This is a genomic window from Blautia sp. AM47-4, from assembly GCF_003479865.1.
Lineage (GTDB): Bacteria > Bacillota > Clostridia > Lachnospirales > Lachnospiraceae > Fusicatenibacter > Fusicatenibacter saccharivorans.
Genome location: NZ_QUHY01000002.1, coordinates 170,093 through 227,763, shown reverse-complemented (window position 1 = coordinate 227,763; position 57,671 = coordinate 170,093). Strand labels below are relative to the sequence as shown.

General features: G+C 47.8%; 55 protein-coding genes, 2 tRNA genes, 2 pseudogenes and 1 other annotated feature (2 of these 60 running past the window's edge). Of the genes and pseudogenes, 49 read left to right on the top strand and 10 right to left on the bottom strand.

Features of this window, described 5'->3' with window-relative positions; translation table 11 throughout:
• The 3 genes in view from DW965_RS02470 to DW965_RS02460 are tightly spaced (at most 24 nt apart) and all read left to right on the top strand, a layout consistent with a single transcriptional unit that may run on beyond the window.
• Positions 1-320, top strand: the 3' end of a protein-coding gene (locus tag DW965_RS02470; protein WP_055221324.1) for an HAD family hydrolase. Its footprint begins 349 nt before the window's first position; only the last 320 of its 669 coding nucleotides appear in the window; its start codon lies beyond the left edge, outside the window; it ends in the stop codon at positions 318-320.
• 23 nt (positions 321-343) lie between these two features.
• A complete protein-coding gene (locus DW965_RS02465) occupies positions 344-607 on the top strand; it encodes a hypothetical protein (protein WP_055221292.1) in 264 nt (87 codons plus the stop codon).
• A gap of 24 nt (positions 608-631) precedes the next feature.
• Complete coding sequence (locus tag DW965_RS02460) at positions 632-2,026, top strand: NAD(P)/FAD-dependent oxidoreductase (protein WP_055267487.1); 1,395 nt, start codon at positions 632-634, stop codon at positions 2,024-2,026.
• Positions 2,027-2,105: 79 nt separating this feature from the next.
• On the opposite strand, the gene DW965_RS02455 is transcribed toward DW965_RS02460, so the two are convergent.
• On the bottom strand, positions 2,106-2,927 hold the full coding sequence (locus tag DW965_RS02455) for a helix-turn-helix transcriptional regulator (protein WP_118697776.1): 822 nt from the start codon (positions 2,925-2,927) through the stop codon (positions 2,106-2,108).
• A gap of 161 nt (positions 2,928-3,088) precedes the next feature.
• Between DW965_RS02455 and DW965_RS02450 the strand changes: the two genes are divergently transcribed.
• Positions 3,089-5,104 carry a beta-galactosidase gene (locus tag DW965_RS02450; protein ID WP_118697775.1) on the top strand — a complete coding sequence of 672 codons (2,016 nt, stop codon included), beginning with the start codon at positions 3,089-3,091 and terminating at the stop codon, positions 5,102-5,104.
• Positions 5,105-5,208: 104 nt separating this feature from the next.
• Here the strand turns inward: DW965_RS02450 and DW965_RS02445 are convergent, their stop codons facing one another.
• Positions 5,209-6,330, bottom strand: a complete 1,122-nt coding sequence (locus tag DW965_RS02445) for a phosphotransferase enzyme family protein (protein ID WP_118595595.1) — start codon at positions 6,328-6,330, stop codon at positions 5,209-5,211.
• Positions 6,331-6,474: 144 nt separating this feature from the next.
• Positions 6,475-6,750: a binding site (T-box leader), on the top strand.
• Positions 6,751-6,821: 71 nt separating this feature from the next.
• Between DW965_RS02445 and ilvB the strand changes: the two genes are divergently transcribed.
• Genes ilvB through DW965_RS19275 form a run of 3 tightly spaced genes read left to right on the top strand, consistent with a single transcriptional unit; the run spans position 6,822 to position 9,284 of the window.
• Positions 6,822-8,540 (top strand): biosynthetic-type acetolactate synthase large subunit, encoded by a 1,719-nt coding sequence (gene ilvB, locus DW965_RS02440; protein ID WP_022463091.1) that lies wholly within the window; start codon positions 6,822-6,824, stop codon positions 8,538-8,540.
• Between the two features lie 12 nt (positions 8,541-8,552).
• A complete protein-coding gene (gene ilvN, locus DW965_RS02435) occupies positions 8,553-9,062 on the top strand; it encodes an acetolactate synthase small subunit (RefSeq protein WP_022463092.1) in 510 nt (169 codons plus the stop codon).
• Between the two features lie 18 nt (positions 9,063-9,080).
• On the top strand, positions 9,081-9,284 hold the full coding sequence (locus DW965_RS19275; RefSeq protein ID WP_055227113.1) for a hypothetical protein: 204 nt from the start codon (positions 9,081-9,083) through the stop codon (positions 9,282-9,284).
• A 125-nt stretch (positions 9,285-9,409) separates the two neighbouring features.
• On the opposite strand, the gene DW965_RS02425 is transcribed toward DW965_RS19275, so the two are convergent.
• The 4 genes from DW965_RS02425 to htpG all read right to left on the bottom strand — a co-directional run bounded on the left by DW965_RS02425 (position 9,410) and on the right by htpG (position 14,279).
• Positions 9,410-10,102, bottom strand: coding sequence for an LrgB family protein (locus DW965_RS02425; RefSeq protein WP_055267500.1), 693 nt, complete (start codon positions 10,100-10,102; stop codon positions 9,410-9,412).
• The gene (locus DW965_RS02420) at positions 10,099-10,470 is read right to left on the bottom strand and encodes a CidA/LrgA family protein (protein ID WP_117509759.1); all 372 of its coding nucleotides are present in this window, start codon (positions 10,468-10,470) and stop codon (positions 10,099-10,101) included. Before DW965_RS02420 ends, DW965_RS02425 begins: the two co-directional genes overlap by 4 nt.
• 223 nt (positions 10,471-10,693) lie before the next feature.
• Positions 10,694-12,121 carry a Na+/H+ antiporter NhaC family protein gene (locus DW965_RS02415; protein WP_330420818.1) on the bottom strand — a complete coding sequence of 476 codons (1,428 nt, stop codon included), beginning with the start codon at positions 12,119-12,121 and terminating at the stop codon, positions 10,694-10,696.
• An 82-nt stretch (positions 12,122-12,203) separates the two neighbouring features.
• Positions 12,204-14,279 (bottom strand): molecular chaperone HtpG, encoded by a 2,076-nt coding sequence (htpG, locus tag DW965_RS02410; RefSeq protein WP_118640277.1) that lies wholly within the window; start codon positions 14,277-14,279, stop codon positions 12,204-12,206.
• A gap of 343 nt (positions 14,280-14,622) precedes the next feature.
• Here htpG and DW965_RS02405 point away from each other — a divergent pair, with 343 nt between their 5' ends.
• Positions 14,623-15,189 (top strand): TetR-like C-terminal domain-containing protein, encoded by a 567-nt coding sequence (locus tag DW965_RS02405; protein ID WP_022461989.1) that lies wholly within the window; start codon positions 14,623-14,625, stop codon positions 15,187-15,189.
• Positions 15,190-15,408: 219 nt separating this feature from the next.
• Positions 15,409-17,388: an oleate hydratase gene (locus tag DW965_RS02400; RefSeq protein ID WP_022461990.1), complete on the top strand. Its 1,980-nt coding sequence runs from the start codon at positions 15,409-15,411 to the stop codon at positions 17,386-17,388.
• Positions 17,389-17,476: 88 nt separating this feature from the next.
• Here DW965_RS02400 and DW965_RS02395 read toward each other — a convergent pair whose 3' ends face one another.
• The 3 genes from DW965_RS02395 to DW965_RS02385 are packed head-to-tail and all read right to left on the bottom strand — an operon-like array spanning position 17,477 to position 19,973.
• A complete protein-coding gene (locus tag DW965_RS02395; protein WP_118640278.1) occupies positions 17,477-18,544 on the bottom strand; it encodes an ethanolamine utilization protein EutH in 1,068 nt (355 codons plus the stop codon).
• Between the two features lie 34 nt (positions 18,545-18,578).
• The gene (locus tag DW965_RS02390) at positions 18,579-19,085 is read right to left on the bottom strand and encodes a DUF5721 family protein (protein ID WP_055221274.1); all 507 of its coding nucleotides are present in this window, start codon (positions 19,083-19,085) and stop codon (positions 18,579-18,581) included.
• A gap of 6 nt (positions 19,086-19,091) precedes the next feature.
• The gene (locus DW965_RS02385) at positions 19,092-19,973 is read right to left on the bottom strand and encodes a magnesium transporter CorA family protein (protein WP_022461993.1); all 882 of its coding nucleotides are present in this window, start codon (positions 19,971-19,973) and stop codon (positions 19,092-19,094) included.
• A gap of 326 nt (positions 19,974-20,299) precedes the next feature.
• On the opposite strand from DW965_RS02385, the gene DW965_RS02380 reads away from it, so the two are divergent.
• The gene (locus DW965_RS02380) at positions 20,300-21,139 is read left to right on the top strand and encodes a DegV family protein (RefSeq protein WP_117804339.1); all 840 of its coding nucleotides are present in this window, start codon (positions 20,300-20,302) and stop codon (positions 21,137-21,139) included.
• A 97-nt stretch (positions 21,140-21,236) separates the two neighbouring features.
• Positions 21,237-21,608 (top strand): hypothetical protein, encoded by a 372-nt coding sequence (locus DW965_RS02375; RefSeq protein WP_117509733.1) that lies wholly within the window; start codon positions 21,237-21,239, stop codon positions 21,606-21,608.
• Positions 21,609-21,996: 388 nt separating this feature from the next.
• Here the strand turns inward: DW965_RS02375 and DW965_RS02365 are convergent, their stop codons facing one another.
• A complete protein-coding gene (locus DW965_RS02365) occupies positions 21,997-22,197 on the bottom strand; it encodes a cold-shock protein (RefSeq protein ID WP_022461996.1) in 201 nt (66 codons plus the stop codon).
• Positions 22,198-22,511: 314 nt separating this feature from the next.
• On the opposite strand from DW965_RS02365, the gene DW965_RS02360 reads away from it, so the two are divergent.
• From DW965_RS02360 to DW965_RS02195, 38 genes and pseudogenes are all read left to right on the top strand, one after another.
• The gene (locus DW965_RS02360; protein WP_022461997.1) at positions 22,512-23,792 is read left to right on the top strand and encodes a dihydroorotase; all 1,281 of its coding nucleotides are present in this window, start codon (positions 22,512-22,514) and stop codon (positions 23,790-23,792) included.
• Between the two features lie 37 nt (positions 23,793-23,829).
• The gene (pyrF, locus tag DW965_RS02355) at positions 23,830-24,759 is read left to right on the top strand and encodes an orotidine-5'-phosphate decarboxylase (protein WP_022461998.1); all 930 of its coding nucleotides are present in this window, start codon (positions 23,830-23,832) and stop codon (positions 24,757-24,759) included.
• Between the two features lie 107 nt (positions 24,760-24,866).
• Positions 24,867-25,637, top strand: coding sequence for a dihydroorotate dehydrogenase electron transfer subunit (locus tag DW965_RS02350; RefSeq protein ID WP_022461999.1), 771 nt, complete (start codon positions 24,867-24,869; stop codon positions 25,635-25,637).
• A 24-nt stretch (positions 25,638-25,661) separates the two neighbouring features.
• Positions 25,662-26,564: a dihydroorotate dehydrogenase gene (locus DW965_RS02345; protein ID WP_117804316.1), complete on the top strand. Its 903-nt coding sequence runs from the start codon at positions 25,662-25,664 to the stop codon at positions 26,562-26,564.
• A gap of 389 nt (positions 26,565-26,953) precedes the next feature.
• On the top strand, positions 26,954-27,937 hold the full coding sequence (locus tag DW965_RS02340; RefSeq protein WP_158582785.1) for a C40 family peptidase: 984 nt from the start codon (positions 26,954-26,956) through the stop codon (positions 27,935-27,937).
• 228 nt (positions 27,938-28,165) lie between these two features.
• Positions 28,166-29,383 (top strand): iron-containing alcohol dehydrogenase, encoded by a 1,218-nt coding sequence (locus DW965_RS02335; RefSeq protein ID WP_119197971.1) that lies wholly within the window; start codon positions 28,166-28,168, stop codon positions 29,381-29,383.
• A gap of 217 nt (positions 29,384-29,600) precedes the next feature.
• Entirely contained in the window at positions 29,601-30,278 is a 678-nt protein-coding gene (pyrE, locus tag DW965_RS02330; protein ID WP_022462007.1) for an orotate phosphoribosyltransferase, read from the top strand.
• A gap of 34 nt (positions 30,279-30,312) precedes the next feature.
• Positions 30,313-30,465 (top strand): hypothetical protein, encoded by a 153-nt coding sequence (locus DW965_RS19270; RefSeq protein WP_055221261.1) that lies wholly within the window; start codon positions 30,313-30,315, stop codon positions 30,463-30,465.
• An 84-nt stretch (positions 30,466-30,549) separates the two neighbouring features.
• The gene (locus DW965_RS02325) at positions 30,550-31,026 is read left to right on the top strand and encodes a VanZ family protein (protein ID WP_055221318.1); all 477 of its coding nucleotides are present in this window, start codon (positions 30,550-30,552) and stop codon (positions 31,024-31,026) included.
• Positions 31,007-31,324 carry a hypothetical protein gene (locus DW965_RS02320; RefSeq protein WP_022462010.1) on the top strand — a complete coding sequence of 106 codons (318 nt, stop codon included), beginning with the start codon at positions 31,007-31,009 and terminating at the stop codon, positions 31,322-31,324. The genes DW965_RS02325 and DW965_RS02320 overlap by 20 nt, the downstream gene beginning before the upstream one ends.
• Before the next feature lie 65 nt (positions 31,325-31,389).
• Entirely contained in the window at positions 31,390-32,001 is a 612-nt protein-coding gene (locus tag DW965_RS02315) for an HD domain-containing protein (protein WP_119197970.1), read from the top strand.
• 66 nt (positions 32,002-32,067) lie between these two features.
• Positions 32,068-34,089 (top strand): aminopeptidase, encoded by a 2,022-nt coding sequence (locus tag DW965_RS02310; protein WP_118640280.1) that lies wholly within the window; start codon positions 32,068-32,070, stop codon positions 34,087-34,089.
• Positions 34,090-34,211: 122 nt separating this feature from the next.
• Positions 34,212-34,718, top strand: a complete 507-nt coding sequence (purE, locus tag DW965_RS02305) for a 5-(carboxyamino)imidazole ribonucleotide mutase (RefSeq protein WP_022462013.1) — start codon at positions 34,212-34,214, stop codon at positions 34,716-34,718.
• Positions 34,719-34,743: 25 nt separating this feature from the next.
• The gene (gene purM / locus DW965_RS02300) at positions 34,744-35,769 is read left to right on the top strand and encodes a phosphoribosylformylglycinamidine cyclo-ligase (RefSeq protein ID WP_055221253.1); all 1,026 of its coding nucleotides are present in this window, start codon (positions 34,744-34,746) and stop codon (positions 35,767-35,769) included.
• Positions 35,763-36,389 (top strand): phosphoribosylglycinamide formyltransferase, encoded by a 627-nt coding sequence (purN, locus tag DW965_RS02295; RefSeq protein WP_022462015.1) that lies wholly within the window; start codon positions 35,763-35,765, stop codon positions 36,387-36,389. The genes purM and purN overlap by 7 nt, the downstream gene beginning before the upstream one ends.
• Positions 36,390-36,394: 5 nt before the next feature.
• Positions 36,395-37,666: a phosphoribosylamine--glycine ligase gene (purD, locus tag DW965_RS02290; protein ID WP_117509727.1), complete on the top strand. Its 1,272-nt coding sequence runs from the start codon at positions 36,395-36,397 to the stop codon at positions 37,664-37,666.
• A 179-nt stretch (positions 37,667-37,845) separates the two neighbouring features.
• On the top strand, positions 37,846-38,013 hold the full coding sequence (locus DW965_RS19030; RefSeq protein ID WP_158554991.1) for a hypothetical protein: 168 nt from the start codon (positions 37,846-37,848) through the stop codon (positions 38,011-38,013).
• Between the two features lie 84 nt (positions 38,014-38,097).
• A tRNA-Val gene (locus tag DW965_RS02280) sits at positions 38,098-38,170 on the top strand.
• Positions 38,171-38,203: 33 nt separating this feature from the next.
• Positions 38,204-38,277 (top strand) — tRNA-Met (locus DW965_RS02275).
• A gap of 189 nt (positions 38,278-38,466) precedes the next feature.
• Positions 38,467-39,599, top strand: a pseudogene (gene rffA, locus DW965_RS21955) (dTDP-4-amino-4,6-dideoxygalactose transaminase).
• Between the two features lie 6 nt (positions 39,600-39,605).
• A complete protein-coding gene (locus DW965_RS02265) occupies positions 39,606-40,214 on the top strand; it encodes a YdcF family protein (RefSeq protein WP_055221246.1) in 609 nt (202 codons plus the stop codon).
• A 280-nt stretch (positions 40,215-40,494) separates the two neighbouring features.
• Positions 40,495-40,725: a hypothetical protein gene (locus DW965_RS02260; protein WP_055227097.1), complete on the top strand. Its 231-nt coding sequence runs from the start codon at positions 40,495-40,497 to the stop codon at positions 40,723-40,725.
• 84 nt (positions 40,726-40,809) lie between these two features.
• The gene (gene rlmD, locus DW965_RS02255) at positions 40,810-41,937 is read left to right on the top strand and encodes a 23S rRNA (uracil(1939)-C(5))-methyltransferase RlmD (protein ID WP_330420812.1); all 1,128 of its coding nucleotides are present in this window, start codon (positions 40,810-40,812) and stop codon (positions 41,935-41,937) included.
• Between the two features lie 2 nt (positions 41,938-41,939).
• On the top strand, positions 41,940-42,206 hold the full coding sequence (locus DW965_RS22410; RefSeq protein ID WP_330420810.1) for a tRNA (uracil-5-)-methyltransferase: 267 nt from the start codon (positions 41,940-41,942) through the stop codon (positions 42,204-42,206).
• A 285-nt stretch (positions 42,207-42,491) separates the two neighbouring features.
• Positions 42,492-42,959 carry a DUF6075 family protein gene (locus DW965_RS02250; protein WP_117548357.1) on the top strand — a complete coding sequence of 156 codons (468 nt, stop codon included), beginning with the start codon at positions 42,492-42,494 and terminating at the stop codon, positions 42,957-42,959.
• Positions 42,946-43,110 (top strand): hypothetical protein, encoded by a 165-nt coding sequence (locus DW965_RS19265; RefSeq protein ID WP_166462287.1) that lies wholly within the window; start codon positions 42,946-42,948, stop codon positions 43,108-43,110. The genes DW965_RS02250 and DW965_RS19265 overlap by 14 nt, the downstream gene beginning before the upstream one ends.
• A 15-nt stretch (positions 43,111-43,125) precedes the next feature.
• The gene (locus DW965_RS02245) at positions 43,126-43,902 is read left to right on the top strand and encodes a ParA family protein (protein WP_096241086.1); all 777 of its coding nucleotides are present in this window, start codon (positions 43,126-43,128) and stop codon (positions 43,900-43,902) included.
• Entirely contained in the window at positions 43,895-44,800 is a 906-nt protein-coding gene (locus DW965_RS02240) for a ParB/RepB/Spo0J family partition protein (RefSeq protein WP_117548358.1), read from the top strand. Before DW965_RS02245 ends, DW965_RS02240 begins: the two co-directional genes overlap by 8 nt.
• Positions 44,781-45,956, top strand: a complete 1,176-nt coding sequence (locus DW965_RS02235; RefSeq protein ID WP_117548359.1) for a DUF6017 domain-containing protein — start codon at positions 44,781-44,783, stop codon at positions 45,954-45,956. Before DW965_RS02240 ends, DW965_RS02235 begins: the two co-directional genes overlap by 20 nt.
• A 6-nt stretch (positions 45,957-45,962) precedes the next feature.
• Positions 45,963-46,301: a DUF6050 family protein gene (locus DW965_RS02230; protein WP_117494604.1), complete on the top strand. Its 339-nt coding sequence runs from the start codon at positions 45,963-45,965 to the stop codon at positions 46,299-46,301.
• Between the two features lie 109 nt (positions 46,302-46,410).
• A complete protein-coding gene (locus DW965_RS02225) occupies positions 46,411-46,767 on the top strand; it encodes a helix-turn-helix domain-containing protein (RefSeq protein ID WP_083864366.1) in 357 nt (118 codons plus the stop codon).
• 445 nt (positions 46,768-47,212) lie between these two features.
• A complete protein-coding gene (locus DW965_RS02220; RefSeq protein ID WP_004612797.1) occupies positions 47,213-47,848 on the top strand; it encodes a sigma-70 family RNA polymerase sigma factor in 636 nt (211 codons plus the stop codon).
• Between the two features lie 3 nt (positions 47,849-47,851).
• Positions 47,852-48,274, top strand: coding sequence for an RNA polymerase sigma factor (locus DW965_RS02215; protein ID WP_015540938.1), 423 nt, complete (start codon positions 47,852-47,854; stop codon positions 48,272-48,274).
• 406 nt (positions 48,275-48,680) lie between these two features.
• Positions 48,681-54,662 carry a SpaA isopeptide-forming pilin-related protein gene (locus tag DW965_RS02210; RefSeq protein WP_119197969.1) on the top strand — a complete coding sequence of 1,994 codons (5,982 nt, stop codon included), beginning with the start codon at positions 48,681-48,683 and terminating at the stop codon, positions 54,660-54,662.
• A 102-nt stretch (positions 54,663-54,764) separates the two neighbouring features.
• On the top strand, positions 54,765-54,917 hold the full coding sequence (locus tag DW965_RS19260; protein WP_004612794.1) for a hypothetical protein: 153 nt from the start codon (positions 54,765-54,767) through the stop codon (positions 54,915-54,917).
• A 39-nt stretch (positions 54,918-54,956) separates the two neighbouring features.
• Complete coding sequence (locus tag DW965_RS02205) at positions 54,957-55,484, top strand: PcfB family protein (RefSeq protein ID WP_118404149.1); 528 nt, start codon at positions 54,957-54,959, stop codon at positions 55,482-55,484.
• A pseudogene (locus tag DW965_RS02200) lies at positions 55,481-57,375 on the top strand (VirD4-like conjugal transfer protein, CD1115 family). The gene DW965_RS02205 and the pseudogene DW965_RS02200 overlap by 4 nt, the downstream one beginning before the upstream one ends.
• A 135-nt stretch (positions 57,376-57,510) precedes the next feature.
• On the top strand, positions 57,511-57,671 hold the 5' portion of the coding sequence (locus tag DW965_RS02195; protein ID WP_005338487.1) for a Maff2 family mobile element protein. 55 nt of this gene lie beyond the right edge of the window; 161 of the gene's 216 nt are visible here — the first part of the coding sequence; its start codon is at positions 57,511-57,513; its stop codon lies off the right edge, out of view.

Below are 57,671 nucleotides of genomic sequence, written 5' to 3'. Positions count from 1 at the left end.
CCATCCACGTCGTGGAGAGCGTGTACGGACCGGGCTTTTTCAACCGGATTCAGGGGCAGACCGCAGAAATCCCGAGAAAGCCGTCTCCGATCGGTGCGCTCGCGATTGCAGACGCACTCGGCGCCAGACCGGAAGAGTGCCTGTACTTTGGCGATACCAATACGGATATGCAGACCGGAAACGCCGCAGGCATGTTTACCGTTGGTGTGACGTGGGGATTCCGCCCGCGCCAGGAGCTGATCGACAACCATGCGATGGAGCTGCTCGACCGGCCGGAGGAAATCTTAACGCTTTTTCACAGAAAGAATCAGGAAAAATAAAACGAACAGAGGAGAAAACCAGAATGGGAGAATATACTGAAGAATGCATCAACACATTTTTAATGAATCAGGGCCAGTTATTCGACGAGCCGGTGGCTGAAAATTACGATGAGGCAGAGGCCTTTCTGGAGGACTGCCTTGCAGTCGTTGCCGACAATCTGGACGACGTGCGCGCCTACATGGAAGAAGAGGGCATGGACGTGGAAGAAATGTCGGATGCAGAATTAGAAGAGCAGAGCGAAGTCTTTGCCCTGCCGGACGGACAGTATCTGATCGTGATGGGATAAAAAACGAGAGGAAATTAAAAAAGAATGAAATATGATGTCATTATTATCGGCGCAGGCCCGTCAGGTATTTTCTGTGCCTATGAACTGCTGAAAGAAAAACCGGATCTGAAGGTGCTGATGATCGAAAAAGGACGTTCGATCGAGAGCCGTCAGTGTCCAAAGAGAAAAACGAAAAAATGCGTGAACTGCAAACCGTGCTCGATCACAACGGGATTTGCCGGAGCAGGCGCATTTTCCGACGGAAAGCTTTCTCTTTCCCCGGATGTCGGTGGAAATCTGCCGGAGATTTTAGGATATGAAAAGACGGTTGAGCTGATCCATGAGTCCGACCAGATCTATCTGGATTTCGGCGCAGACAAGAATGTTTACGGTGTCGATAAAGAAAAAGAGATCCGTGAGATCCGCCGCAGAGCGATCAACGCCAACCTGAAGCTGATCGAATGTCCAATCCGCCATCTCGGAACTGAGGAGGGCTACAAGATTTACAGCCGCCTCGAGGATCACTTAAAAGAGATCGGCGTGGAAATGAAATTCAACACGATGGTCAATGATATTACGATCAAGGACGGCCGTGCGACAGCTGTAACACTTGAGGACGGAACGGTTTACGAGGCAGATGAGATTGTCTCCGCAGTAGGTCGCGAGGGAGCCGACTGGTTCTCACATATCTGCAACGGCCACGGCATCGAGACCGAGGTCGGAACCGTCGATATCGGTGTCCGCGTGGAAGTCCGCGACGAGGTCATGGAGTTCCTGAACAAGAACCTGTACGAGGCAAAACTCGTTTACTATACCCCGACTTTTGACGACAAAGTGCGTACCTTCTGTACGAACCCGTCCGGTGAGGTGGCAACTGAGTATTATGAAAACGGTCTGGCAGTTGTAAACGGTCACGCCTACAAATCCCAGGAGTTCAAGACAAACAACACGAACTTTGCCCTCCTGGTATCCAAGAACTTTACGAAACCATTTAAAACCCCGATCGAGTACGGCAAACAGATCGCACAGCTTTCCAACATGCTCTGCGACGGCAAGATCCTCGTTCAGACGTACGGCGATTTCAAACGCGGAAGAAGAACGACAGAAGAGCGTCTCTGCCGCAATAACCTGATCCCGACCTTAAAAGATGCCGTTCCGGGCGACCTTTCCCTGGTATTCCCGCACCGTATCATGGTCGACATTGCCGAGATGATCGAAGCCCTCGACAAAGTAACACCGGGTATCGCCAGCGATGAGACACTGCTGTACGGCGTAGAAGTCAAATTCTATTCCAACAAAGTTGTCGTAGACAAAGACTTCTGCACCAGCGTTAAAGGCCTCCGCGCCATCGGCGACGGCGCATCCGTAACCCGCGGCCTCCAGCAGGCAAGCGCAAACGGACTGTCGGTTGCGAGAAGCATTCTGAAAAGCATGAAATAAGAGAGAACGAAAAAAGATCCTTCGTCTGTGAAATGAGACGGAGGATCTTTTTTTGTGCCGGAAAGAGGGGGGTTTCAGATTATATGCCGTACAGCTTCCGGAACTGCTTCGGCGTTGTCCCGGCCTGCTGGCGGAAAACCGAGATAAAGTAGCTGACATCGCGGTAGCCGCAGAGGGAGGCGATGCCGTCGAGCGTAGTGTAGGGACGGCTGATGAGAAGCTCCTTGGCGCGGCTGATGCGCAGAACGCTGATGTACGAGCGGACAGAGCTGCCGACAAAACGCTGGAACAGGCGTGTCAGATACTGCGGCGTGATATGGAGCTGTTCCGCGAGATCATCCACATTGAGCGGGTCGGAAAGACGACTTTCGATTTCCTGCATTGCCGGGCGGACATACTGGAGATACAGAGGGTGCTCCGTCCGGGAAAGGCCGGTGCGAAGCTGGGAAAGGCGTGTCAGGAACTCAAAGCATCCGACGGAGAGCGCAGCATCGTCGATGTCATTTTTCAGAAAATGTGAGTCGATTATGCGGTCAATCCATTCCTGAAACCACGCGCCCTCTGAGGCCGGAACGAAAAGATATGGCGAGACGGCACAGATTTTATAGAGATCATCGGAGAGCTTTCCGTCAAATGTCAGAAAGGATGTAAACCACATCCCGCTGCCGTCGTTTTCGCGGTATTCATGCGGCACATGCGGAGCAATCAGAACACCGTCATCTGGTTTCAGCAAAAGTTCCTGGCCTTCGAGGGTCAGCAGCCCTTCGCCGCGTTCCGTCTGAATCCAGTGATATAAGGGGAATCCGTTCGGGCGCACAACGGGCTCCTGCAGCCAGCGGTTGCCGATGCTGTCAGCGGAGAGGGAAAAATCAGAGGCGGATGGTTTAAAGAAAATAGGCATAACAGTCAGTTCCTTTCTGAAAGAAAAGTCTAAAATAAGATTCCGGAATGAGTTTCGAAAATTCATACTTTTTAGACAAGCATATCATACTTTTCTGACAAAGACCAGTATATAATAGAGCCATCAAAACGAGATATCCAAACACAGGAGGAATCAAAAAAATGCAGCCAAAATTCAAAAAAATGTTATACGGAGGAGACTACAACCCAAACCAGTGGCCAAAAGAGATCTGGGATGAGGATATGAAACTTTTCCATCAGGCCGGCATCAACAGCACCACGATCAACGTATTTTCCTGGGCAAAAATCCAGCCGTCCGAGAATGAGTACGACTTTACAGAGCTCGATGAGATCGTAGACACCCTGACAAAAGAGGACGTTCAGATCGTCATGGCAACATCCACCGGCGCACTCCCGGCATGGATGGTACACCGTTATCCGGAAGTGGCAAGAACCGATTTCGAAGGACGCCATCACAAATTCGGTCATCGCCACAATGCCTGCCCGAACAGCCCGGTTTTCCAGAAATATGCAAAACGCCTGGCAGAAAAACTGGCAGAGCGTTACGGCGACAACAAAAACATCGTCTGCTGGCACATCAGCAATGAGTACGGCGGCGAGTGCTACTGCGAGAACTGTGCAAAAGCGTTCCGCGTATGGCTGAAAGACAAATACAAAACACTCGATGAAGTCAACAAGGCATGGAACATGGAGTTCTGGGGCCACACCATCTACGACTGGGACGAGATTGTACCGCCGAACGATCTGGGAGACGGAATGCCATGGGGAAGCGGCACTGCATTTGCAGGAATGTCCCTCGACTACATGCGTTTCAACTCCGACGGCATGCTGAACAACTACAAAATGGAGCGTGACGCGATCCGCAAATACGACAAAGAAACACCGATCACCACAAACCTGATGGGAACGTACAAAGGTCTCGACTACTTCAAGTGGGCAAAAGAAATGGATATCGTATCCTGGGACAACTACCCGAGCTACAATACACCATGGAGCCACGTAGCTATGACCCACGACCTGATGCGCGGCCTCAAAGACGCACCGTTCATGCTGATGGAGCAGACTCCGAGCCAGCAGAACTGGCAGCCGTACAACTCCTTAAAGAAACCGGGCCAGATGCGCGCACAGAGCTATCAGACCGTTGCACACGGCGCAGACACGATTCAGTTCTTCCAGCTGAGAAGAAGCGTCGGCGGATGCGAGAAATTCCATGGTGCTGTTATCGCACACGCAGGAACCGCAGATACCCGTGTCTTCCGTGAGGTAACCCAGCTCGGAAAAGAACTGGAGAAAATCGGAAGCCGTGTGATGGGCTCCGAGAACCACGCAAAAGTCGGCATCATCTTCGACTGGGAAAACTACTGGGCACTGGAGTACACCAGCGGACCGAACCGCGATTTACGTTACGTAGACCAGATCGAGCAGATGTACAATTACTTCTATAACAAGAACATCGCTGTCGATATGATCCCGATCGACGCGGACTTCTCCAAATATGACCTCGTTGCAGCACCGGTTCTCTACATGGTAAAAGACGGTGTGGCAGAGAGCCTGGAGGCTTATGTACAGGCAGGCGGAACCCTCATCACCACCTACATGAGCGGTATCGTCGGACAGTCGGACAACGTTCATCTCGGCGGATACCCGGGACCGCTCAGAAAAATGGCAGGCGTATGGGTAGAAGAGATCGACGCTCTTGCACCGGAGCAGAGAAACAAGATCCGTTTCGCAGACGGAACCGAGGAAGAGTGCCGTCTCGTATGTGACCTGATGCACCTCGAAGGAGCTGAAGAAATTGCACAGTATGAGAGCGATTTCTATGCAGGCATGACTGCTGTTGCAAAAAATCAGTTCGGAAAAGGAACCGTATATTATGTCGGAACCGACCTTTCTGAGAGCGGCCTTGCAAAAATTCTTGCTATGGCAGCAGACAGCGCAGCCATCCAGCCGGTGATTGGAGAAGCAACAGCACTCGAGATCACAAAACGCCAGGCAGACGGCGAGGATCTGTACTTTATCATCAACTTCAAAGATGAGGAGATTCCGCTTCCGGCAGTCTTCGACGGAAAAGAAGATATCCTGACCGGCGAGAAAGTACAGGGCGGCGAGATGCTGAAGAAATACGATCTGCGGATTGTCAGCGTTCCGAGAGCATAATATAAAACATATTGTATAGTAGAAAGATAACAAAAAAGACACAGCAGGAGGCAGAAAGATACTTCCAGCTGTGTCTTTTTGATGCTGTGAATTTATGCGGGTGCTTAGTGGGAAAACGAAGCCCGTGCGACGATATTCTCCATCTCGCCCCATTTCTCCTCCATATCCGCTACAAGCGCGATCTGTGTCCGCGCCCGTACGAGGTTGTGCTCCGGGTAAGCGGTTTTGAAGTAGGTATCGCCCATCAGGTAATCGGCGAGAAAACGGATGCCGCATTCGAGGGTCATTAATTTTGCACCCATCGGCAGCATTTCGACTTCCGCGCGGGTCAAAGAGCCTGCGCAGCCTGCGAGAAAGCCCTTTGTATAGCTCTCAAAGAGAGGAAGGGAAAGAGACACCTTCGAGACATCCTGTTCGTCCTCAGCGGCCGTATTCGCGCCGAAGCGGATCGAATCGCCGAAGTCAAAGATCGACAGTCCCGGCATAATGGTGTCTAGGTCGATGACGCAGATGCCCTCGCCGGTTTTGTCATCAATCATAATGTTGTTCAGCTTCGTATCGTTGTGCGTTACGCGGAGCGGCAGCTCGCCCGAGGCCTTCATGCGCTCGGCTACGCCGTAATCGTCTGCGTGGTCGAGGAAAAACGCCATCTCATCCGAAACGTTTTTCAGCCGTCCTTTCGGATCCGCCTGTACCGCCTGTAAAAGCGCCTGGTAGCGGAGCGGTGTGTTGTGGAAATCCGGGATCGTCTCGAAAAGAGAGGCGGACGGAAAATCGGAGAGCATCTGCTGGAAGCGGCCGAAAGCATTACCGGTCTCGTAAAACAGCTTTGGATCTGTCACGGCATCATAGCAGGACGCATCGGAAATAAAGAGAAATGCGCGCCAGAATTCTCCGCGCTCATCGACGAAAAACCAGGCATCGTCTGTCGTCGGAATCAGGTTCAGCGTCTCGCGGAATGGATCTCCTCCTGCGGCTGTGATTTTTTTCCGCAGAAATGATGTTACCTGTGCAATATTCTGCATCAGCTCCGTTGGATTGTGGAAAACGGTGCGGTTCATGCGCTGCAGAATCGATTTGCGGAGGACGCCGTTTTCGGTAGATCGCACCAGAAACGTATCGTTGATATGGCCGTTCCCGTGCGGCGTCCAGTCTGTAATCGTTCCCGGGAAAGCAAATGCGTGGACAATGGAAGAGAGTTCTTCCTGTGTGTATGTAATCATCATGGGTATAAACTCCTTATTTTAATTAGAAAAACCTGATTAAGTAAAGCACACGCAGGGCGAAAAGTCAAGAAAAGGGCGCGAAACGATTGACAACGAGCGGCATTTCCGACTATAATAGACAGTAATTTAAGAAAAAACAAAACCTAAAATGCAGTGACAGGGAGGAGTACCTGGCGGCGCAAAGCAAAGAGAGGAGATGGCTGGTGAGAATCTCCGTGAGCGTGCCTGCGGAAGTAGCCCTCGAGCAGTGGACTGAACAGAAAAAGCGGACAGCAATGTTTTCCAAGTAGGCTCCAACGTAGTTCCTACGTTACCGGGATGCCGTATCGGATGAAAAAAGTTAAATCCTGTACGGAATGAGCAGAAGTGTATTCTTCTGGAATTCAGGTGGTACCGTGGATGGAAACATTCTCCCTGAACGTAAGGCACAGAAAAGGTGTTTTATGTTCGGGGATTTTTTATGCAGTAAATTTAGAACAGGAGGTTTTCATATGAAACAGATTACAGGAAACAAACTTCTGGTAAAGGCTCTGAAGGAGGAGGGTGTCGAGTATCTCTTCGGTTATCCGGGAGCCTGCACCATTGACATCAGCGATGAGCTTTACAAACAGGATGAAATCAAAATCGTTCTGCCGCGCCACGAGCAGGCGCTGGTGCATGAGGCGGATGCCTATGCGAGAACGACAGGAAAAGTCGGCGTATGCCTCGTTACCAGTGGCCCTGGTGCAACCAACCTGGTCACCGGTCTTGCAACGGCAAACTACGACAGCGTTCCGCTTGTCTGCTTCACCGGACAGGTAGCCCGCCACCTCATCGGAAACGATGCATTCCAGGAGGTTGATATCGTCGGCATCACCCGCAGCATCACGAAATACGGCGTGACGGTAAGAAACCGTGAAGATCTCGGACGCATCATCAAAGAGGCATTCTACATCGCACGCACCGGAAAACCGGGCCCGGTTCTCATTGACCTTCCAAAAGATGTCATGGCAGAGTTCGGCAGCGCAGAGTATCCGAAAAACGTCAACATCCGCGGCTACAAACCGAACACCAGCGTTCATATCGGCCAGTTAAAACGTGCGTTAAAGATGCTTTCGAAAGCAAAACGCCCGCTGTTCCTTGCCGGCGGCGGCGTCAACATCGCACATGCGCAGGAAGTGTTCCGCGAAGTGGTCGAGAAAACACAGGTGCCGGTTGTCACAACCGTTATGGGACGCGGCGCGATCTCCACGAAACATCCGCTGTTCATCGGAAACCTTGGCATGCACGGCGCGTATGCGGCGAATATGGCAGTCAGCGAGTGCGATCTGCTGTTCTCGATCGGAACACGTTTCAATGACCGTATCACCGGAAAGCTGCATGAATTTGCCCCGCACGCGCAGATCGTCCACATCGACATAGACACCGCTTCGATCTCTCGAAACATCCATGTCGATATCCCGATCGTAGCCGATGCAAAAGAGGCGATCACGAAGATGGCAGAGTACGTAGAGCCATGCTCCACATCGAAATGGCTTGCCCAGATCGATGCCTGGAAGAACGAGCATCCGCTGACGATGCGCCAGAACGGCGTGATGGGACCGCTCGATATTTTCAACGCGATCAACGAGCAGTTTGACGATGCGATTATCGTCACCGACGTCGGACAGCACCAGATGCTGACAAGTCAGTACGTCGACATTACCGAAAACCGCCAGATCATCATGTCCGGCGGCCTTGGAACGATGGGATACGGCCTTCCGGGCGCGATCGGAGCAAAAATCGGCAACCCGGACAAACCGGTCATCGCGATTTCCGGTGACGGCGGTATGCAGATGAATATTCAGGAGCTGGCGACTGCCGTTCTCGAGGAGCTGCCGGTCATCCTGTGTATCTTCAATAATGAATACCTCGGCATGGTACGCCAGTGGCAGAAGCTGTTTTACGGCAAACGGTACAGCATGACAAACCTGCGCGCCGGTGCACTTTCCCGCAGAACAGACGGAGAAGAGTACCCGGAATACACGCCGAATTTTATCAAATTGGCTGAGAGTTACGGCGCAAAAGGAATCCGTGTCATGAAGAAAGAGGATATCGCGGCTGCGTTTGAAGAGGCGAAGAAAAACACCAAGACTCCGACAATCATCGAATTTATCATCGATCCGGAGGAGATGGTTTACCCGATGATCAAGCCGGGCGGAACGCTCGAAGATATGATTATGGACTGTTAGGAGGAGAGCGCGATGAATAAGGGAATGAAAAAAAGATGGATTTCACTGTACGTAGAAAACCAGGTTGGTGTCCTTTCCAAGATTTCCGGGCTTTTTTCCGCAAAAAGCTATAACTTGGACAGCCTGACCGTCGGAACGACCGAGGACCCGACCGTATCGCGTATGACGATCGCCACGGTCAGTGACGATGAGACGTTTGAGCAGATCAAAAAACAGCTGAACCGCATGGTCGAGGTCATCAAAGTCATCGACTTCACCGACGTGTTTGTGCGCATGAAAGAGATTCTGTATATCAAGGTATTCAACTGCAGCGCAGCTGACAAAGTCGAGCTGTTCCAGATCGCTGAGACGTTCAAGGCGAAGGTCATCGACTACGGAAAAGACAGCCTGCTGCTCGAGTTTGTCCAGACAGCGACGAAAAACGATGCAGTTGTGAAGCTGATGAAAGAGGAATTCGGCAAGATCGAAGTCGTGCGCGGCGGAAGCGTCGGTATCGAGTCGATCAATGTGATGGAGCGGTAAAAGAGAGGACGTTTTTGCGTGAACGAAAAGAGTATTACCACAATTACGTTAAAAAAGATTAATAAGAAAAGTGTGTATCAGTACATCTATGAGCACCGCCAGACGGCGAAGCAGCAGATTGTGCAGGATCTGACGATGGGGCTTTCGATGCACAGCGGAACGCTCGAGCATATCTGCATTGACCCGGAAGGGCCGGAGTGCTACTGCGCTTCTTTTTATTGAAGAGTTTCTGCAGTCGGAATTTTAATTTTTAATTATAGAATTTCAGGGATAGAAAATCCGGGAACGGAAAGTTTTACATTGCTTTCCATTCCCGGATTTTTTCTGCTTTTTATCAGTGTTCGTTTTTAGATAAACATCGCATAAATCGACGCTCCGACCACAGTCAGAATACCTGCAACTGCAATCGAAAGGCTGCTCATCGCGCCCTCGACATCGCCCATCTCCATGGCCTTCGCCGTACCGATCGCATGGGAGGCCGATCCGATACTGATGCCCTTTGCAATCGGCTCCTCAATGTGAAACAGCTTGCAGAGCGTCTCCGCCAGCATATTTCCCAGCACACCCGTGATGATGATAACGGCAACCGTGATCGTCACCGCACCGCCGAGCTCTTCCGAAACACCCATGCCGATGGCCGTTGTGATGGATTTCGGCAGCAGTGTTACATACATTTTATGATTCAGATTGAAGATCAGCGCCAGCGCGAGAACCACGGTAAGGCTCGTCAGCACGCCGGAGAGAATACCGGCGAGGATGGCTTTGATATTCTTTTTCAATGCCTCCATCTGCTCATACAGCGGAATCGCAAGGCAGACCGTTGCAGGAGTCAGCAGATAGCTCAAGTATTTTGCACCGTCATTATAATTCTGATAATCGATATCGAAAACAGCAAGGAATACAATGACGACTGCAATGGAAATCAGCAGCGGATTGAAAATCGGAAGCCCAAATTTTTTCTTTAACAGCATGCCGAGCTCATACGCCAGAAGGCTGATGACAACGCCGAAAAATGCAGATTCACAGAGCATATTTGTCATTTTGCGTCCCCTCCTTTGTGTTTCTTTTCCAGCCGGATGACCGCCTGTGTCACGCGTCCGGACACAATCATAACGACGATGGTGCTGACGAGCGTAATCACGAGAACCGGAACGAGAACGGCTTTTAATTCACCCCAGGATTCCATCAGGCCGACGCCCGCCGGAATGAACATGACCGGCATGATCTCAATCATAAACTTGCCTGCGTCCTCGACGGTATCAAGTTTTAATGCCCCCGTCATCAGAAGCGCCAGCATCAGCACAAGGCCGTAGATACTTGCCGGAATCGGAAGCGGCAGCACGGCGTGCAGGATTTCTCCGACGAACGAAACCGCCATAATTACAAGGAACTGTCTTAATAATTTCACTTTTTCTGTTGTCCTTTCTCCCCATAACCCACATAACATCACTCCTTCTCAATGTCACGACCCCGATTATACTACCCGCGTAAAAGAATTTCAACCGTAAATGTTACTGCAATTTTGGCTATTTTTGCCAAAAAAAGCAAAAAAATGCCCGCCAATCAAACGAAAAAGTGAAATCGGTGGGCATTTTAACATAATTTTTTGAGTTGATCCGATACGGAACTTTTTAAGCATTGCTTTCGGCATTTTTCCGATCCGGCAGAACGAAGATAAAGATCAGCGAACTGACAAGCAGCATGCCCGGATAGAAGAGGTTTGCCATGATTTCAAAGGCGGAGAGCTCATATCCCAGTTCATGCACCGCGGAAATCGCCACGAGCATCTGCGCGCCGTACGGCAGGATGCCCTGTGAGATGCAGGAGAAGGTATCGAGGAGCGATGCCGTTTTCCGTGGGGTGATGCCGTAGTCCTCGGACATCTGCTTTGCGATCGGGTTTGCCATGACGATCGCGACGGTGTTGTTTGCGGTCGCAATGTCGAGCAGCGCGACGAGAATGCCGACACCGAGCTGGCCGCCCTTTTTTCCGCGGAAGATTTTGTGAATGGCACGAAGCAGGACAGTAAAGCCGCCGTTTTCCCGGATCAGCGCGCACATCGCAGCGACGAGAATCGCAACCATACATGTCTCAAACATACCCGAAGTGCCGCTTCCCATGCTGGAGAGCATATCCAAGAGCGTCGTCTGTCCCGTACCGAGCATGATAACGGCACCGGAAGCAATACCGATAAGGAGTACGACAAACACCTGAATGCCCGCGATGCCGCCGATCAGCACGAGCAGGTACGGAACCATCTGCAGCAGATGGTATTCGTGGACGATCGGTGTGCCCGGCGCCTGTCGGAAGGAGATTACAAGGATCAGCGCCAGCGCGGCAAGAGCAGCCGGGAGAGCGATCCAGAAGTTTTCGCGGAACTTGTCTTTCATCTCGCAGCCCTGTCCGTTGCAGGCGGCGATTGTCGTGTCGGAGATGAAGGAGAGGTTGTCGCCGAACATGGATCCGCCCATGACGGAGGCGACGCAGAGCGCCAGCGAAAAGCCGGAGGTCTCGGCAACAGCAGCGGCGATCGGCACGAGAAGCGTGATCGTTCCGACGGAGGTTCCCATGGCCGTGGAGACGAAGCAGGCAACGACAAAGAGCACAGCGACGGCATACTTTGCCGGAATCCAGGAGAGCATGAAATAGGCAACGCTCTCTGCACTGCTCCTTCCGACAACGCCGACAAACGTGCCTGCGGCGAGGAAGATCAGCAGCATTGTGATGATGTTTTTGTCCCCGATGCCCTGTCCCATGAGGGCGAGCTTTTCTTCAAACGGGACACTGCGGTTCTGCAGACAGGCGACGAGGATCGCTGTCAGAAACGAGACGACGATGGGGATGTTGTAGAAGCCCATCGGAATTTTTAAAATATACTCGGAATAAATGCCGAACCCCAGATAAAACACCAGAAAAACGGCGATCGGGAGCAGGGCGGATGGCTTTCCTTTTTTCATAGAAATAAATACCAGACCTTTCGTGTGATTTTCCTTATTTTTTAATAGGGCGAATAGAATTATTCTATCATCTGGATCAGAAATCGTAAAGTAAAAAAGCAGGAAAAAACACGCCGGACATCTGGTAAATTCCAGAAATCCGGCGTGTTTTATAAGAGGTGCGTTTTGCTGTGCCTGTGCTTTATTATTTTGCGAGGAGCATCATAATCTGATTACTTCTGCTTACGAATTTTGTCATCTCGTCCGGAGAGAGCGGTTTGTGGCTGATCATTGCCAGATCATACAGCTGCTCGCAGAACAGGGATGTGTTGCCGTTCTCGCCATTCTTCAGAATGTACTGAACGAGCGGATGTTTTGCATTCAGGATCAGGGTTTCCTGTCCGCCGAACATGGACGGATCCATGCCGGTCATGCCGTACATCTTCATCATATCCTGCATCCGGCGGCTCTCCTCGGAAAGCGTTACCATGGAGGATACATTTTCGTCTTTCAGGTTCTCAACTTTGACGGTCAGATCTTTCTTGTCGAGGACTTTGCGGAAGAGATCGGTCAGAGTATTTGTAGCGTCGGTCAGATCCTCACCGGACTCGTCTTTCATATCGTTGGTCAGATCTGCATCGATGCGCTGGAAAGTTACATGCTCGTTGTAACGCTCTGCATGGGTGATGAAAGCGGAGTCGATGTTGTGTTTCAGGATGACAGCATCCATGCCCTGACTGCGGAACATGTTGATGTACTGGCTCTGCTGAACTTCGTCGGTGACGTAGTAAACAGTCGTTTTTTCCGGCTCTTTCTTCTCGTCAGCGTTTTCCGTATTTTCGGTATTCTCCGTAGTTTCAGCCTTCTCTTCGATGTTCTCTGCAGGAGCTTCTTCTTTCTTATTCTCGTTGATGCAGTCCTCAAGAGTCAGATATTTTCCGTCGATGTTCTTGAACAGAATATAGTCCATCATCTTCTTGGAGAATTTCTCGTCCTTGATGCATCCGTATTTGATGAATGGGTTGATATCATCCCAGTATTTCTCGTAATTCTCACGGTCGGTTTTGCACATGCCGGAGAGCTTGTCAGCGAATTTCTTGGAGATGTACTCGGAGATCTTCTTGACAAATCCGTCGTTCTGCAGTGCGCTTCGGGATACGTTCAGCGGCAGATCCGGGCAGTCGATGACGCCTTTTAAGAGCATCAGGTATTCCGGAATGACTTCTTTGATGTTGTCGGCAATAAATACCTGGTTGTTGTACAGCTTGATGGTTCCCTCGATGGAATCGTACTCGGTGTTGATACGCGGGAAGTAGAGGATACCTTTGAGGTTGAACGGATAGTCCATGTTCAGGTGGATCCAGAACAGCGGCTCGCGGTAGTCGTTGAAGACTTTGCGGTAGAATTCTTTATAATCCTCATCGCTGCACTCGTTTGGATGTTTGGTCCACAGCGGGTGGATATCACTGATGGAAACCGGGCGTTTGTTGATTTTTACTTTCTCTTTGGCCGGGGAAACTTCAACCTGCTCTTTCGTTCCGTCTTCTTTTTCTTTCTCTTCGTATTTTGCGTCCTCGTGGATGTGCTCTACGACAACGTCGTCATCTTTTAATTCGCTTTCATCGATGGTCTCGTATTCCTGCGGCGCATTTGCTTTGGACAGGAAAATTTCAACCGGCATGAAGGAGCAGTATTTTTCCAGAACTTCGCGGACACGGTATTCGTTTGCGAATTCCAGGCAGTCCTCGTTCAGGAACAGAGTGATTTCGGTACCAACAGTTGTCTTGCTGCCCTCGGACATATCGTACTCGGTGCTTCCGTCACAGGTCCAGTGTACCGGGGTGGATCCTTCTTTATAGGAAAGAGAATCGATGTGAACTTCATCTGCTACCATGAAAGCAGAGTAGAAACCAAGACCGAAGTGGCCGATCATCTGATCTGAATTCGTTTTGTCTTTGTATTTCTCCAGAAATTCGGTAGCGCCGGAGAAGGCGATCTGGGTAATATATTCTTCGACTTCGTCTGCGGTCATACCGATACCGTTATCGATGAATTTTAAGGTTTTCTCATCCGGGTTTACAATCACCTGAATGGCTGCTTTGTAGTCATCCGGCAGAGTATATTCGCCCATGCCGTCGAGTTTTTTCAGTTTGGTGATGGCATCGCAGCCGTTGGAAACGAGCTCGCGGACGAAGATATCGTGGTCGGAATACATCCATTTTTTGATAATCGGGAAAATATTGTCGCTGTTGATTGAAAGATTTCCATGTTTCGCACTCATGAGAAACACACTCCTTTTCTTATAAAAATATTTTGATCCAGCAAAGCGGGAATATCATGCTTTTTTAGATGTCTGCAGCTTTTTTACTGCTCTGATAGTTATAGTAATACTGGCACAGGGAAAAGTCAAGGGGAAATTAGCACTCGAGAAAAAAGAGTGCTAACAGAACGACGGAAAGTATTGAATTTACTGGTATTACGGTACTTTCTAAACTTTTTGTAAAGTCTGATCAAAAGGGCTGCGCAGTTGTTTCTGGAGAATGGATATGCTACAATGAAAAAGCATAGAAGCGTTTCGAACAGAAAGATTCCGAGGGTACATAAAAGAAAAATGGAGGAAATACATGACAAATGCGACAAAGGCGGCGCTGGAAGCGTCATTAAAAAAGCTGCTTTTGAAAAAGCCGCTGGACAAAATTACGATCAACGATCTGACGACAGACTGCGGCATCAGCCGGATGGCGTTTTATTATCATTTTAAGGATATCTACGATCTTGTCGAATGGTCGTGCCTGGAGGATGCGACGCAGGCGCTGCAGGGGAAGAAAACGTATGAGACATGGCAGGAAGGCCTGCAGCAGATTTTTGAGGCAGTGCTCGAGAATAAACCATTTATTATGAATGTCTATCACTCTGTAAGCCGGGAGCAGATCGAAACATATCTCTTTCATCTGACGCACGATCTGCTGTACGGTGTCGTGCAGGAAAAAGCAAAGGGAACCGGCATCTCCGAGGCGGATCAGAGTTTTATCGCAGATTTCTATAAGTATAGCTTTACCGGTGTCATGCTCGACTGGATCAAAGACGGAATGAAAGTGGATTACCATATGATTGCGGAAAAAATGCACCGCACGATGGAAGGAAATGTCGTCAATTCCATCCGAAATTTTGAAAAAAGAAATAAAATATAGTTACACTTTACAAAACAGGGCGGATGATAAAAATTTAATCATCCGCCCTGTTTTGTAAATGGAAAAGCGGGGAAAAATGAAGTAAGATTCAAATTGTCAACAGACAATGGCAACACAAATAGAAACTTGTAAAACAAAGAAAGCAGCATAACCTATACGAACCGGAAATTCGAAAAAACATTCCGGCAGTCGTATTTAGAAAAGAAAGGATGAACGTCTATGTCAAAAAAAGGATTAAAATTCGGAATCGCATCAGCAGCAGTCATCGGAGCTGGAGCAGCAGTGCTGCGGGCAAAAAACAAGAGTGAAGCAAAAAAAGCAGCGGAGACAACCACTGTAACATCAGAACCAAAGAATGATTACCGCAACACCGAGCGCGGAAAAGATAAGAAAAACAGCAAAGGCATTTATTACACCAACGGAAACTACGAAGCCTTCGCAAGACCGGAAAAACCGGAAGGCGTCGATGAGAAGAGCGCATACCTCGTAGGAAGCGGCCTCGCGGCCCTCGCAGCAGCGTGCTTCCTTGTAAGAGACGGCCAGATGAAAGGCGATCACATCCACATTCTGGAAGCCATGGACATCGCCGGCGGTGCCTGCGACGGTATCTACGATCCGACCCGCGGCTACATCATGAGAGGCGGCCGTGAGATGGAAAACCACTTCGAGTGCCTGTGGGATCTGTTCCACAGCATCCCGTCAATTGAGACACCTGGTGTATCCGTTCTTGATGAGTATTACTGGCTGAACAAAAAAGACCCGAACTACTCCCTGTGCCGTGCAACGAAGAACCGCGGCGAGGATGCCCATACCGACGGAAAGTTCAACCTGAGCCAGAAAGGCTGCATGGAGATCATGAAACTCTTCATGACAAGAGACGAGGATCTGTACGACAAGACGATCGAGGATGTTTTCGATGATGAAGTCTTCAATTCCACCTTCTGGCTGTACTGGAGAACGATGTTCGCATTTGAAAACTGGCATAGTGCACTGGAGATGAAGCTGTACTTCCAGCGGTTCATTCACCACATCGGCGGACTGCCGGACTTCTCCGCACTGAAATTCACGAAGTACAACCAGTATGAATCCCTGATTCTTCCGATGAAGAAATACCTCGAGGATGCCGGCGTAGACTTCCAGTTCAATACCGAAGTAACCAACGTTATCTTTGAAATCAACGATGGAAAGAAAGTAGCAAAAGCCATTGAGTGCAAGGTAAACGGCGTCGAGAAAGGCATCGTTCTCACCGAGAATGACCTCGTCTTCGTTACCAACGGAAGCTGCACCGAAGGCACGATCTACGGCGATCAGAACCATGCACCGAACGGTGATGCAGAGGTCCGCACGAGCGGCTGCTGGAGCCTGTGGAAAAACATTGCAAAACAGGATCCGTCCTTTGGACATCCGGAGAAATTCTGCTCCGATATTGCAAAGACAAACTGGGAATCCGCAACAATTACCACTCTCGACAATAAGATCATTCCGTATATCACCAATATCTGCAAACGTGATCCGAGAACCGGAAAGGTTGTTACCGGCGGTATCGTAAGCTGCCAGGATTCCAAGTGGCTTTTAAGCTGGACCATCAACCGTCAGGGACAGTTCAAAGAGCAGGATAAAGATAAGGTATGCGTATGGGTTTACAGCCTGTTCACCGACGTACCTGGCGACTATGTGAAGAAACCGATGAAAGAGTGCACTGGTAAAGAGATCACCGAAGAGTGGCTGTACCACCTCGGCGTGCCGGTTGACCAGATTCCGGAGCTGGCAGAGAACAGCGCTGTCTGCGTACCGACCATGATGCCGTATATCACCGCATTCTTTATGCCACGAAGAAAGGGCGACCGCCCGGATGTCATCCCGGATGGCTGCGTCAACTTCGCATTCCTCGGACAGTTCGCTGAGACACCAAGAGATACCATCTTCACGACAGAGTATTCCGTTCGTACCGCAATGGAAGCTGTTTACGGACTCCTCGGCGTAGACCGCGGCGTGCCGGAAGTATGGGGCAGCGTTTACGATATCCGCGATCTGCTGGACAGCTCCGTGAAACTGATGGATGGAAAATCTCCGCTGGAAATCGAGCTTCCTGGACCGCTCAACCTGCTGAAAAAACCTCTGCTGAAACTGGTAGATGGAAATGTAGTTGGAGATCTCTTAAAAGAGCATGGAATTATCAAAGAGGATATGGTGAAATAAGAAATAGAAAATAAGTAAGAAATGCAATAAGACCTGCGCTTTCAAACGGCGCAGGTCTTATTGCGTTGCTATGTATGCTCTCAAACAATTAAGCAGATTTCTTCGTGAAAAACAGCGCGGCACAGACGGCGGCGATGCCTCCAGCGAGCTTTGCAACGAGAAGCGGCACGACAAAATCAGGATCGGTGCCGAACGTAAATCCCATATGTGCGGCGATGGTCGATGCGGCGGAGACGAGGAAAGCTGCGTTTACAATCTTTCCGCGCTCGTCCATTTTTTCCATCATTGTGATCGCCGGAACAGGGCTGACAATGCCCATCAGAAGGCCGGCGGCACTGCTGTCGTTCATGCCGGTTTTTCTTCCAATAAAAGAGAGCGGCTTTTTGAGCACCCGCTGTAAAAGCTCCGCCGTCGGAAGGCTGCCGAGCAGTACAATGCCGATGGACGAGACGACCGCCATCGCGTCCTCCAGCGGCGCAAGGTCCGGGAGCAGCGAAAAGCCGGTCATATAGCAGAACGCGCCCGCGATGAGGCCGATCGTCGTCAGAAGCCGGATCACATCTGCAAATACCGTGAACGCGCGCACGGTCTGCTCCGGAAAACGCCAGATGCCGAACATCAGCAGAAAGCAGAAGAGGAGCACCGGGAGCGACTGAAGTACGATCTGCAGAAAAGAGAGTTCTGAGAGCAGTCCGCCGACGATCATCGTGACGGGAAGCGTGCCCGTGCCGATCAGCATGCCGCGGGAGAAAAAGAGGCGGTCGCCGCTTTTCAGCATTCCCATGCCGACCGGAATCGTAAAGGTGATGGTACAGCCAAGCGTCGCCGCAATCACAAGTCCTGCGTAGCGCACCATCTCCTGCGATGCCGAAAGCTCTCCGGCGAGCTGGTAGCCGCCCATGTCAATGGCGAGAATGCCGGCGAGAAGTCCCGCATCCAGCCCCAAAAAGTTCCAGATGGGAACGAGGGCGAAACGGAGAAAGCGGGAGAGCAGCGGGGTGAGGCAGATGATGCCCGACATGGAAAGTGCCGTCGGTCCAAGCAGCGTAAAGCCCTCCTCAAACCGTTTTCCAAGTCCGAAGCGATTGCCAGCGATCCGGTCGACACCGCCGAGTACCGCGCCGACTGCCATGATCCACATAATAATCTGATTCATAAAAAGAGAACCTTTCTAAATAAGTATTTTGTCTTTATATCTGTTCTTCAAATGCAATTTCATTTTTCAGCAGAAACTGGCGGACTTCCTCATCGAAGACGCGGTCGAGCGACTTGTCCATCGTAAAGATTTTGAGGGAAGTTCCGGTGGTAAGTAAGAGTTTTCCGTCCTTATACTGAAAATTCAGAAAGCATCCAAACACGTTCTCTATTTCCAGCGGCAGCGCATGGTCCGCGATCATTTTTTCGCACGCCGCCTGCGGAAGCTGAAACACAAATTTGAACTGCAGGGGTGTCCGTTTTCCTTTGATGACGGAATAGCAGAACGATTTCACATCTTTCCAGAGAAGCCGCGTCCGCCCTTTTTCTTTTAAGAGCTGCGCGTCATCGGGATCGAAAAAGTCCGTGTGAAGACTGCCGTCGATGGAGAACGTCGTAAACGTTGTGATCGACGCCTCGGAGACGGGAAAGCGGTCAAATGTCTCGAGACGGAGCAGAGTGTTCATAAAATTCTTTAACTGTGTAATCTGCAGGATAATCATCCGTAGTTAAAACCAGCCTTTCTTTTTAAAATACCAAATTTCAACAGCAACAATGAGAATACAGACGCCGATCAGGATGAAGTACGCATACGGGGCAGAAAGCTCAGGCATATGCGTAAAATTCATGCCGTACCAGCCGGCGATCAGGGAAAGCGGGAAAAAGATCGTCGAGACGACCGTCAGAATCCGCATCGTATCGTTCTGACGCAGGTCGATCTGCGCCTGCTGCATCTCGCGGATCTGCAGGGCGTACTCCCGCAGCATCTGGGTGTGGTCGTACAAACGGTCCACGCGGTTTCCAAGGCGCGAAAACTGACGGGCGCATTCCGGGGGAAGAAAGTGATTTTCGTCCTCGGAGAGTATTTCGCACATGTCGAGAAGCTGCTGGTAATAGGCATGGAACACGAGCAGCTCCCGACGAATCGTGATCAGGGTCCGCTGCAGCTCTTTTGGCAGAGTGTCGAGAAGAGACTCCTCGATTGTCGCGAGGCGCTTCTCAAAATTCTGCAGATAGAGCATATCCTCCTGGATCAGCGATTCCAGAAACGAGAAAAACAGGTGGAAGACATCGGAAGTATCGAGCGGTTCTTCCGGGAAGAGGAGGCTCTGCAAAGCCGGAAGTGTCTGTTCGTCGGCTGCCAGAATAAGCTGCCCCCGGTCGAGATAAAACGCAAGCGAGAATGCAAGGTGAAGCGGATGCGTCTTGTCCGGGACGGCAAGCGATCCGACCAGGCAGTCAGGCAGCAGCTCTGCGCGGCAGTATTCGATGCGCTCCGGCTGCAGACTGCGCCGGAAAAGAGAAAATCCGGGCAGCGCCGCGCAGGCTTTGGAAGCTTCCGAAAACGAAAGCAGGGAAAGCCGGACCGAATCCGAAAAAGTCCATTCCATACGTACCACCTCCTGAAAATAAGCAATGGAAAAATATCCATAAACAAAAAAGCCGTATGACCGTAGTATACCGCAAAAAGGGGAGTGCGACAAGAAAAGGAAAAAACTTTTAACGGAAAAACTTTTATTGGGAAAAAACTTTTTGCAATGGAGCACTAAGTGTGTTATGATAAAATGTAGTTATCAAAACTACATGACAAAATATCAAAAAATTCACTGTGTCGAATTCGTCCCTAGTTCAGGAAGGTTTGAAAAAGAGCGGTGATTGGAAATACGAAACATCCGCAGTGAGAAAAAGCGGAATCAAGTTTGGAGGGACAAAATATATGAGTTTTCACATTGTTGCAGACAGCTGCTGTGAACTGACAGCAGATATGAAAAAAAGAGGAAATATTGAAATTGCACCGCTGACCCTGGAAGTCGGCGGAGAATCCATTCTGGATGACGAGACATTCGACCAGAAATATTTTTTAAAGAGAGTAGCGGAATGTCCGGAGTGCCCGAAATCCGCCTGCCCGTCGCCGGATTATTTCCGGAAATCTTTTCTGAACGGAGCAGAACGGTGCTACGCGGTCACACTTTCCGCACAGCTCAGCGGTTCCTATAACAGCGCAGTGCTCGGTGCAAACCTGGCGCAGGAGGAGAACGAGGATCTGAAGATTCACGTATTCAATTCCAGAAGCGCATCGATAGGAGAGACCCTGATCGTGAAAAAAATCGTGGAGTGCGAGGAAGCCGGCATGAGCTTTGAGCGCGTCGTAGAGACAGTAGAACTCTATATCAGCACACAGAACACCTATTTCGTGCTGGAAAATCTCGAAACTCTGCGGAAAAACGGCCGTCTTTCCAAGGCGAAAGCACTCGTTGCATCCGCCCTTAAAATCAAACCGGTCATGGGCGCCACACCGGAGGGCGATATCGTTCAGCTCGATCAGGCGCGCGGCATCAACAAAGCACTGATGAAAATGGTCGATGCCATTGTAAATGACGCACAGCATGTAGAAAACAAAACGCTTGCCATCTCTCATTGCAACTGCCCGGAGCGCGCCGAGATGGTAAAAGAAGCCCTTCTGGAGCGCCTTGCGGTACAGGATGTCTTCGTACTCGATACCCAGGGCGTCAGCAGTATGTATGCAAATGACGGCGGAATTATCATTGCATTATAACTTTTCTCTTCCCTTTTTGTTGAAAATGTAGTATAATTTTCAACATGTTTGAAAGTGCCGCCGAGCACTTTTTAGAAATCAAAGGAGAAGTAGAACCATGAGTCAGGAAAAAGTTGACCGCTATAAAAAGGAAAAAGCGAACCGTGAGAAAATCATGAGACGTGAAAGATGGATCACGAGACTGGAAGTTACCGCTTTCGTCGTTGTGCTGGCTACCCTGATCGGCTGGTTCTCCGTTGCTGTTTACCAGAACTCGGTAGCAGAGAAAAAGGCGAACCGCACGACAGAAACCACAACGATGAACGTGACGGATATTCAGAATTATCTGAGCGAGACCAACACATCCAGCGACAGCAGTGCAGATGACACCAGCGACAGCTCTGATGCTTCCGATACATCTTCGGACAGCACAGCAGATACGGCAAGTGACAGCACAGCAGATTCCATCAGCGAAAGTACAGCGGAATAAGCAGAATTGTTAAAGAAAGTAAAAGCGCTTACCACAGACGGGAAAATCCCGGAGTGATAAGCGCTTTTGTTATAGAGATTTATAGCAATCCCCGAAAATAATGCAAAAAATTCAGCACCGCAGAGCGTGAATTACTGCGTCACAGATTTTCGTCGTACCCCAGTACGCCTTCAAATCTGTTCCTTGCAATTCGCGCTCTGCAGCACTGCCTTTTTTGCATTATTTTCGGGTCTTGCTATAGAAAAAACTATGAGAAACACGCTCCGCGAGTTTCTCAAGTTATCGCGGCAGTCGCCAAGGTCTCGTGCAGGCATGGACTTTGGCTCGTTGCCCGCGTAAATTAAAAAACCGGAGGACATACATCCCCCGGCCTTTCGCTTATGGTTAATTAGCATTTAACAACGTTGGAAGCCTGCATTCCGCGAGCACCCTCGGTAAGATCGTAAGTAACCGCCTGACCTTCGTCAAGAGTTTTGAATCCTTCACCCTGGATAGCGGAGAAATGTACGAATACATCGTTTCCGTCTTCGCCTGTGATGAAGCCATAGCCCTTCTCTGCGTTAAACCATTTCACTGTTCCCTTGTTCATTGTGAGTTACCTCCATAAAATTAAAAAATAAGCATGATGTGGGAATGCATATGTTCCCCCATAAGCGAGTGAACTTTTGATAAAAAAATTCACTAGCTATTACAGATTATATTGAAGGTGAATGCTAATATAATCTCTAATAGCTAGTGACCACGTATTACATCTCAACATCTTCTCGATTGAGACCATTATAATCTTGCAAATCAAAAAAGTCAAGAAAAAACTCTTTATTTCAGGAAAGATTTCGTGTATTATAAAAAGGAATAAATGGTCGGACGACGGCCAGAAGAAAAGAAAGGATCAGAGAACGTAAGATGAGTATCTTAATCAAAAATGGACAGGTCATCGACCCGGCCACCCAAAAAGACGAAATCAGTGATGTTCTGATCGAAAACGGCGTTATTACACGGGTTGAAAAAGGAATCCGCGTAAAAGATGCGCAGGTAATAGATGCAAAAGGCTGCTATGTAATGCCTGGCATCATCGATATGCATGTACATCTCCGCGACCCGGGGCAGACATATAAAGAAGATATTGAAAGCGGTTCGAAAGCAGCAGCAAAAGGAGGCGTGACAACGCTGGTAGCGATGCCGAATACAAAACCGGTCATCGACAGCCCGGACCGCGTCAACTATGTAACGATCAAAGCAGACCGTTTTTCTCCGATTAATGTACTGCAGGCAGGCGCCATCACAGTAGGACAGAAGGGTGAAGAGCTCGCCGATATCGAGGGCATGGTAAAAGCCGGCATCCCGGCGATCAGCGAGGACGGAAAATCCGTTATGAACGCGCTGCTCTACAAAGAGGCAATGGAGATTGCCGCAGAGAAAAACATTCCGGTGCTGGCTCACTGCGAGGACAAGAACCTCGTAAACGGCGGCTGCATGAATGAGGATGCAAACTCGAGAGAGTGGCATCTGCCGGGCATCACAAACTCCGTAGAGAACACGATTGTTGCAAGAGATATCGTACTTGCCGCAGAGACAGGTGCACACCTGCATCTGTGTCACTGCTCGACCAAAGAGAGCGTGGATATGGTGCGTGAGGCGAGAAAGGCCGGCGTTTCGATTTCCGCCGAGGTCTGCCCGCATCACTTTACCCTCTGCAGCGACGACATCGTAAAGGGCGACACCAACTACAAGATGAATCCGCCGCTCCGTACGAAAGAGGATCTCGAGGCACTGCGCCAGGGTCTGAAAGACGATGTCTTCGATGTCATCAGCACCGATCATGCACCGCATGCGCTGACCGAGAAACAGGAGTCCTTCAAGAAAGCTCCGTTCGGCATCGTCGGACTGGAGACGAGCGTGGCTCTTACCATCACCGAACTTGTGGATACCGAGATCATCACCCCGATGCAGATGGCGGAGAAGATGAGCTACAATCCGGCAAAAATCCTGCACCTGGACAAGAAAGGTTCTCTTGCACCTGGCATGGACGCCGATGTGGTTGTCATCGATCCGGAAGCAGAGTATGTGATCGATCCGAAGGAGTTTGTTTCCAAGGGCAAAAACACTCCGTTCGGCGGTAAGAAAGTCAAAGGAAAAGTTATGGCTACCGTATGCGGCGGCAAGATTGTATACGAAGCTGAGTAATTTCTATAAGAAAAGACAGAAGAGGGAGAGTAAGCAGATGATTAACAAACTGATTGCAAACATTAAAAAAACAAATGCACCGATCGTCGTAGGTCTGGACCCGATGCTGAACTATGTGCCGGAGCACGTACAGAAAAAGGCATTTGCCGAGTACGGAGAGACACTCGAAGGAGCTGCAGAGGCCGTTTGGCAGTTCAATAAAGCGATTGTCGACGCAACATACGATTTGATTCCGGCTGTAAAACCGCAGGTTGCCATGTATGAGCAGTTCGGCGTTCCGGGAATGGCAGCGTATGAGAAGACCGTTTCCTACTGCCAGGAAAAGGGTCTCGTTGTCATCGGCGATATCAAACGAGGCGATATCGGTTCTACTTCTGAGGCGTATGCAGTCGGCCACCTCGGCCACGTGCAGGTGGGAAGCAAATCCTATGCCGGATTCCATGAGGATTTTGCAACTGTCAATCCGTATCTTGGATCTGACGGCGTAAAACCGTTCATCAAGGTCTGCAAAGAGGAGAAAAAAGGTATCTTTGTTCTGGTAAAAACCTCGAACCCGTCCAGCGGCGAGTTCCAGGACCGCATCATCGACGGACGTCCGCTGTATGAGTGGGTCGGCGAGCAGGTTGCCGCGTGGGGCGAGGAGCACATGGGCGATGATTACAGCTATGTGGGAGCTGTTGTCGGCGCTACGTACCCGGAGATGGGCAAGGTGCTGCGTAAGGTAATGCCGAAATCCTACATCCTGGTACCGGGCTACGGTGCACAGGGCGGAAAAGGAAAAGACCTCGTTCACTTCTTCAATGAGGACGGACTGGGTGCAATCGTAAACTCTTCGAGAGGTATTATCGCTGCTTACAAACAGGAAAAATATGCCGAGTTTGGCACTGAGAACTTTGCGGATGCTTCGAGAGCAGCTGTAAAGGATATGGTTGAGGATATCAGCGGGGCGCTTGCTGCTGCAAAATAAGAATACAGGGTGAAAAGCTCAGAAGGTCTGCCGGGTAGATGTTATGTCCGCCGGAGGATATTTTGGGCTTTTCGCCGATTCAAGAAAATAAAAGGAGTGTTCAGCTTATGAAAATCAAGGAATGCTGTACTGTGGAAAGTCAGGAGTGCATTGCAAAAGGAATTTACAGCATGTGGATTTCCACGAAAGTGATTGCGAAAGAGGCGAAGGCCGGCCAGTTTATTTCTCTGTTTTCGAAGGACGGCAGCCGTCTTCTGCCGCGTCCGATTTCTCTTTGTGAGATCGACCGAGAGGGAGGAAGACTTCGGATTGTCTACCGTGTGGCAGGTGCAGGAACGGAGGAGTTTTCGCATCTGAAAGCGGGGGATGAGGTTGATATTTTAGGGCCGCTTGGAAATGGATTCCCGATCGAGGAAGGTAAGGGAAAACGTGTGATGCTGATGGGCGGCGGTATCGGTGTTCCGCCGATGCTGCAGACGGCGAAGGATCTTGGAACGGACACGATCATCTGCTGTGGTTACCGCGATGAGTTGTTCTTAAATGAGGAGTTTGCTGCGGCAGGCGATCTTCATATTGCAACGGAGGACGGAAGTGCCGGTGTGAAGGGCAATGTGATGGATGCGGTGCGCGAGGATCATCTGGAAGCAGATGTAATTTTTGCCTGCGGTCCGGCTCCGATGCTGCGTGCGATTAAGGCGTACGGTCTGGAAAAGGGAATTCCATGCTGGATTTCGATGGAAGAGAAGATGGCGTGCGGCGTTGGCGCATGTCTTGCGTGTGTCTGCCAGTCGACTGAGGTGGATGGTCATTCACATGTGCACAACAAGCGGATCTGCAAGGACGGACCTGTCTTTTTAAGTACGGAAATTGAGCTGTAAGTGACGCGAGGAGGAGAAAAAGCGATGAAGACAAGTGTGAATCTGGCGGGTGTGGAACTGAAGAATCCGGTTATGACGGCATCTGGTACGTTTGGCTCCGGCGCGGAGTACAGTGAGTTTGTGGATTTGAAGGAGCTTGGCGCGGTTGTGACGAAGGGTGTTGCGAATGTGCCGTGGCCGGGGAATCCGACGCCGCGTATTGCGGAGGTTTACGGCGGAATGCTGAATGCGATCGGGCTGCAGAATCCTGGTGTTGATGTGTTCTGTGAGAGGGATATTCCGTTTTTGAAACAGTTTGACACGAAGATTGTGGTGAATGTGTGTGGACGGACGACGGAGGATTACTGTGAGGTTGTGGAGCGATTGACTTCGGAGCCGGTGGATCTGCTGGAGATTAATATTTCGTGCCCGAATGTGAAGGAGGGCGGTATTGCGTTTGGACAGGATCCGAAGGCGGTGGAGGCGATCACCAGAGAAGTTAAAAAATATGCGAAGCAGCCGATTATTATGAAATTGAGCCCGAATGTGACGGATATTACGGAGATGGCGCGGGCTGCGGAAGCCGGCGGGGCGGATGTGCTGTCGCTGATCAATACGCTTACTGGGATGAAGATTGATATTGAACGGCAGAAGTTTGCGATTGCGAATAAGACTGGCGGTATGTCGGGGCCGGCGGTGAAGCCGATTGCGGTGCGGATGGTGTATCAGGTGGCGCAGGCAGTGAAAGTGCCGATTATTGGTATGGGCGGTATTGCGTCGGCGGAGGATGCGCTGGAGTTTATTCTGGCGGGGGCTACGGCGGTTTCGATTGGGACGGCGAATTTCTTTAATCCGTATGCGACTGTTGAAACGGTTCGCGGTATCGAAGAGTATATGAGAAGGCATAAGGTTGACGATATTAATTCGCTGATCGGGGCGGTGAGATAAGACGGACGGCCTCGAGCGGCTTCGCATCTGCGGTGCGGCGGGCGAGAAAAAGAGGGCGGAACTGTGGCTCAGAATGGGTACAGGGAAACGGGAACCATCCCATTTTCCTGCACCTGTTCCGGGCTCATAGTTTCTGCCCTCTTTTTCTATGCCCGCCACACGGCAGGCGCAAATTCCAGTGAGGTCTGGTTGTGTGGAGCTGAAACGAAGTAGGTCTGGATCCGCCGGGGGCGGATCGGCGTGAGAGTGTTGTGGTGGGTGCATAGTATATAGAAAATGGAAGGTGGTATGTGAGATGAAGTATGGGATCATTAAAGTGAAGCGGGCGTTTTTGTATGAGGAGAATGGGGTTGATGTGGTGGATGAGGTGTTTTTTTGGATGGAGCGTGATGTGGGAAGATGAGGGGGAGTGGATTGAGGTTTGGACGCATTATGGGTGGATTGAGGTTTGGACGCATTATGGGTATCGGGGGTGGATGGAGAGGAATTTGATTGAAGAGAAAAGCCGGGAGTGGATGGAGGGGAGGGAAAGGCAGGGAATACGTGATGTGGTGACACGCGGGTTTGCGGATGTGATGAGGGGAGCGCGGGTGCAGGCGCGGATGTTGGAGACGCTGGGACGGGGGTGTTTTGTGGAGAAAATGGAGGAGACGGAGAATGGGTATTGCAGGGTGAAACTGGCGAATGGGATCAGTGGGTTTGTGCCGGAGGTGGCATTAAGAAAAAGACTGGAGAATGGGATCAGTGGGTTTGTGCCGGAGGTGGCATTAAGAAAAAGACTGGATTCGGATCGGTTTTTGTGGGGAAAATCGGAAGAGAGGTTTTTTGTGGAGCAGGGGATTCCGGAGGGGTGGTCGGAAGAGAAGTTTCGGAGGAAGGTTGTGGAGTGTGCGAAGGGGTATCTTGGATGCCAGTACCGGTGGGGCGGGAAGGCGGCGGATGGGATTGACTGTTCGGGTGTGGTGTTTATGGTGTATTTGATGTTCGGGTGTGGTGTTTATGGTGTATTTGATGAATGGGGTTTGATTTGGCGGGATGCGGATATCAAGGAAGGGTATCCGATGAAGCGATCTGGAGAGAAGGGGAGGATGAAGCGATCTGGAGAGAAGGGGAGGAGATGGTGTCTGGATGGAGGGAGGGCGAAGGCCGGGGATCTGCTGTTCTGGAGGGGGCATGTGGGGATGTATCTGGGGGACGGCAGGTATCTGCACTGTACGGGGCATGAGAGGGTGTTTGGGTGCAGGGTGAATAGTCTGCGGAGAGGGGATGAGGATTTTCGGGAGGATCTGGCGGAGGCGTTGAAAGTGGTTGGGAGTGTTTTTCGTGAAATATCTGGAAGCGGAAAGCTGGAGGAAAAGAGCGATGTACCGTGAAAAACAGGCATCACGGGCGGCACGGGAGTAAATAAGACATATATAATTGACATCAGGAAATATCATTTTTGTATTGGAAATCCCTGAAAAAGTTTGTTATAATAATAACAAAGTCGAAAACAAAAGACAAAAGGCGGCTCAAACAGAGAGTAGGAAAAACAGAAATTCTGCTGATCTGATCTGCCGGAGCTGTCCATCAGAAGCAAAACAAGAAAGGGGTTCTGAACAATGGCAAGATTTACATTACCAAGGGATTTATACCACGGAAAGGGTGCTTTAGAGGCACTGAAAACATTCGAAGGAAAACGTGCAATCGTCTGTGTAGGCGGCGGCTCCATGAAACGTTTCGGTTTCCTGGATCGCGCAGTAGACTACCTGAAAGAAGCCGGCATGGAAGTACAGCTTTTTGATGGAATCGAGTCTGACCCGTCAGTCGAGACTGTTATGCGCGGAGCAAAAGCGATGGAAGAGTTCCAGCCGGACTGGATCGTAGCAATGGGCGGCGGATCTCCGATCGACGCAGCAAAAGCAATGTGGATCAAATACGAGTATCCAGACATCACCTTCGAAGAAATGTGCAAGGTATTCGGAATGCCGAAACTCCGCAGAAAAGCTCATTTCTGTGCAATTTCTTCTACATCCGGAACAGCAACCGAGGTAACCGCGTTCGCAGTTATCACAGACTATGAAAAAGGTATCAAATACCCGCTGGCAGACTTCGAAATCACGCCGGACGTTGCAATCGTAGATCCGGATCTGGCAGAGACGATGCCGCAAAAGTTAGTTGCTCACACCGGTATGGACGCTATGACCCATGCAATCGAGGCATACGTTTCCACCGCGAACTGTGACTTCACCGATCCGCTGGCACTGTATGCAATCAAGATGATTCAGGCAGACCTGGTAGATTCCTACAACGGAGATATGGCAAAACGTGACAGCATGCACAACGCACAGTGCCTCGCTGGTATGGCATTCTCCAATGCACTTCTTGGTATTGTTCACTCCATGGCACATAAAACAGGCGCAGCATTCGCTGATTACGGCGCTCACCTGATCCACGGCGCAGCAAACGCTATGTACCTGCCGAAGGTTATCGCGTTCAACGCAAAAGACGAGACTGCAGCAAAACGTTATGCAGTGATCGCTGACGAGATGAAACTTGGCGGCGAGACAACGGAAGAGAAAGTAAAACTCCTCATTGACTATCTGCGCGGCATGAACGACAAACTGAACATTCCGCACTGCATCAAGAACTACGGAAAAGACAGCTATCCGACCGAGCAGGGCTTCGTTCCGGAAGACGTATTCCTGGAGAGACTGCACGACATCGCTGTAAATGCCATCGCCGATGCCTGCACCGGATCCAACCCGAGACAGCCATCTGTTGAAGAGATGGAAAAACTGCTGAAATGCTGCTACTATGATACAGAAGTAGATTTCTAAAAAGAAAACATATCGAAATCCCTCCGTTCTCTGGGCGGAGGGATTTTTTGCGTCAGAGAATGAAATTTATTTGTGTGGATTTTATGTTTTTTATGCGAAATCCTGTGTCTGGACTGGAAAAACAGAGGCGTTTATGGTAGTATAGAAAAGAATAGAAGTAAAAACGGGCGGCATTGCGAAAAAAGATGCCTTCCCCTGAAAATATGGAGGAAAAAAGATGGAACAGTACAAGCAGGAGTTTATCGAGTTCATGGTCGAGAGCCAGGTATTAAAATTTGGAGAGTTTACTCTGAAAAGCGGAAGAAAATCCCCGTTCTTCATGAATGCGGGCGCTTACGTAACCGGAAGCCAGTTAAAACGTCTCGGCGAGTATTATGCAAAAGCAATCCATGACAATTATGGACTGGATTTCGACGTTCTGTTTGGACCGGCCTACAAAGGAATCCCGCTCAGCGTTGTAACCGCCATTGCGATTCATGATCTCTACGGTGTGGAAGTACGTTACTGCTCCAACCGGAAAGAAGCAAAAGACCACGGCGGAGATGCAGGACTGCTGCTTGGAAGCAAAATTAAAGACGGCGACCGCGTTGTCATCATCGAGGATGTTACCACCTCCGGAAAATCCATCGAGGAGACGTTCCCGATCATCCAGGCACAGGGCAATGTGGAGATCAAAGGTCTGATGGTATCCTTAAACCGTATGGAGCGCGGAAAAGGCGACAAGAGCGCACTTGAGGAAATCCAGGAAACCTATGGCTTCCCGGCAAATGCCATTGTAACCATGGAGGATGTCATCACCTATCTGTACAACCGTCCATGCCAGGGCAAAATCCAGATCGATGACAAGATGAAGGCTGCCATTGATGCTTATTATGAGGAGTACGGTGTCAAATAAGACGTGGTACACTTGAAAAAAGGAGTTTTGCACGATGAATGAAAAAATCTATAAAACCATGGGACGTGTCGGCGGCGGAAATATCGCCATGGGCGCAGTACTGGTTGTGGTAGGGGTAGCAACCGGTGTCCTGATGATCGTAAGCGGAGCAGGCCTGCTGAAACGACGCGGGGAAATTATGTTTTAAGAAAAATGCCGGAATATTTTGGAAGCGCATGCGCCGAAGAGGTATTCCGGCGTTTCTGATACCACGCAGAAAGGGGAAACGAAGATGAAGCAGGAGACGAAAGCCAGAATCCGCGTTGTGGGACGGATTTTATTTCTGGTGTATCTTCTTGCGCTCGTTTATTTTCTGTTTTTTGCAGAAGAATACGGGAGAAGAAACTTTTTTGAACTGGATTACCGTTACAATCTGGTGCCGTTTCAGGAAATCAGACGGTTCTGGATTTACCGCGAAAAGGTGGGATTCCTTGCCGCATTTTTAAATCTGGCGGGCAATGTGATCGGTTTTCTGCCGTTCGGCTTTATCGTTCCGGTGATGCACAAAAAAATGGAGAGTTTCTGGAAAGTATCGCTTCTTGGTTTTATGTTCAGCCTCTGCGTGGAGACGATTCAGCTCATCACGAAGGTGGGCTGCTTTGATGTAGATGATCTGATGCTGAATACGCTTGGAGCCATGATCGGCTGCGGCGCATTCCTGATCTGCAATAAATTCAGGAGATGGAAATATGGCGAGGAAGAAGTATAATTACAATTTTGTCCGGAAGCCGTCGGAAGGCGGAAAGGAAGCTCTCTATATGGCAGGTGCTTCGGTCTTTCTGTTTCTGCTGGCTTCGGTCGTATCGTTTGCATTCCGCGGAAACGGAGGCATTTTTCTCGGAGCAGCGGGACTGTTCTCATTCCTTCTGTCGGGATACGGCTTCTATGTGGGAATGAAGAGCTTTAAAGAAGAACAGGTCAGCCACAGAATGTCGGTTCTCGGCTCGATTACGAGCGGCGGCATGCTGGTCGCATGGCTGGCACTGTTTCTGATCGGTGTGAGATAAATGTACTCTCGTAAAATCAAGCACAGAAAGACTCCGGGAGTACATATAAAGAAAAGGGGAAAAAGATGGATCGCGAACGTTTTGAAAAACAGCTGAATTTTATTCTGGAGATTGATAAAGAAAAACAGATCCTGCGCCAGACGCACATCCGCGGCTATTCGCGCCAGGAGGACGACGCGGAGCACGCATGGCACATGGCGGTGATGGCATTTCTGCTGCAGGAATATTCGAATGAGAAAATCGACATCGGCAGAACGATGCTCATGCTGCTGATCCACGACCTCGTGGAGATTGATGCAGGCGACACGTATGCGTACGACGCGGAGGCAAACAAAACAAAAGACGAGAGAGAACACAAAGCGGCCGAGCGCATCTACGGCCTGCTGCCGGAGGATCAGGGAAAAATGCTGATGGATCTCTGGCTCGAGTTCGAAGCGTATGAGACACCGGAAGCGCGCTTTGCTCATATGATGGACAATTTCCAGCCGCTGCTTTTAAATCATGAGAACGATGGAAAAGACTGGACCAGCCACAATGTGCGGATTTCCCAGCCGTTAAAACGAAACGAGAAGACGGCGACCGGCTCCGAGGAGATCTGGAGTTATATGGAAGAGATTCTCGAACAGAGTATCCGGGATGGAAAAATTATTGACGACCGGGAAGAAAAACAGGAATAAGTTAAGAAGAATGAGGGGCAGATCTGCCCCTCGTAACAGTTAAAGAGAAACAGAAAGGGATTTTTTATGACGGATGAATTATTAAACGAGCGGTATGCGCTTGCAATTGAGCGGATCCGCCAGATTCCGGCGGAAAAAAGCGTTCCGCAGCCGTACCGTGATTTTTTTGCACAGATGGCACAGTACCTCTGCAAAATGGACCAGATCCGGAGCAGAATCGCAGAAGGATATCTAAAAACAGCATCCGAGGAAGAGCTGGCTGTTTTTAACCGCGAGCCGTATGAAGATGTGATCGGGGAGCGGTATGAGACCTCCTACGGAAACCCGGCGTTTGCCGTGCGGGCACTTGGTGAAACGCATGGAAGGAGCCTCTGCTGCCTGTACCGGGAGCTGGGAAATGCTGTTGTCTGGGTCTATGAGGACCGCCTGCTGGAGCTGACTGCGGCGATGGAGCTGTATCTCGAGTTGTATGCGATGTTCGAGGAGGAGACGCTGCCGTCCGCGCAGTATGTAAAAGAGAGCATTTATTGGTATGTGAGCGATTACGCCGAGGAGCGCCAGGAATACCAGGTGCGCGAAATCGTCGACCCGTCGCTGCACTTTGTGAAGGATATTGTGATGGAATCTGATCTGACGGATCTGCGGTATCTGTACCAGTACGGCGAATATATCACCGAAAATGAGAAGGGTACAGCCCGCTTTTTAAATACGTTCAGCCAGGAAGAAATCGACGCGATGGCACGCACCTACACAGAAGGCTTCCGCAAGTGCTTTCTCGTGGCGCGAAAAGATCTGTCGAAAAAGAAGACAGTCAGCATCCGCTTCCACATCGGTTTTGAGCGCATGATCCGTGCGGCAATATTACAGTTCCGCGAGATGGGACTCGAGCCGGTGATTTCCCGCGGCGCGCGGAGAACGTGGGTTGCCGGTGCGTCTGCGAATAAGCAGTATGACTACGATCACCGGAACGATGAGGCGCTGTATCTCAACGAGGATCTCGTGAAGAGACGGCTCCGCGCGATGCAGGTGAAATACGACGAGTACAAAGAACTGGCGGACGGCTATGCCGGCCCTGCCGTGGTGGAAACCTTCGGCGAAGTTCCGTTTGAGCCAGTAAATAAAAAACAGGCACTGCACTTAAACGAGCGCCAGCAAAAGCTCCGTGTCGGTTTCCAGAACGAGGCGGGCCAGATTGTAAACCGCTATATCAAGGATGACGAGTACGGCTACACGATCATCGCCTACCCGATGCCGGAGATCGATCCGCGCTACGAAAAAATTTTCCGTGAGATCGTAAAGATCAACACGCTCGATTACGAAAAATACCAGCGCATCCAGCAGTACCTGATCGATGCGCTCGACGAGGGTGTTTCCGTGCATGTGCTTGGAAAAGGAGAGAACAGAACGGATCTGCGCGTGATGCTGCATCATCTGAACGATCCTGCGAAAGAGACGAATTTTGAGAACTGTGTTGCCGACTGCAATATTCCGGTCGGAGAGGTCTTTACTTCCCCGAGTCTTACCGGCACGACAGGCGTGCTCCATGTGACGGGGGTCTACCTGAACGAGCTGTATTACCGCGATCTCTGCCTGACGCTGACCGACGGCATGATCACCGCGTATGACTGCGCAAACTTCGAAAAAGAAGAGGACAATCGTACTTATATAGAAGAAAACCTGCTGTATCACCACAGGACGCTGCCGATCGGTGAGTTTGCCATCGGAACGAACACGATGGCGTACGTGATGGCAGAGCAGTACGGCATCGCCGGAAAACTGCCGATCCTGATCGCAGAGAAGATGGGCCCGCATTTTGCGATGGGCGACACCTGCTACGCCTGGGCGGAGGACAGCCCGATGTACAACCCGGACGGAAAAGAAGTAATCGCGCGCGAGAACGAGGTTTCGGCAAAACGGAAAGAAGATCCGTCGAAAGCATACTTCGGATGCCACACGGACATCACGATTCCGTACCGCGAACTGCAGTCGGTTGCGGTCGAAAAAGCAGACGAAACGACGATCCCTCTCATTGAGGACGGACGCTTCGTCCTGCCGGGAACGGAAGAATTAAATGAACCTTTTGGCTGATTATGGGTTGACATTTCTGCGCCTGCTTAGTATATTATAAGCAGAACTGAATGATTAAAACATAAATATAAGCATAACTAATGAATAACGCTTAGAACAGTTAATCAGAAAAGGAGAACAACATGGCTAAAGTAGGAATTGTGATGGGCAGCGACTCTGATATGCCGGTAATGAGCAAAGCAGCCGACATGCTGGAAAAATTTGGAATTGAGTACGAGATGAAAATCATCTCCGCACACCGCGAGCCGGATGTATTTTTCGAATATGCAAAAACCGCAGAGGAGAAAGGCTTCAAGGTTATCATTGCAGGCGCAGGTATGGCAGCTCATCTGCCGGGTATGTGCGCAGCTATTTTCCCAATGCCGGTCATCGGAATTCCGATGCATACCACATCGCTTGGAGGTCGTGATTCCCTGTACTCCATCGTACAGATGCCGAGCGGCATTCCGGTAGCAACCGTTGCCATCAATGGCGGTGCCAATGCCGGAATCCTGGCAGCAAAGATTCTTGCAACTTCCGATCCGGAACTGCTTGCAAAACTGAAAGCATATACACAGGAAATGAAAGAGCAGGTTGAGGCAAAAGACGCAAAACTGCAGGAAACAGGATACCGTAACTACAGTAAATAAAAACAAAGGACAAGGGAGGTTCACCATGGATTACAAGAACGCAGGAGTAGATATTGAAGCTGGATACAAATCAGTAGAATTAATGAAAGAGCACGTAAAGAAAACCATGCGCCCGGAGGTGCTGGGCGGCCTTGGCGGTTTTTCCGGCGCTTTTTCCCTGGCAAAAATCAAAGAAATGGAAGAGCCGGTGCTGCTTTCCGGTACAGACGGATGCGGAACCAAGGTGAAGCTCGCCATGATTCTTGATAAACACGACACCATCGGCATTGATGCCGTTGCCATGTGTGTGAACGATATTGCATGTGCCGGCGGAGAACCGCTGTTCTTCCTCGACTACATCGCATGCGGAAAGAACTATCCGGAGAAGATCGCTTCGATCGTAAAAGGCGTTGCAGAAGGCTGTCTGCAGTCCGATGCGGCACTGATCGGCGGTGAGACCGCAGAGCATCCGGGCCTGATGCCGGAGGATGAGTACGATCTGGCAGGTTTTGCTGTCGGCGTATGTGACAAGAAAGACATGATTACCGGTGAAAATCTGGCAGCCGGAGACGTACTGATCGGCATGGCTTCCACCGGCGTTCACAGCAACGGATTTTCTCTTGTCCGCAAAGTTTTCGATATGACAAAAGATTCTTTAAATACATACTATGATGAGCTCGGCGCAACCCTCGGCGAGACCCTGCTTGCACCGACCCGTATCTACGTAAAAGCACTCCGCGCCATCAAAGATGCCGGTGTAACCGTAAAAGCATGCAGCCACATCACCGGAGGCGGCTTCTACGAGAATATTCCGCGTATGCTCAAAGACAACACCGTAGCCGTTGTACAGAAAGACAGCTACACCGTACCGCCGATCTTTGATCTGATGGCAAAGAAAGGCAATATCGACGAGCAGATGATGTACAACACCTTCAACATGGGTATCGGTATGGTACTGGCTGTTGATCCGGAAGATGTAGACGCAGCGATGAAAGCCATCCGTTCCACAGGAGATACGCCATATGTGATCGGCCACATTGAAAACGGAGAAAAAGGAGTACAGTTATGCTAAGATTAGCAGTTCTCGTCTCCGGCGGCGGCACGAACCTGCAGGCGATTCTGGATGCGATTGACGAGGGAACCATCACAAACGCGGAGGTTTCCGTTGTCATCAGCAACAATGCAGGAGCGTATGCGCTGGAGCGTGCGAAAAAGAAGGAGATTGATGCGGTATGCCTTTCCCCGAAGACCTTTGCATCGAGAGAAGCATTCAACGAGGCACTGCTGGCGAAACTGCAGTCGTACAACGTCGATCTCGTTGTGCTCGCAGGATGCCTGGTTGTGATCCCGCAGAGCATTGTGGATGCTTATCCGAATAAGATCATCAACATTCATCCGTCCCTCATTCCGTCGTTCTGCGGAACGGGCTATTACGGACTGAAAGTGCACGAGGGCGTATTATCCCGCGGCGTCAAAGTGACGGGAGCGACGGTTCATTTTGTGGACGGCGGAACAGACACCGGCCCGATTATTCTGCAGAAGGCAGTCGAAGTGCACGAGGGCGATACACCGAAGGCACTGCAGCAGCGCGTCATGGAAGAGGCCGAGTGGGTCATCATGCCGCGTGCGATTGATCTGATTGCAAATGGAAAGGTAACGGTAGAAGACGGACACGTAAAGATAAAGGAGTAAGAGCGATGAAAGTACTGATTGTAGGAAGCGGCGGAAGAGAGCATGCGATTGCCTGGAAGGTGGCACAGAGCCCGAAGGTAGACAAGATTTACTGCGCTCCTGGAAACGCAGGAATTGCGGAGTACGCAGAGTGTGTCGATATTGCAGCGATGGAGTTTGACAAGCTCGTTGCTTTTGCGAAAGAAAAAGAGATTGACCTGACCGTCATCGGCATGGATGATCCGCTGGTCGGCGGTGTTGTCGATGCGTTTGAGGCAGAGGGACTGCGCGTATTCGGACCAAGAAAGAATGCGGCAATACTGGAAGGATCGAAAGCGTTCTCCAAAGACCTGATGAAAAAATACCATATCCCGACGGCGGCATACGAGACATTCTCCGATCCGGAGGCGGCAGAGAAGTATCTGGAAACCGCAAAATTCCCGATCGTACTGAAAGCCGACGGTCTGGCGCTTGGAAAAGGCGTTCTGATCTGCAACACCTTAGAGGAAGCAAAAGAGGGCGTCAAGACGATCATGCTCGACAAGAAATTCGGCAGTGCCGGAAACGAGATGGTCATCGAGGAGTTTATGACGGGGCGTGAGGTTTCCGTTCTCTCCTTTGTGGATGGAAAGACGATCAAGACGATGAGTTCCGCACAGGATCACAAGAGAGCAGGAGACGGCGACACCGGCCTGAACACCGGCGGTATGGGCAACTTCTCCCCGAGTCCGTTTTATACCGAAGAAGTGGATAAGTTCTGTAAGAAATATATCTATCAGCCGACCGTAGATGCGATGGCAGCCGAGGGAAGACCGTTTAAGGGAGTTATCTTCTTCGGACTGATGCTGACACCGGACGGACCGAAGGTGCTCGAGTACAATGCCCGCTTCGGCGATCCGGAGGCACAGGTTGTGCTTCCTCGTATGAAGACAGACATCATTGATGTATTTGAAGCCTGCATCGACGGAACTCTCGACCAGATCGACCTGCAGTTTGCAGATAATGCGTGTGTCTGCATCGTACTGGCTTCGAACGGTTATCCGGTTTCCTACGAAAAAGGATTCCCGATCCGCGGACTCGAGACGTTCAAAGAGCATGAGGGCTACTACTGCTTCCACGCCGGAACGAAGTTCAAGGACGGCGAGATCGTGACGAACGGAGGCCGTGTACTCGGCGTGACAGCACTTGGCGATACCCTGAAAGAGGCACGTGCGAATGCATATAAGGCTGTTGAATGGGTTGACTTTGACAATAAATATTACCGCCATGATATTGGAAAAGCGATTGACGAAGCGTAACGTGAATGTGAATTTTAATTTTGAGTAAAATGGAGCCGCCAGAATCCCGGTGAAAGGGAAATCTGGCGGCTTTGTCTTTTTATTCAGAAAAGGGAATAAAGCGCCGCCGTTCCGGATACAATAGTAAGGAGATCCTTTGCTTTTTAGCAGAATCAGAACAGGAAAGGCGGTCGGAAAAGATGGGAATCGTTTGTCTGGCGGGGATTTTTGCCGTATTTCTTCTGCTTGCATGGACGCTCTGCCGGGCGGCAGGATGGGAGAAAGAACGGGAAGATCTGGAACAGGAGCAGTACCTGAAAGAGTGGCGGGAGAAAAAGTTGAAAAAATCGAAAAAATTTGAAAATTAGTGTTGACATTTGGCGGGTGGAATGCTATACTAACGAAGTCGGTTGGTGATACAGATAAAAAGCCGACAGACAAAACACTGATGTGGGGTCTTAGCTCAGCTGGGAGAGCATCTGCCTTACAAGCAGAGGGTCATAGGTTCGAGCCCTATAGGCCCCATATTTTATGAAAAACGGTGTTGAAAATGAATATGGCGAGATAGCTCAGTTGGCTAGAGCACGCGGTTCATACCCGCGGTGTCGAGGGTTCGAATCCCCCTCTCGCTACTTATGGAACCCTTGAGAAATCAAGGGTTCTTTTGGCTTTATGGACAGTATGATGATATGGCTGTCATGTCAAAATCGTGTCTTGAAATCCACAGGGATTTGTGAGAAAATAAGACTACCTAAGAGCTTGTTTTGGGCTCTGAAAGTAAATAAAACAGTAATGGATAGAAGAAAGATAAGGAAAAAACAATGATAGAGTTTAATAAACCACCTTTTATTGGAACAGAACTGGAATACATCCGCCAGGCGGCAGAGGAAAACAACAAGCTGTGCGGCGACGGTCCTTTTACGAAGAAATGTTCTGCCTGGATGCAGGACAATTTCAACGTAAAACATGCGATGCTTACGACATCCTGCACCCATGCACTGGAAATGGCAGCTTACCTGTCTGAGATTCGGCCGGGCGACGAAGTGATCATGCCGTCCTACACGTTTGTTTCCACTGCAGATGCCTTTGTTCTGCGCGGAGCAAAAATCGTCTACGTGGATATCCGTCCGGATACGATGAACATCGACGAGACCAAGATTGAGGATGCCATCACCGAAAAAACAAAAGCGATTGTTCCGGTTCACTATGCGGCGTTGCCTGTGAAATGGATACCATCATGGATATTGCAAAACGCCATAACCTGAAGGTTGTAGAGGATGCGGCACAGGGTGTGAGCGCGTACTACAAGGGAAAAGCCCTTGGAACGATCGGCGATTTTGGCTGCTACAGCTTCCATGAGACGAAAAACTATACGATGGGAGAGGGCGGCGCGCTGCTGTTCCAGGATGAGAATTATCTGGAAAAAGCAGAGATCCTTCGTGAAAAGGGAACGAACCGCAGCAAGTTTTTCCGCGGACAGATCGACAAATATACCTGGATCGACTACGGCTCCTCCTATCTGCCGAGTGATATGAATGCGGCTTACCTGCTTGCAGAACTCGAGGAACATGAGAAAATCGATAGAAAGCGGATGGCCATCTACAACTATTACCATGAGCAGCTCCGTCCGCTGGCTGAGGCCGGAAAGATCGAGCAGCCGGTTGTGCCGGAAGGCTGTGTACATAATGCGCATATGTACTTCATCAAGGCAAGAAATCTGGAAGTGCGTACAAAACTGATCAACTATATGAAAGAGCGCGGTGTGATGTGTGTCTTCCATTACGTTCCGCTCCATACCTCCCCGGCCGGACAGAAGTTCGGTGTTTTCCACGGAGAGGACAAATACACAACAAAAGAGAGCGAGCGCCTGATGCGTCTGCCAATGTTCTACAGCCTGTCTGAACAGGATATGGCATATGTCGTAGAGTGCCTCATGGACTTTAAAGAGTGGTAACATTTCATGTATGAGAAGTTTTTAAACTACTTTACGGACTATATTTTCGTGAAGGATGAGCCGCAGAAAGCCGATGTGATTTTTGTGCCGGGAAACGGATATCCGCAGATGGCGGCGCACGCGGCAGAACTCTGGAAAGAAGGATTTGCGCCGTATGTGCTTCCGTCGGGAAGATACAGTACTGTGCTCGGGCATTTCGCCGGTGTACAGGATCTTGCGGAGCAGTACGGCGGGAACTATGAAACCGAGTGGGAGTTTCTGCGGACGGTACTGCAGAAAAACAGCGTGCCGGAGAAAGCGATTCTGCGCGAAGACCAGGCGACGTATACGTATGAAAATGCACTGCGGTCACGGGAAGTGACAGATGCGGCGGGCATCGAGGTAAAAAAAGCGATCCTCTGCTGCCGGAATCTCCATGCGAGACGGTGTATTCTGTATTACCAGCTTGTCTACCCGGAGACAGAGTTTTTTGTCTGTCCTTCGGATATTGAGTTCACCAGAGAAAACTGGCATACAAAGGGTGAATGGATCGACCAGGTGTTAGGAGAAATGGAGCGCTGCGGCGGTCAGTTCCACAAGATTCTGCGGGAACTGCCGGCGGATTCTGAATTTTAACACCAGTAGACAAGAAGTCCCCCGCTTTTAAAGCGGTGAGATGAATTGTTAAAAGAAACATAACGGCAGTGGTAGGCGGAGAGAAATCGGTATCCTCCACTGACATGAGGAAAGTCACAGTCGAACTATTCTCGACATGTCAGACTCCGTGAAAATACCGACTGTAAGTTGAAACGAAAAGATTTATAAAAAAGAGCGGAAATTGTGGTAAAATTGCGGCTCGTATGGTATACTATCGTTAAGTTAAGTTTCTAATCTAAAGCAAAGGTTGGTGGACAGTATGAATAAGATTGATGAAGTATTAGAGCTTTTAAAACAGAGAGAACGTGAGAGCGAAAAACCGAAAAACGTGATTTTATGGGTCCTTGCCATTGTCGGAGCGGTAGCGGCAGTTGCAGGAATCGCATACGCAGTATACCGGTTTGTAACTCCGGATTATCTGGAAGACTTCGAAGATGATTTCGATGACGATTTCGACGATTACTTCGAGGATGAAGACGAAGATAAGTAGGATGGAAAAAAGAAACTCCGGTGCCGGAACGTGGTACCGGAGTTTTTCTGTCCGGAAATCAGTTTGACATAGAAGGAGAAGAGAATGAAAAAAGGAGAAATTTACGAGGGAGTCGTGGAAAGAATTGATTTCCCGAATAAAGGACGTGTACATGTGGAGGGCGAGACGGTTACCGTGAAAAATGCAATTCCGGGACAGAAGATCCGCTTTCAGATCAACAAAAAAAGAAAGAACCGCATGGAGGGCCGCCTGCTCGAAGTAACAGAAAAATCCCCGATGGAAAAGCGCGATCCGGTCTGCAGTATTTTCCCGTCCTGCGGCGGATGCATGTACCAGACGATGAGTTATGAGGATCAGCTTGCAATGAAGGTCGGTCAGGTGAAAAAACTGCTCGACGATGCCCTCGTGGAGGCCGGCCAGGTCAATGAGGCGGGGGAGGCCGATTATCCGTTCCTTGGAATCAAGGGAAGTCCGAAGGAGTTTGCATACCGGAATAAAATGGAGTTTTCCTTCGGCGATGAATACAAGGACGGCCCGTTGTCTCTCGGACTTCATAAAAAGGGAAGCACCTACGATGTCCTGACCGCGTGCGACTGCAAAATCGTGCATGATGATTTCACAAAGATTCTGACCTGCGTGCTGGCGTATTTTAAAGAGCGGAACGCAAGTTACTACCACAAGATAAGCCACGAGGGTTACCTGCGCCACCTGCTGGTGCGAAGAGCCGAGAATACCGGAGAAATCCTGGTAAATCTCGTCACCACAAGTCAGGAGGAGTGGGATCTGATGCCGCTCGTGCAGGAAGTGCTTGGTCTGCCGCTGGAAGGAAAGGTTGTCGGATTCCTCCATATCATAAATGATTCCCTGGCAGATGTTGTAAAGAGCGATGAGACAAAAGTGCTCTACGGACAGGACTACTTCTATGAAGAACTCCTCGGACTGAAATTCAAGATCACCCCGTTCTCCTTCTTCCAGACCAATTCCCTTGGCGCGGAAGTTCTCTACAGCACCGCCCGCGAGTTCGTCGGCGAGACGAAAGACCGCACGATCTTCGACCTCTACAGCGGAACCGGAACCATCGCCCAGATCCTTGCACCGGTCGCAAAAGAAGTGATCGGCGTGGAAATCGTGGAAGAAGCTGTTACAGCTGCAAAAGAGAACGCAGAGGCAAACGGCCTTACCAACTGCAGTTCCTCGCCGGAGACGTGCTGAAGGTGATCGATGAAATCGAAGAAAAACCGGACTTCATCGTTCTTGATCCACCGCGCGAAGGAATCCATCCGAAGGCTCTGCCGAAGATAGTTGATTTATATAGGTGTGAAAAAATGCTTTATATCTCCTGCAAGCCGACTTCTCTTGCGCGGGATCTGGTAGAGTTTGCAAAATATGGATACCGTGTAGAAAAAGTCTGCTGTGTTGATATGTTTCCGGGAACGGTGCATGTGGAGACTGCGGTGTTGCTACAAAGGAAAAATATGTAGAAATCCTTGAATTTACGCACTTTGTGGAGTTTTTCAGTTTCAGAAAAATAGGTGAAAATCACAAAGAAAAGAGCCTTGTGAAGAAAGTAACCGTTGTTGTTGCGTTAGACCTCGGGACGGGGAACACAAAGAATCTTGAATATGAAAATGAATAGAGAGATATCAGATTATTGATAGATTATAGGGATACTTGTCAAAAGCGGGTGTCCCTATTTTTATAGGGCATTCCAGAAATGGAGTGTCTTTTTTATACCAAAATATTAAAAATTCAGGAGGAAAACGAAAATGACAAACACAGCGTTAAGAGCAGAGAATAGCAATTCTCGCACAATTACTTTCAAGAGCAGGGAACACGAAAAATTTTATGAGGAATATCTGAAAAAATGCAGATATCAGGATGTCTACCATCGGGCTTTGATTTATTGCCTGGGTATCGACAGAGACACAAGAGATAATGTGAATAAAATCTATAATTTTAAAACTGGATGTGTAAAAACGGAATGCCTGCAGGAAGGGTGGCAGACCAGTGGAAGTTTACGAATTGTCCGTATGGCATTTAACCTGTATTGTAATGGAACACCAAGCGTCGGAGATTACGAAGCAGAAGAAGATCAGTTGAAAGAATGTCAGTGTTATACCGTAGAGGATCTGTTTTGCTGTGGATATGCCCGGTATTTCTGGGAAGCTATTAAAATCCGTTATCCAGAGTATTGCTTTTACAAAGACTGGGAGGATATATATGCTGAAAATTAGATTACAGGGTACTTTGAGGGACATTCAATGGTTTCGACGTATTTTGGAAAATCATAAGGAATTGGATGTCCTGGAAGTATCTGATGCTTATGCAAATAAAGGAACAAGTAAATATTTTCGTGTTTATGTAGAAGTAGAAGAAAAACAGTAAATCGGAGGAAGGTATATGTGTAAAGTAATTGCTATTGCAAATCAGAAGGGCGGAGTAGCCAAAACAACGACAACCATCAATCTGGGAGCCGGACTGACAAAGAATGGGAAAAAAGTAGTGCTGGTAGATGCAGATCCGCAGGGACATCTGACAATGGGAATGGGATTTCCCAAAAATCTCAAAGTGACTTTAAAGAGTATGATGGAAAATATCATCATGGGACTGGAGTTTGATCCAAAGGAAGCAGTCTTGCACCATGAAGAAGGGATGGATCTGATTCCGTCCAATAAATTGCTTGCCGGAATGGATATGTCCTTATTTACTGTTGAGGATAGGGAAAAAGTACTGAAAGAGTATCTGGAACTATTGAAAGATGAATATGATTATATTCTGATTGACTGTATGCCATCATTGGGAATGCTGACAATCAATGCGTTGAGTGCAGCGGACAGCGTTCTGATTCCGGTACAGCCACAATATTATGCGGCGGATGGACTTATGGAATTACTGAAAGTGGTAAAAGGAATCCATCAGAGGTTTAATCCGGAATTGCAGATAGAAGGTATTTTGTTCACAATGGATAATTGCCGTTACAATAATGCAAAGAGAAACAAACAGGCAATTAAAACTACATATGGAAATGACATTAAGATTTTTGAGCAGACGATTCCGAGAACGGAAAGTCTTGCAGAAACAGCATCTGAAGGTGTAAGTATATTTGCTTATGATGGAAAAAGCAAAGGGGCAGACAGTTACAGAGAACTGGTTCAGGAGGTGTTGAAACATGCGTAGACCGAAAAAAGAGATTCAGCTTACCTCTTATGATGAGTTACTGGGATTAGAAGAATCACCGGAAAAGAGTATGAACCAGGTTGTGGAAATAGAACTGGAAAAGCTCTATCCTTTCAAAAATCATCCATTTCATGTAAGCGATGATGAAAAAATGGCTGAGACAGTAGAGAGTATTAAAAACTACGGTGTTTTAAATCCTGCTCTGGTAAGACCCCGATCAGAAGGTGGATATGAACTGATTTCAGGTCACAGGAGAAAAAGAGGCTGTGAACTGTGTGGCAAAACAACTATGCCGGTCCTTGTCCGAAACTATACAGATGATGAAGCTGTCATAATTATGGTCGATTCCAACATTCAGCGTGAAAATATTCTGCCAAGTGAAAAGGCCCATGCCTATAAGATGAAATATGATGCTATGAAGCACCAGGGAAGTAAAGGTGAAAAATATACGGCAGATATGGTTGGTGAAACAGCCGGGGACAGTGGAAGAACTGTGCAGAGATATATCCGTCTGGCTTCATTATCAGATGGATTATTGGAATATGTGGACGATAATAAAATCCCTATGATAGTGGGAGAAAAATTGTCTTATCTGAAACCACAGGAACAGGAATGGCTTCTGGAAGGAATTGTCAACAGTAATATCTTTCCGACAAAACAACAGGCAGAACAATTAAAGGAATGCAGTGCAAATGGAAAATTAAATCAGGGTTATATCTATGCCGTTTTATTGAAAAAAGAAAACAGTAAAATCAATGTAACCATTCCGGCAAAAAGAATCGGCAATTATTTTCCAGAGACATATTCTAAAGAACAGATAGAAGAAGTTATTTTTATGCTTTTGGATAAATGGAAACAAAACAGAGAAGGAGTAGCAGATGCAGAAGATACAGTTTGATTATTTTACGGGAATGGAAGCGGAACAATATAGCTTTTATCGTGTCCCGAAAGTGCTGTTTACAGAACCATGCTTTAAAGCTCTTTCTTGTGAAGCAAAGGTATTATACGGTCTGATGCTGGACCGTATGAGCCTGAGCATTAAGAACCGATGGCTGGATTCAGAGGACAGAGTATATATTATTTTCACGGTGGAAGAAATTGCAGAGCTGATGAACTGTGGAACCCAAAAGGCAGTGAAGCTGGTAAAAGAGTTGGACAGTAATAATGGGATTGGACTGATTGAAAAGAAACGTCTGGGTCTGGGAAAGCCTAATGTTATTTATGTGAAAAATTTTATGCTCAGAGAAGTGCCAGACCAAAAGCCGATGGATAGCTGTGCAGATTTGCAATCAGAGCAGAAAAATTATAGAAAATGTGCAGATCTGCAATCTGAGCAGGGAAACCATGAAGAATGTGCAAATCTGCAATCAGAAGCTGAGAATAGGGAAAAAACAGGCACTTTTCTGAATTGTGAAAATCATCATTCAGGAGTAGTGAAATCCACAATTCAGGATTGTGTGGAATCACAATTACAGAATGGTGAAAATCACAATTCAGGAATGATGAAAACCACAAATCAAGAATTTCCAGAATCACAATTCCAAAATTGTGAAAATCATCATTCAAGAATAGTGGAAATCACAAAACCAGAATATCCGAAATCACAATCTAATAATACTGATATTAACAAGACTGATATTAGTGAAACTGAGATAAATCAATCCTATCCAATCATATCAGGCAATCTGAAAAAGAAAAGAGATGTGATGGAGGAGATGCGGGCATATCGTGAAGTGATTCATGAAAACATAGATTATCAATATCATGCCAAAGAAGATGTGGATGAACTGGTAGAACTGATGATTGAAGTTATGATGATGCCGGAGGACAGTATGATTCGGATCGCAGGGACAGAAAAGCCAGTTGCTTTGGTGAAAAGCAGGTTTATGAAGCTGAATTATTCACATATCGAATATGTGCTGTTTTGTCTGAATCGAAATACGACCAAGGTTGGAAACATTAAAGCATATCTTTTGACTGCCCTGTATAATGCCCCGGCAACGATAAACAGCTATTATCAGGCAGAGGTTAATCACGATATGTATGGAGGATAAAGGAACATGAGAAATATGATAAAAAAAGTTATTGTTCCAGCACTGGTGATTGTTGTATTGTTTGCAGTGCTGAGACCGCTTTGTATCCAGGATGGGAAGTGCAATTATTTATTGCTGTTGCTACTGATGGGGATACCATTCGGAATTGGAAAAATGTGTGTCTGGATGGTTCCAAGAGGGTTTGACCTTGGAGGAACACTGGCAGTATGGATAATGAATTTTCTGATCGGAGGATTGATAGGAAGTGTCGTTCTTCTGGCAATGGTTGGACAGGCAATCATTTATCTTAGTGTTTTCTTGCTCACAGTTATTACAGGAATACATAAAATACCGAGAATAAAATGAAATAGATCTTTTGAAAAGCAGCTAAGACAAAATTAGCTGCTTTTTTTCTGGAAACTTTGCGACACAATGTCGTAAAGCTGGGATAAATTGCAGGAAAGGAGACACCGTATTGAGCAATCGTGCAATTTCCACAGAACTTATTGAATTGGGAGAACGGATCAGAAAACGCAGGCAGGAAATGAAGTTGTCACAGGAATCTTTTGCGGAAAAAGCAGGTATCAGTGTCAATACGGTCAGCAGGATAGAAGGAGGGCAAACGGCAATGTCTGTTGAGATTTTCAGGAAGATGATTGAGATCCTGGAAACAGATGCCAATATCCTGATGGGAAAAGAGAGGGACGATGCAGAAAAAAGAAAGCAGTTTGAGGAAGTATTTTATCGTATTCAGAAGATGGAATGGAAAGAGCAGAAAATTATCATGCAGACAATAGATTCACTGATAGAAAGTTTTAATGAGTACAGGTGAAATTTCACCATATATGGGGTGTAAAACAAAAAAACTCCCCATATATGCTAAGGATAATAGTTTTTTGTGCTGTTAAAATAGCAAACAGAGAGAAAGAGACAGAAACAAGGAAGGGAGACAGGATTGATGACCAGACAAGAAAATTTAATCTATCGGAAGCAGTGTCCCTATGATGCAATGGGAGACTATTCTGTTTTGATGGAAAATGAAAAGAACATAAAAACAGAAAGAAATGCAAAGAAGTCTGACCGGGACATCAGACGGAAAATAAAATAGAGGCTGCTGTAAATTAGCAGAAAGGGCAGTAAGGAAGTTTCAGGCTCTCGTTAAAAAAAACGGGTGTGCCGGAAGCTGTTTTTTACTGCCCTTTTGCCAGTAGATCAGTAATAATCCTATCCTTTCTGCTGATGGGCACCTGTTGCCAGCAGGCAGAAGGGTGGTAATTATGCTGACATTGCAGGAATTGAAACAGGTTGTAGGTAACAGGGAAGAAAGAAGAAAGGTTCCATCCGCCAGGTATTTAAGAGAAAACGATGTGGCAGTTGTAAAGCAGAGACTGATAGATGGTGCGGAAATTATTGCGTATCAGACAGGATATGTTTTCTATTGTGCAGGTGATTATGGAACGGTTTTTCCTTTATTTACCTGTCGAGATTATGTATATGAAGCAGGAAGAAAAATAACAGTTGTTAAGGAAGATTTTTTTGATAATCAGCCCTGGTATGTGCGGTTGATATTAGAAGGTGAAGATCGGCTGTGCAGGAACAGGGAGGTACGAGAACATAATAATTGCATTTCATATAGCCATATTTCAGAAGGCTGGTGCGAATTGGTGGACAAAAGGCAGAATGTACTTGAAAAACTGATTATAGAAGAAGCTATTGGAGAATTCATGGATCTGCTGACTGACCGGCAGAGACAGGTGATCCATCAAATTTATTTTCAGCAGCGGACACAAAGAGAAGTGTCACGGGTGTTTGGAATTACAGAACCAGCAGTATCAAAATGTATTTCACAGGCAAAGCAGAAAATGAGAAGAAATGCAGGCAGACTGATCGGAGTGCTTCAGAAGGGAGAATAAAAGATGCGTGGTAAAAAACCAAAGGAAAGACAACGGTATGTGCTGCGTGTAAATGAAACTCTCGTAGAAGTTACCAGAGACGTATATCTGGCATGGTACCAGTCAAGAAGAAAAGAAAGATACCAGCTTGAAAAAATGCAGAAAAATGGTGTATGTGGAATAGAAAAAGTAGAGGAAACGAGTTACAACAGTTATTTGCATATATTATCACCAGAAGAAATAGTCATCAGGCTGTCAGAAATACAAGAGCTGCAGGAAGCTCTGAAATATTTGTCTGAAGAAGAAATGGAATTGATAAGACTATTATTTTTTGAAGAGTACACAGTAAAAAAAACAGCACAATATTTCGGGTGTTGTACAAAGACAATCAGAAACAGGAAAAACAAAGTATTGCAGAAACTAAAAGACAGGCTGGAAACTTTGTAAGTTTTTGCTGTTTCAAAAAATTTTCTAAAAAAATTTCAAACAGGTTAATTTTTGCCCTTTCACACATGCGGTTAGTGGAGGGGCAAATGTCTATCTTAATTCAAAATAATAAATTCCCTCTAAAAGTGAACCTTGACAATTTCATATCAGCAGCAAGAGGATACCTGAATTTCCCAGCTACGCATCTGGCGGCGGGCATTCGGTGACAACGTGAAGGGCAATGGATGAGAGGCACCCTTGGCAGGAATGATTACGAATTACCTCTTGCGGCTTAATAGCTCAATCCTGCTTTTATTTAAAAGTCAATCCAAGACACAAGGGAGATGGTTCCTATGATTGATTCATGCAGGTGTAAGCCTGAACGAAAGTGGAGTAAATTATTGAAGAAAGAGAGGATTCAGTCAAAATGAAAATGCGATTTAAAAGATTCTTGTCGGGATTTATGGCAGTTGCAACTTTGGCGTCTGTCATCGTTCAACCAGTCACGGTTTCTGCTTCTGAATTAGAACCAGAACCAACTTCATTTGAACAGCAATATCCAGAACTGCAGGATGTGCAGGATACTCTTGATAAAGATGAAATTGTGGAAGCAAAGGATATTGAGATTCCCTATGGAGAAGAATTTGAGGTGGAAGTCGATCTGTCCGGTATAGAGGGCGTGAATGAAAAAAAGGTGAAAGTTTTATTTCATGAAGCAAAAAGTGAAGCTGGTACAGATTTTGACGTACATACACCGGATACCTACAAAGCTGTCTATGCAGTAGAGCCAGTCAGCGGTCACCCAGCTTACAGAGTAAGCAGAAACATTACAGTAAAAGAGCCGGAAACAGAAGCACAGACAAAGAGTTCTTTTGAAAATACAGCTGGTGAAGGAAATGCCGGTGAAACAGAAGATTCCGGTAATGCGGAGGAAGATGCTGATTCGGACAGAGCAAAAGAGATTGTAACTGATCTTACAGATGGACAGGAAGTAACAACAGATGAAGAATCTGGTCTGACTGTTTCAGAAGTAATGGATCAGGCAGAAAATGAAGGAATTGACTTGTATGAGATGGAGCCGGGCGAAACAGTGACATTTATGGCGGCAACAGGAAATGCAAGAAGTTCACAACAGGTTTCAGTGACAAGAGGTGCCGAATACCGATATGCGGATTATGGTTATGGAACTTATCTGACTTATCAGTATACCGTAAAATTTGGTAATGTGTCCGCCACAGCTTATTGTGTACAGCCGTCCAAACCGGGACCTGGGACAGGAACATATACAATCAATAAGGTTGGGGATGGCAAAGCACTGGCTAAAGTATGCTACTATGGCACAAAGGCTTCTGGCGATGATGGATTTTTTACCGAGGAAAATGGTTATGGAAACCTGAGTGCAGGAGCCAGATTTATTCTGGTACATCTTGCTGCGTCGTATGCGAATGGCAGTTCAGATGCTTTTTCTGGTGCAAACACTACTGCACAGAATCTTGCGAAAAAACTTTATAATTATTGTATTTCTCAGCCAGATATTCCGGATGTGGCAATGTCTTTTTCAGATGCCGATGTGACAGCTTATGTAGATGGCAACAGCCAGAGAACAAAGGAGATTACATTTAAAGCGGATGAGCTTCAGAGTATCACAATGAAACTCCCAAGTGGCGTGAAACTCCATAATGTAACAACCGGAAAGACAAGCAAAGCTGGCGAAGCAGTGGAAATCAGTGGTGGAACCAAGTTTTACTTATCTGCACCTCTTACACAGGTACAGGATGTCGCAGGAAGCTGGTCTGCAACCATGAAGGGCAGTGTAATGAAAGATTATTCTGCGTATAAGATCAGTACCGGCTCCGGTTCACAGGATCTGGCACTGGTATTTGGTGAAGGTGTTGATGATGAGAAATATGTGGACTTCAAAGTAACTTGGGTGCAGCACGCAAGTGTGAAGGTGATTAAAAAAGATGCAAAAGCAGACGCAAAGCTGTCTGGTGCAGTGTTTGGTTTATACAGTGATGCAAACTGTACAAAGCTGATCACAAAGTTACCGGCAACCGATGCGAACGGGGAATCGTCCGTACAGATCATTAAGACACAGGACACTGTATATCTGAAAGAGATTACAGCTCCGACAGGATACCGTATCAATGCAACTGCCTACAATGTAAAACTGGAAGTCAGTAAAACAACGACTGTGACTGTTCCGGATGAAGAACAGATGGGACAGCTGACTGTTTATAAAGAAGGTCAGGTTCTGACAGGTGCAGATGTCACCGAGAATGGAACAACATTTAAGTATGAGAAACGCAGACAGAAAGGTGCGATTTATGATGTGTATGCCGGGGCAGATATTAAAACTGCTTATGGTGCCAAGGTTTACAGCAAGGGTGATCTGGTCAAAGAGAATCTGACAACAGACTCGAATGGGGCAGTCATTCTGAAAAACCTGCATCTTGGTACATATATCATCAAAGAAAAACAGGCTCCGATCGGATTTTATAATGCCGGGGAAGAAAAGTCAGTCACTCTTTCTTATGCAGGACAGAATGTAGATGTTGTTTTTTCTGAGACAACTTTTACGAATGACAGACAGAAAGCAGAAGTAGTTGTGACAAAGCAGGATAAGGATACAGAAAATCCTCTGGATGGAGGAATTTTTGGACTTTATGCAGCCAGTGACATTAAAAATGCAGATGGAACGGTTGTTGTAAAGAAAGGCACTCTGATTGAGAAAGTGACAACTGGAAATGATGGAACAGCGAAATTTACCGCAGATCTGCCGCTGGGATTTTCCTATGATGTAAAGGAAGTACGGGCTCCGGAAGGCTATCTGAGAAATGCAGATGATGTATATACGTTTACTTTTTCTTATACAAACGATAAGGAAGCGAAACTGACATTTAAGCATACCTTCAAAAACGAGCGTGTGACAGCAAAGATTTCCTTACAGAAGCAGGACAAAGAAACAAAGAAGGCTGTTCCACAGGTAGATGCTACTTTAGAAAAGGCAGTCTATGGACTATATGCCCGTGAGGATATTGTCCATCCGGATGGAGCAACTGGTGTGATCTACGAAGCGGGTGAGCAGGTTGCCACTCTTACAACAGATAAGAATGGACAGGCTTCTGTAGATGGATTATATCTTGGCAATTACTATGTAAAAGAGATTACTCCTCCAACGGGTTACCTGGCAGATGAAGAAGAACATGATCTGGTCTGCAACTATGAGGGTGATTTTGTAGCGGAAGTAAAACGTGACTGTCTGTCTCTGGAACAGGTAATGAAGCAGCCATTTGAAATCATCAAGGCAGCGAACAACGGAAAGACAGATGCCGATTTACTGAAAGGTGCAGGATTTACCGCTTATCTGGTATCTTCCCTGACAGTAAAAGAAGATGGCAGCTATGACTTTGGTTCTGCCAAGCCGGTAGTGATCGGGGAAAATGGTGCAACAGAGATCTTTACAGATGAGAAAGGGTATGCCCGCAGTATTGCGATTCCGTATGGAACTTACATCGTCCGTGAAACAACCACACCACATAATTACACTCCGGTCAATGATTTCATCGTACAGATTACAGAGAATCATCCGACTACACCGCAGGTATGGAGGGTGCTGCTTGACAAAGAGTTTGAAGCGAAGCTGAAGATCATCAAACAGGACGATGAGACAAAGAAAGCAGTCCTTCAGAAAAATACGGAGTTTAAGATTTTTAACCTGGATACAGAAAAGTATGTGGAGCAGGTAACAACGTATCCGACGACGGTAAAACACAAATCTTATTTTACAGATGAGCAGGGATACTTAATCCTTCCACAGAATCTGAAGATTGGACATTACCGTATTGAGGAAGTGAACGCACCTTATGGATATACGCTCAATGAGAATTACTATGAGGTAGATGTAGATTCCAATACAGCATATCAGATGGACGGAACTTCCGGCGATGTGATCATTGAGATCGCATACGAGAATCATCCGGTTAAGGGAGAACTGAACATCGTAAAACAGGGTGAGGTCTTAAATGGTTATAAAGATGACTTTACTTATCAGAAAGAAACTCTGGAGGGAGCAGTCTTTGAGGTATATGCTGCCGAAGATATTTATACAGCAGATTTCCAGAAAGATGATAATGGAAACCGTATCCTGGAGTATGCTTCTGGGGAACTGGTAGGAACTGTTACCACGGATAAGGATGGAAAGGCACAGATCGCTGACCTTCCACTTGGAACCTATAAGATTGTTGAAAAGACAGCACCAGAGGGCTTTGTGTTAAATGAAGAAGCACAGACAGTAACATTTGAATACAAAGACCAGAAAACACCAGTTATTGAGCAGACAGCAACCTTTGAGAATGACCGCCAGAAAGTGGAAGTGTCCGTAGTCAAACAGGATGCAGAGACAAAAACGGTTGTGGCGGGTGCAGAGTTTGGTATCTATGCAAAAGAAGATATTCTGGCACATGAAGAAGTGATTGTGAAGGCAGATACCTTACTTGGAAAAGCAGTCAGTGGGGAAGATGGAAAGGCAGTATTTGACGTTGACCTTCCATTTAGTACTTACTATATCAAAGAACTTGCAGCTCCGGCAGGGTATGTCTCTTCTTTTGAGACTTTGGAAGTGACTGCCAAATATCAGGGACAGGATGTGAAAATGGTAGAGCTGGAATCTGTATTTAAGAACCAGCCGACAAAAGTAACCTTTACGAAGTCCGATATTACGACAGGCGTGGAACTTTCCGGGGCAACGCTTACGGTGCTTGATAAGGATGGAAATGTGGTAGATACATGGAAGTCTGTAAAGGGTGAGGAACACTTGATTGAAAGACTCACAGCCGGGGAGACATATACTCTTCGTGAAGAAATGGCTCCTTATGGCTATCTGATGGCGGAAGAAGTTTCCTTTACTGTGGACGATACTGCTGAAATCCAGAAGGTAGAGATGAAAGATGCAGTGCCAATCGGAACACTTATCATCAATAAAAAAGGTGAGTTCCTGGAGAAAATATCTGCACTGGATTCCATTGGCGGATGGATGAAGCATCTGTTTGAATATCTTTCCGGTTCCCTGAAAGACGTTACTTTTGAGGTTTATGCCTTAGAAGATATAAAAGCGGCGGATGGTGAGAGTGAAGATTACTACAAAAAGGATGCACTGGTAGCAACGATCACGACGGATGAAACAGGAGTGGCGAAACTGACAGACCTTCCTCTTGGCAAATACTGTGTCAAAGAGAAAGAGACAGCAAATGGATATGTCCTGGATGGAGAAGCTCGTGAAGTGGATCTGACTTACCGTGACCAGAATACCGCAGTTGTTACTTATTCTGCTGACTGGCAGAACAAACGCCAGAGAGCAGAAGTAAACGTGTTAAAGAAAGAAAAAGATTCCGACCGTGTACTGGAAGGGGCTGTATTTGCCCTGTGCAATAAAGAAAATATTGTCAATGCAAAGGGCGATGTGATCTTGAAAGCGGATACGGTTATTGAGGAGCAGGCTACGGATAAGGAAGGAAAACTGACCTTTACGGCAGATCTGCCACTTGGCTATACCTACTATGTGAAAGAAACTTCTCCGGCACCGGGATTTGCGACAACAGACCAGGTACAGGAATTTACTTTTGAATATGGTGGGGCAGATAAGGAAACACTGTCTTATGTGTTTACTTTTGAAGATGAGCCGACAACCGTAGAGTTTACCAAAACATCCCTGACAGACGGAAAGGAGATTGAGGGAGCAAAACTGAAAGTTACAGATGAGAGTGGAAACACTGTGGATGAATGGACTTCTGGTAAAGAACCACATATCATCAAAGAACTGACCGCTGGCAAGAAGTACACCATGACAGAAACACTTCCTGCGGACGGTTATGTGACAGCAGAGAGCATCACTTTTACGGTGGAAGATACCGGTGAAGTACAGAAAGTGGAAATGAAGGATGATGTGACAAAAGTGCAGATTTCCAAGACCGATATTTCCGGTAAGGAGCTGCCAGGAGCGAAACTGACGATCCTTGATAAAGATGGAAAGACCGTAGAAAGCTGGACATCTGAGAAAAAACCACACTACATTGAGATGCTTCCAATCGGGAAATATACCCTCCGTGAAGAAACTGCACCGGATGGTTATCTGGTTGCAGAAGATGTGAAGTTTACGGTCAAAGATACTGGAGAAATCCAGAAGGTTGTGATGAAGGATGAGGCGAAACCGGAGGAAACTCCAACAGAGACACCGACGGAAACACCAGAAACCACATCAACACCGGAGACGAAAACCACAGAAGAAACAAAGAAATCGACTTCACCAAAGACAGGAGATAATACTCCGATTCTGTTCTGGATTCTGCTTGCAGGGGCTGGAATGGCTGGTCTTGGTGGAACAGTGATTCTTCGCAAAAAGAAGAAATAAGAAAGCATAAGATTTCTTAGTAATGGATGAGGGCATTTATGGACACAGGATTCATAGATGCCCTCTTATAAAATTTCAAGAGAAGTGAAGGGAGAAAAGAAGATGACAAAAACAGTATTGATCGTTGCTGCAGCTGCAGTATTTCTGGTATATGGATTTGTCCTTTGGTGCTGTATCAAAGTGGGGGCGGAATCAGAAAAAGAATATATGAAACTGGCAGAAAAGAGAGGAAAGGAGCAGCAATGTGATAAATAAGGATAAGACAGCAGTGAGAGAAGAAAGGGCGTGGTGTGATTGCAGGATGAAGTGAATGAGAAAACAGTCTCACTTTGTATCCGCTGTGGCAAGGTCACTGCCAACCTGCTGAAATCTGCCATGGTAAAGGCTCTTGCAAAGATGGAGCAGGAGAAAAAGCAGCAGGGACAGAAAACGAACCAGAAACAGTCCCAGAAGGAAAAGGAGGATAAGACCTACAAGGGAAAACAGAGCCTTGATAAGCTGATGAAGCAGAATGTACAGCTGTCCAACATTGAGATCACAGATGGAAACATCAAGTCTTTTGAACAGGTAGCAAAGAAGTACAGCATTGATTTCAGTCTGAAAAAAGATGTGACTGCTGACCCGCCAAAATACTATGTGTTCTTTAAGGCAAGGGATGCCGATGTGATGACTGCCGCTTTTAAGGAATACACGGGCAAGTCTCTCAATAAGGACAAAAAACCATCCGTGAGGAAGAAGTTACAGCAGGCAATCACCAAATCGCTTGCAAAGCACAGAGAACTGGAGAAAACAAAAGGAAAGGAGAAGGAGCCGTCATTATGAGCAGATTACAGAAATTGCTTGGTGTAGGAAAAGGATACCTGGAGAGGTTACCGCCGGTGGATGTACATAAGCTGCTTCGGATTGTTCTGATGAATCTTCCGTATATCGTAATCTTTTATGTGGGAAATAAGCTGGCATGGTTATATCAATACTGTGTGGGTGATTCTATGATAGAAAGACTGATGGTACTGGTCTTAAATTTCCAGATGGCATTCAGCAGGATTCTTCCAAGTATGCATAAAAATGAATTGCTGGTTGGGATTACAGGAGCCGTGGCGGTGAAGCTCTTGGTCTATATGAAAGGGAAAAATGCCAAAAAGTTCCGGCAGGGAGTGGAGTATGGTTCGGCAAGATGGGGGACGGCAAAAGACATTGCACCCTTTATCGACCCGGTATTTGAGAACAATATCCTGCTGACTATGACGGAACGGCTGACCATGAATGGCAGACCAAAGAATCCGAAATTTGCGAGGAACAAGAACGTGATCGTGATTGGCGGATCTGGCTCAGGAAAGACACGTTTTTATGTAAAGCCCAACTTGATGCAGATGGGAAAATACATCAGTTATGTGGTCACGGATCCGAAAGGGACGATCATCATTGAGTGCGGAAAGATGCTGGTACGGCATGGATATAAAGTGAAAGTATTGAATACGATCAATTTTTCCAAGAGTATGCATTATAACCCCTTCCACTATATCCATTCAGAAAAGGATATTTTGAAACTGGTAAATACGATTATGGTAAACACAAAAGGGGAAGGCGAGAAGTCCAGTGAGGATTTCTGGACGAAAGCAGAGAGGCTTCTGTACTGTGCCCTGATCGGCTATATCTGGTATGAAGCACCGGAAGAAGAACAGAACTTTGCGACCCTGCTTGAGTTTATCAACGCTTCCGAAACAAGGGAAGATGATGAGACATTTAAAAATGCAGTAGATATGCTGTTTGAGGAACTGGAAAAGGAAGAACCGGAGCATTTTGCAGTACGTCAGTATAAGAAATATAAGCTGGCGGCAGGAAAGACAGCAAAGAGTATTTTGATTTCCTGTGGTGCAAGGCTTGCACCGTTCGACATTGCAGAGCTTCGTGAGATCATGAGCTATGATGAGATGGAACTGGATATGGTAGGTGACCAGAGGACAGCACTGTTTATTATCATTTCCGATACGGATGATACCTTTAACTTTGTTGTGGCGATGATGTACAGCCAGTTATTCAACCTGTTATGTGACAGGGCAGACGATGTACATCATGGCAGACTGCCATATCACGTCAGAATCCTCTGTGACGAGTTCGCAAATATCGGTCAGATCCAAAGTTTGACAAGCTGATCGCAACCATCCGTAGCAGGGAAATCTCTGCATCCATTATCCTCCAGTCGCAGTCCCAGTTAAAGACGATCTACAAAGATGCAGCTGAGACAATCCTAGGCAACTGCGATACGATGTTATTCCTTGGCGGTAAGGAAAGTTCGACCTTAAAGGAGATTTCCGAGACGCTGGGAAAAGAAACGATTGATTTATATAACACTTCGGACACCCGTGGACAGAGCCGTTCTTACGGGATGAACTATCAGAAAACAGGAAAGGAATTGATGAGCCGGGACGAACTTGCGGTCATGGATGGCAGCAAATGTATCTTGCAGCTTCGGGGTGTAAGACCATTTTTCAGTGACAAGTTCGATATTACCAGACACAAACGGTATAAGGAGCTGTCAGACTACGATAAGAAAAATGAGTTTGATGTGGAAGCGTATATGCGGCATCGGATGGAAGTGAAACTGACGAGGACACAGGAATTTGACCTGTATGAGTTTTCGGAAGAGAGTCTGGCAGAAGAATTAAATACAGAAAACAAGGAAGCAGAGCATGTGAAAGATTCAGACACATAGCTCTTTTTTCTTTACCCTTTTGGGAGGTGATGGATTTGAGAGATCATGAAAGGCCGCCCGTAAGGGCAGAGCCGGAAAAGACTTCTTAAAGATAGAAACCAGAGAAATACAGAGATTTGAAAGGAGACAACGAATATGGCGTTTTTTAATCAGGCAATCAATATTTTACAGACACTTGTGGTGGCGATTGGAGCCGGACTTGCAGTATGGGGTGTTATCAACCTGTTAGAAGGATATGGAAACGACAACCCAGGTGCAAAGTCCCAGGGGATCAAGCAGCTGATGGCAGGAGGCGG

What these genes read in the sequence shown, in the direction of transcription:
- DW965_RS02445 (WP_118595595.1), bottom strand. Translation starts at nt 6,330, where the DNA reads ATGATGATTACATACACACAGGAAGAACTCTCTTCCATTGTCCACGCA.
- ilvN (WP_022463092.1), top strand. Translation starts at nt 8,553, where the DNA reads ATGAATAAGGGAATGAAAAAAAGATGGATTTCACTGTACGTAGAAAAC.
- DW965_RS02405 (WP_022461989.1), top strand. Translation starts at nt 14,623, where the DNA reads ATGACAAATGCGACAAAGGCGGCGCTGGAAGCGTCATTAAAAAAGCTG.
- DW965_RS02310 (WP_118640280.1), top strand. Translation starts at nt 32,068, where the DNA reads ATGACGGATGAATTATTAAACGAGCGGTATGCGCTTGCAATTGAGCGG.
- ilvB (WP_022463091.1), top strand. Translation starts at nt 6,822, where the DNA reads ATGAAACAGATTACAGGAAACAAACTTCTGGTAAAGGCTCTGAAGGAG.
- DW965_RS02240 (WP_117548358.1), top strand. Translation starts at nt 43,895, where the DNA reads ATGCGTAGACCGAAAAAAGAGATTCAGCTTACCTCTTATGATGAGTTA.
- purD (WP_117509727.1), top strand. Translation starts at nt 36,395, where the DNA reads ATGAAAGTACTGATTGTAGGAAGCGGCGGAAGAGAGCATGCGATTGCC.
- htpG (WP_118640277.1), bottom strand. Translation starts at nt 14,279, where the DNA reads ATGAGTGCGAAACATGGAAATCTTTCAATCAACAGCGACAATATTTTC.
- DW965_RS02215 (WP_015540938.1), top strand. Translation starts at nt 47,852, where the DNA reads ATGCGTGGTAAAAAACCAAAGGAAAGACAACGGTATGTGCTGCGTGTA.
- DW965_RS02320 (WP_022462010.1), top strand. Translation starts at nt 31,007, where the DNA reads ATGGCGAGGAAGAAGTATAATTACAATTTTGTCCGGAAGCCGTCGGAA.
- pyrE (WP_022462007.1), top strand. Translation starts at nt 29,601, where the DNA reads ATGGAACAGTACAAGCAGGAGTTTATCGAGTTCATGGTCGAGAGCCAG.
- DW965_RS02375 (WP_117509733.1), top strand. Translation starts at nt 21,237, where the DNA reads ATGAGTCAGGAAAAAGTTGACCGCTATAAAAAGGAAAAAGCGAACCGT.
- DW965_RS19260 (WP_004612794.1), top strand. Translation starts at nt 54,765, where the DNA reads ATGACAAAAACAGTATTGATCGTTGCTGCAGCTGCAGTATTTCTGGTA.
- DW965_RS02345 (WP_117804316.1), top strand. Translation starts at nt 25,662, where the DNA reads ATGAAGACAAGTGTGAATCTGGCGGGTGTGGAACTGAAGAATCCGGTT.
- DW965_RS02230 (WP_117494604.1), top strand. Translation starts at nt 45,963, where the DNA reads ATGAGAAATATGATAAAAAAAGTTATTGTTCCAGCACTGGTGATTGTT.
- DW965_RS02365 (WP_022461996.1), bottom strand. Translation starts at nt 22,197, where the DNA reads ATGAACAAGGGAACAGTGAAATGGTTTAACGCAGAGAAGGGCTATGGC.
- DW965_RS02315 (WP_119197970.1), top strand. Translation starts at nt 31,390, where the DNA reads ATGGATCGCGAACGTTTTGAAAAACAGCTGAATTTTATTCTGGAGATT.
- DW965_RS02380 (WP_117804339.1), top strand. Translation starts at nt 20,300, where the DNA reads ATGAGTTTTCACATTGTTGCAGACAGCTGCTGTGAACTGACAGCAGAT.
- DW965_RS02460 (WP_055267487.1), top strand. Translation starts at nt 632, where the DNA reads ATGAAATATGATGTCATTATTATCGGCGCAGGCCCGTCAGGTATTTTC.
- DW965_RS02340 (WP_158582785.1), top strand. Translation starts at nt 26,954, where the DNA reads ATGTGGGAAGATGAGGGGGAGTGGATTGAGGTTTGGACGCATTATGGG.
- DW965_RS02350 (WP_022461999.1), top strand. Translation starts at nt 24,867, where the DNA reads ATGAAAATCAAGGAATGCTGTACTGTGGAAAGTCAGGAGTGCATTGCA.
- DW965_RS02265 (WP_055221246.1), top strand. Translation starts at nt 39,606, where the DNA reads ATGTATGAGAAGTTTTTAAACTACTTTACGGACTATATTTTCGTGAAG.
- DW965_RS02425 (WP_055267500.1), bottom strand. Translation starts at nt 10,102, where the DNA reads ATGACAAATATGCTCTGTGAATCTGCATTTTTCGGCGTTGTCATCAGC.
- purN (WP_022462015.1), top strand. Translation starts at nt 35,763, where the DNA reads ATGCTAAGATTAGCAGTTCTCGTCTCCGGCGGCGGCACGAACCTGCAG.
- DW965_RS02360 (WP_022461997.1), top strand. Translation starts at nt 22,512, where the DNA reads ATGAGTATCTTAATCAAAAATGGACAGGTCATCGACCCGGCCACCCAA.
- rlmD (WP_330420812.1), top strand. Translation starts at nt 40,810, where the DNA reads ATGAAAAAAGGAGAAATTTACGAGGGAGTCGTGGAAAGAATTGATTTC.
- DW965_RS02390 (WP_055221274.1), bottom strand. Translation starts at nt 19,085, where the DNA reads ATGATTATCCTGCAGATTACACAGTTAAAGAATTTTATGAACACTCTG.
- DW965_RS02325 (WP_055221318.1), top strand. Translation starts at nt 30,550, where the DNA reads ATGAAGCAGGAGACGAAAGCCAGAATCCGCGTTGTGGGACGGATTTTA.
- DW965_RS19270 (WP_055221261.1), top strand. Translation starts at nt 30,313, where the DNA reads ATGAATGAAAAAATCTATAAAACCATGGGACGTGTCGGCGGCGGAAAT.
- DW965_RS02395 (WP_118640278.1), bottom strand. Translation starts at nt 18,544, where the DNA reads ATGAATCAGATTATTATGTGGATCATGGCAGTCGGCGCGGTACTCGGC.
- purE (WP_022462013.1), top strand. Translation starts at nt 34,212, where the DNA reads ATGGCTAAAGTAGGAATTGTGATGGGCAGCGACTCTGATATGCCGGTA.
- DW965_RS02465 (WP_055221292.1), top strand. Translation starts at nt 344, where the DNA reads ATGGGAGAATATACTGAAGAATGCATCAACACATTTTTAATGAATCAG.
- purM (WP_055221253.1), top strand. Translation starts at nt 34,744, where the DNA reads ATGGATTACAAGAACGCAGGAGTAGATATTGAAGCTGGATACAAATCA.
- DW965_RS02335 (WP_119197971.1), top strand. Translation starts at nt 28,166, where the DNA reads ATGGCAAGATTTACATTACCAAGGGATTTATACCACGGAAAGGGTGCT.
- DW965_RS02245 (WP_096241086.1), top strand. Translation starts at nt 43,126, where the DNA reads ATGTGTAAAGTAATTGCTATTGCAAATCAGAAGGGCGGAGTAGCCAAA.
- DW965_RS19030 (WP_158554991.1), top strand. Translation starts at nt 37,846, where the DNA reads ATGGGAATCGTTTGTCTGGCGGGGATTTTTGCCGTATTTCTTCTGCTT.
- DW965_RS02455 (WP_118697776.1), bottom strand. Translation starts at nt 2,927, where the DNA reads ATGCCTATTTTCTTTAAACCATCCGCCTCTGATTTTTCCCTCTCCGCT.
- DW965_RS02450 (WP_118697775.1), top strand. Translation starts at nt 3,089, where the DNA reads ATGCAGCCAAAATTCAAAAAAATGTTATACGGAGGAGACTACAACCCA.
- DW965_RS19265 (WP_166462287.1), top strand. Translation starts at nt 42,946, where the DNA reads ATGCTGAAAATTAGATTACAGGGTACTTTGAGGGACATTCAATGGTTT.
- DW965_RS02210 (WP_119197969.1), top strand. Translation starts at nt 48,681, where the DNA reads ATGAAAATGCGATTTAAAAGATTCTTGTCGGGATTTATGGCAGTTGCA.
- DW965_RS02260 (WP_055227097.1), top strand. Translation starts at nt 40,495, where the DNA reads ATGAATAAGATTGATGAAGTATTAGAGCTTTTAAAACAGAGAGAACGT.
- DW965_RS02220 (WP_004612797.1), top strand. Translation starts at nt 47,213, where the DNA reads ATGCTGACATTGCAGGAATTGAAACAGGTTGTAGGTAACAGGGAAGAA.
- pyrF (WP_022461998.1), top strand. Translation starts at nt 23,830, where the DNA reads ATGATTAACAAACTGATTGCAAACATTAAAAAAACAAATGCACCGATC.
- DW965_RS02385 (WP_022461993.1), bottom strand. Translation starts at nt 19,973, where the DNA reads ATGGAATGGACTTTTTCGGATTCGGTCCGGCTTTCCCTGCTTTCGTTT.
- DW965_RS02400 (WP_022461990.1), top strand. Translation starts at nt 15,409, where the DNA reads ATGTCAAAAAAAGGATTAAAATTCGGAATCGCATCAGCAGCAGTCATC.
- DW965_RS02250 (WP_117548357.1), top strand. Translation starts at nt 42,492, where the DNA reads ATGACAAACACAGCGTTAAGAGCAGAGAATAGCAATTCTCGCACAATT.
- DW965_RS02235 (WP_117548359.1), top strand. Translation starts at nt 44,781, where the DNA reads ATGCAGAAGATACAGTTTGATTATTTTACGGGAATGGAAGCGGAACAA.